The following is a 52,715-nucleotide window of genomic DNA, read 5'->3' on the forward strand; positions in this document are numbered from 1 at the left end:
CCGGTATCAACAAACTTGGCACACTATTGAGTTCTCAAACAACAGACACACCCGGCACCACCACAACCAAACAACCAGTCGCGGATCGCTCCGGAGCAACTTCCCAAACTTACCCGAATCCAAACCACATTGCAAACCAGCGTCTCCGCAACCTGCAAACCATTCAAACTCGCCCCCACCAAACCCGGAGCGCACGAAGCGCCGACCAGATCAGGTCTTGAAATTTAGGGGATTTGTCACCGTCGGTTCCCAGCTTTCCGCTGGTCTCCCTCTCGGCGACTTAGAAAACAATACACCCACCACGCCCCCACCGCAAACCCGCCTCCATTCGGCATCCCGAACGCGAAAATCCGCGCCGTTCCGCGGAGAAAAGATGGCGTCCGCAGCAAAAGCCAGGTGCCGGCGTCGTAATTCCTTGTTGTGTGCTGCATCACCCGCAACCGGCCCCGGAAATCCAGCCGCCGTCAACGCAAAGAAGGGCCGGCAACCATGCGGTTGCCGGCCCTTCTCAGGCTGGATTCAGCGGTGCTGAATTACCAGGAAGACTTGGTGATGCCCGGGAGCTCACCGCGGTGAGCCATGTCGCGGAAGCGAACACGGGAGATACCGAACTTCTGGAAGGTACCGCGGGGACGGCCATCGATGATGTCGCGGTTACGCAGACGCACCGGCGAGGCGTTGCGGGGCAGCTTCTGCAGGCCGAGGCGTGCGGCTTCGCGAACTTCGTCGGTCGAGTTGGGGTCAACCAGAGCCTTCTTCAGTTCGAGGCGCTTTGCAGCGTAACGCTCGACGATGACTTTACGCTGTTCGTTCTTAGCGATCATTGACTTCTTAGCCATGTGTTTAGCGCTCCTCTCGGAATTCGACGTGCTTGCGGATCTTGGGGTCGTACTTCTTCAGGACCATGCGGTCCGGGTCGTTACGACGGTTCTTACGGGTTACGTAGGTGTAACCCGTGCCCGCGGTCGACTTGAGCTTGATGATCGGACGTACGTCCTTGTCCTTAGCCACTAGAGCTTCACCCCTCGTGCCAGGATGGCGGCGACGACTACGTCGATGCCGCGTACGTCGATGGTCTTAATGCCCTTTGCAGAGACCTGCAGGGTGACATTGCGGCGCAGGGACGGAACCCAGTAGCGCTTCTTCTGAATGTTCGGGTCGAACCGGCGCTTGTTGCGGCGGTGCGAGTGCGAAATGCTGTGTCCAAAGCCCGGCTCGGCTCCGGTCACCTGGCAGTGTGCTGCCATGACGACTCTCCTCTGAAAAATAAATGAAACGGCTGGCAGAGTTCTGCGTCACCGTGCGGCAGGCGGCGTCCGCATCCAGCCCCCACGCGTTTCCGGTTTCCGCATGCCCGAAAATACTGGCGAAAAGCCAAGATTTCCTTGCTGCGGCGAAATACGATGAGCCACGGGCACCGGGCAGTGGAAACCACTGCGAAGTACCGGGATGCTGGGCGAATACAGGAATGCACGCAACTTGAGCCCCTAACTACCGGCCATTGGGACTGTCATTTCTGCTGACAGCCGCCGCCAACCGGAGCAATTGCACACGCTCCGCGCCACCTAGCGCCTACCAAGTCTACGAGACGTGCGAATTAAAGGCTAATCCGGCGGTAGAGGGTGTATAAGGGGCGCCTGCCGGCGCCACTCCCCGCTGACAGGGAAGACACATCCGGGGAGAAGGATTTTCACAGGAAAATGAAAGCCTGGCAGCGGAGTCTTGAGACATGAACACAGACCTCCTTCCTTCCCCCGGGGCCGACGCCCTTCGGCGGCCCGGTCCTGGACAGCCCGCAAATCCCGGGCGCGGCCGCTTCGCCTCGCAGCACCGGCGCCGGCTTCTCCGCGCTGACGCCCTGACGGTAGCGGCATGGGGATCGCTGGCGGCCTCGGTTGCGTTATGGCTGGCCGACGGCGGCATGACAGGGATCTCGACGCTCGGCGCCGGGATCACGGCCTTGGGGATTGTGGCCGGTCTCGCCGGCATGGACCTGGTGCTGCTCATGCTCCTGCTCGCAGCCCGGATTCCGCTCATCGACGGCGCGGTCGGGCATGACCGTGCCTTGGAGTTCCACCGGAAGCTCGGCAAACCGTCCCTCTACCTCCTGCTGGCTCACGGTGTCCTGATTGCTATCGGCTACGGCATGGCGGAAGGGCTGGACCCCGTGAGTGAGGCCGTGGCGCTGTGGGTCCTGGTGCCGGACATGTGGCTGGCATTCGTGTCCATGGCCCTGTTCATTGCCGTGGTGGTGACCTCGCTCGTGGCAGTCCGGCGGCGCTTCCCCTACGAGTTCTGGTACGTCGTCCATCTGCTCACGTATGCGGCGGTGCTGACAGCCCTGCCGCACCAGTTCAGCGTGGGGGCACTGTTCGCCCCCGGAACGTGGCAGCGCTGGTACTGGCTCGCCATCTGCATCGCCACCGGCGCGGCGCTGCTGTGTTACCGGGTGATGCAGCCGGTCCTCGCCACCTTCCGGCATCAGTTGACAGTTGAGCGCGTGACGGCGGTCGCCCCTGGAGTGGTCAATATCGAGATGAGCGGCCTGAACTTGAACACCTTGGCCGGCGCCGGCGGCCGGTTCTTCATCTGGCGCTTCCTGGCCCCCGGTCTCTGGTGGCACGCGCATCCGTTCAGCCTTTCCGCCGAGCCTTTGGCCGTGGACCGGAATGGCCGCGGCCGGCTAAGGATTACCGTTCGGAATCTCGGCAAGGGGTCTGCGCAGCTGTCCCGGCTGAAACGGGGAACCAAGGTTGCCGTGGAAGGACCCTACGGCCTTTTCAGTTCCGCCGCCCGCAGCAAGGACCACGTGGTGATGATCGGCGCCGGAATCGGCATCACCCCTTTGCGGGCACTCCTGGAAACGACGCCTTTTGAGCCGGGCAAGGCAACGGTGCTCCTCCGCGGCCACAGCGACCAGGAACTCTATCTCGGCGATGAAATTCTCGAACTGTGCCGTGCACGCGGTGCCACGCTTTTCCACCTGACCGGCTCCCGGGATCCGGGCTCCCGGGAGAGCTGGCTTCCCGCGAGCGAACAGCGGGCAGGCTACAGCCTCACGGACTACGCTCCGGAGGTCGCCGGCGCCGACATCTACGTGTGTGGCCCCGCTCGCTGGGCGGAGAACGTCCTGGACGCCGCCCGCTCGGCGGGCGTCCGCGAAGATCAGCTCCACTACGAAAGGTTTGACTGGTGAGAATCAGAGCAGCGGTTTCAGCCGCCTTGGCTTCGGCCGGAATCCTCCTGGTCGGCTGGCAGTCAGGCGTCCATGTGGCCGACACCCGCAGCGCTGTTGCGGCTGCGTCCACGGGGAATGAGACCGCCGGGACTTCGGCGGGGACGGGATCTTCGGACACCGGCGGCCCGGCATCGTCCGGAACATCCGGATCTTCAGGCGCTGCCGGTTCGTCCGGATCGGCTGGCTCATCCGGCGCTGCCGGCTCGTCCGGGGCAGCCGGGGCGGCGGCCAAAGCCGGCGGCACCTACGACGGCGACATCGTCCAGACCCGCTTCGGCACCGTACAGGTGCAGGTCACCGTCAAGGCAGGCGCCATCACGGACGTCACCGCCCTCAAGCTGACCGACGCAGAAGGCAGATCCATGCAGATCAGCAACTACGCCGCCCCGATTCTTCGCAGCGAAGTACTTCAGGCACAGTCGGCGGAGGTCCAGACCGTCGGCGGCGCAACCGTGACCAGCGACGCCTACCTCACCTCACTCCAGGCGGCCCTCGATGCAGCAAACCTCTGAACCCAGGCACGGTCTGCGGGCACGGACCTTCAGCTGCATGGGGACGGTCATCAGCCTCACCATGCCGGCCGGTCCGCACAAAGCACCCCATGCTGCGGACGATGAGCTGGAAGCCGCAACCGCCGTCGTCGAATGCCTTTTCGCCCGGCTGGATGGGACCTTCAGCCTGTACCGTCCCGATTCCGAAGCCAGCAGGCTGGGGCGCGGCGAACTTGGGCTGCAGGAGGCGTCGGACGAGATGCGGGCACGGTATACGGAGGCGTCCGAGTGGCGGCTCCTGACCGAAGGCGCGTTCACGGCCGAACGTCCGGACGGCATCCTGGACCTCTCCGGCCTCATCAAAGGCCATGCGATCAAGGAAGCGGGGATTTCTCTCCACGCCCTGGGACTGGAGGACTGGTGCCTCAATGCCGGCGGGGATGTGCTCGTCAGCGGCTCCCCTGATCCCGGCGGCGGCGAAGCGTGGCGGGCGGGGATCGTGGATCCGGCCGACCGCAGAACGCTGCTCGCCGGCTTTCCGCTGGGTGGCTTGCCGGGCGGGCTTGCGTCTGGACCCGCGGCCGACGGCGGTGCCCCCGGAAACACCGCCTCCCGGAGCAGGATGGCCCTGGCAACCTCGGGCTCAGCCGAACGCGGCGACCACATCTGGGCCGCGGGCGGGCGTGCCGCGGAATTCTGGCAGGTCTCCGTGGCGGCGGCCGACGCGGTCACCGCCGACGTCCTCGCGACGGCGATCGTGGCCGGCGGAACCGCGATGCTAAACCGCGCAGCCGAGTTGTGGGACGTCGAGGTGCTGGCTGTGCTCAGGGACGGGGACCTCCTGGCGACGGCGGGATTTCGACGTTAGGTCTCGACAGGCTCGACCAGCGTCGGTCGGCTCGACCAGCGTCGGTCGGCTCGACCAGCGTCGGTGGGCTGGGCCCGCAGCGCCGCCGGCTCGTTAGAGCCGGGTGAGCTGGCCGTATTTCGGCTGGAGGCCGTCGCCGGAGGATTTGCCGGTGACCCGCCGAACCACCCAAGGGGCGGCGAATTCCTTGACCCAGCGCGCATTGGCCCGCACCGCCTCAGCGCGGCTGAGCTCCGGCACCGGCGTCATGGGCGGGACCTCGATCGAATGATCGTGTTCCAGGACGGTGAGGACGCGCTTGGCCATGTTCGCGTGGCCGGCGGCAGACATATGCATCCGGTCCTTGGCCCACATTCCCCAGTCGTAGTATTCGTTGAAGCGCCAGTAGTCGACGATCAGCGCACCGTGGTCACCGGCGATGCCACGGACAAGTTCGTTGTAGATGGCGGTGCGGCCGCGCATGGTGCCGAACACCTTGGAGCCGCGGGCGTCGAAGCCGGTGAACATCACCACTGTGGCGCCGGCGGCCCTGAGTTTGCGGATACCGGCGTCGTACTCCTCAAGCAGGTCGTCGATGTCTATCTTGGGCCGGAGGATGTCGTTGGCGCCGGCGTAGATGCTTACGAGCGTCGGTTTGAGGCCGACGGCGGCGTCCACCTGATCGGCCATGATCTGGCGGAGTTTCTTGCCGCGGATGGCAAGGTTTGCGTAACCGAAGCCCGGGTCCGCGGCGCCGAGCTGTTCGGCCACCCGGTCTGCCCAGCCCCGGACGCCGTTGGGTCGGGTGGGGTCGTCGTCGCCGACTCCTTCCGTGAAGGAGTCTCCGAGGGCTACATAGCGGGACGTGAAATCCATGGATCCAGTCTGCCAGCAGTTGCCGCGAGCAACCAAGACGGCCGCCGGCGGCGCGGCTTCGGCTGACTGGCCGCGGCTACGGCTGCTCGCGGAGGATCCAGTGGTTGTTGTCCAGGCGCGCCACGATCTTTTCCCCAATCCGGGCGAGATCGGCGACGTCGCGCTCAGTCAGGGCGTCAAGGAACAGCGAGCGGACGGATTCCACGTGGCCTGGGGCTAGCTCCACAATGGTGGCCATCCCCTGTTCGGTCAGGTGCGCTGTGGTCACGCGGGCATCGCCCGGGTGCGGCCGCCGCTCCACCCAGCCGCGGTTCTGGAGTTTGGTCACCACGTGGGAGAGCCGGGAAAGTGACGCGCTGGTCCGGGCCGCGAGTTCACTCATGGGCAGGAAGCGCCCCTCTGCCTCGGAGAGCATGGCCAGGACGTTGTAGTCGAACAGGGACACTTTGCCCGCTGCGTGCAGCTGGGTATCCAGGGCGGCTGGCAGCATGGTGTTGATGCTCAGCTGGGCGAGCCAGGCCCGGCGTTCATCGGCGTTGAGCCAGCGCGGTTCCGTCATGACTCCATCCTAGGAGAATTAAAGCTTGACAGTTCAAGCCGGGGCCGTGGAGGCGGGCCGCGGCGCCGGCGGCTGAAGGCGGGCGCCGGCGGTGAAGGCGGGCGCCGGCGGTGAAGGCGGGCGCCGGCGGTGAAGGCGGGCGCCGGCGGTTGTCACAGCCAGGGTTCTCCAGTAGTGGGTGGCGGTAGGCTGGCGGACATGTACGTAGTTTCCCTCACTTACAAGGTCGCCCAAGACATCGTCGACTACCACCTGGACGCCCACGTGGCCTGGCTCAAGGACGCCTTTGACCAGGGCGTGTTCCTGGCCGCCGGCAGGAAGGTCCCGCGCACGGGCGGTCTCCTGCTGTCGAAGGCTGACCGGGTGACGCTGGACGACTCTCTGGCCAAAGACCCTTTCTACGTCAACGGCGTGGCCGAGTTCGAAGTCATGGAATTCGCCGCGAACAGGGTGGCCCCGGGGTTCGAAAACCTCCTGGATGAGCCAGCGCCGCGGAATTAACCCACTTTTGGAGCCCCGGACGCGCTGTCCGGGGCCCCATCGGGCGGGGTGTGGCCCACAACTCGGCTGGTTCAGCCCTGGGCGGGCCGGGCTAGGACTCCAAGACCAGGAGCTGGGCGCGCCCCGGATCCCATCCCACGAATACCTGGCCGCCGGGCTCGGGCCTGCAGGCCGAGTCCGCGCTGAGCTCGCGCAGCTGAAGATCGTGGCCGCCCGCTGTCAGACGGTGGCGGACCGTGGCCCCGAGGTTGGTGGAGGACACCAGTGTTGCTTCGCCCCCGTTGCCGCCAGCGCCCGCCGGGCGGAATTTGAGGTGCTCCGGCCGGATGGAGACGGCGTAGTTTTCGCCGCTCGCTCCGCGGTCTGCGACCCGCGCTGTACCGAGGCCGCCAAGGTCCACCAAGGCCTCTGAACCGTCGCGTTCCAGCACGGTGCACGGAATGAGGTTGGTGTCGCCGAGAAAACTGGCCACCCAGTCCGTCAAGGGCTGGTTGTAGACCTCCTCCGGCGGTCCTGACTGGACGATCTTGCCGTCCTTCATCACCACGATCCTGTCGGACATGGCCATGGCCTCGTCCTGGTCGTGGGTGACGAACAGCACCGAGATGCCGAGGCTCTTTTGCAAGGTCTTGATTTCCTCCTGCATCTGCTCGCGGAGCCGCTTGTCCAGGGCTGCCATGGGCTCGTCCAGGAGCAGCGCGGCCGGGTTGAAGACCAGCGCGCGGGCCAACGCGACGCGCTGTTGCTGGCCTCCTGACAGCTGGCGGGGCTTGCGGCCGCCCATTTTTCCGAGGCCCACGCGCTCAAGGGCCTCTTCTGCGCGCTGGCGGCGCTCGTCCTTGGGGATTTTGCGCATGCGGAGCGCAAATTCCACGTTTTCGAGCGCGCTCATGTGCGGGAACAGTGCATAGTTCTGGAACACGACGCCCAGGTTGCGCTCCCGCGGGGGCAGTGTGTCCACCGGCTGGCCATCGATGAGCACCGATCCTGCGGTGTGTTCTTCGAAGCCGGCAACCATCATCATGGTGGTGGTTTTGCCGGACCCGCTTGGCCCGAGCAGCGTGACGAATTCGCCCGGCTGAACCACGAGGTCCAGCCGGTCCACGGCCACAACGTCGCCATAGTTCTTGCTGACGTTGCGGAGTTCAATGGCACCACGGGACGCGGTCCCGGTGCCGGCAATTGATTCTGCGGAGATCATTGATGTGGTCATCGGCATTCCTTTACGTTTGGGCCGACACTGCCAGCGGCAGCATCCGTGCGGTGGATCGGCGCCTGAGGACAAACAAGACCTGAAGGAGGAGCCCGATAGTGGCGACGCTGACCAGAAGCGCAGACGAAACAGCGATCTTCGGGGTCAGGTTGAACTGGATGTCGGTGAACATCTTGACCGGAAGCGTGGTGGCCCCCGGGGACTGCATGAACAGTGACATCACGGTCTCGTCGATCGAGACCGAGAAGGCAAACAAGGCCCCGGAGATCAGGCCCGGCAGGATGATCGGAAGATATACGTGCCTTAATACGGACAACGGTCCCGCACCGAGGCTCTGCGCTGACCTCACCAGGGCCGGGTTGAGGCCCGCCAGGGCCGCGCGGGTCGTCAGGTACACGTACGGGGTGGCAATCACGGCGTGGGCCAGGCCGATCGGGATGATGCTGCCCACCATCCCGATCGAGATGAAGAACTGGTAGAGGGCGAGTGCCAGTACCACTGTGGGTACGATCATGGGAGCCAGGATCAGTCCCATCACCGCCGATCTGCCGGGGAATTTCCGGCCGTGCAGGCCGATGGCCGCCGTGGAGCCAAGGAGCACTCCGATGACGACGGCGATTCCCGCCGATTGCAGGCTGGCAGTCAGTGCCGAGGTCCATGCCTTGTCCGCGAAGAAGCCGGCGACGGCCGCCAGGGAGAATCCTTCCGGCGGAAAAGTGATGTAGCGGCTGTCATTCAGCGCCACCGGCACCACGATCGCCGTCGGAATCACCAGAAACAGAAACACGGGGACGGAGAGCAGCGCCAGCAGGCGGTGCTGCGGATTAGTTGTCTTCATGTTGGCCTCCTGCCTTGAGCACGCGCTGATACACGGCCACCATGATGCTCACCATCAACGTCAGCACGACGGCAAGTGCCGCGGCGCCCGAGAAGTCCGTGAGCTGGCGGGCGTAGTAATCGATCTGGTTGGCGATCATCATGTCGCCCGGTCCGCCCATGACGACGGGCGTGATGAAGAAGCCGGTGCTGATGATGAACACCAACAACCCCGCCGCCGAGATGCCGGGAGCGGAGAGCGGCAGGGTGATCCGGCGGAACACCGATCCTTCCCGCGCACCCAGCGACCGGGCGGCCAGGCCCAGCCGGTCGTCGATGGCGGTCAGGGAGGAGAAGATCGGAAACACGGCGTACGGAAGGAGGCAGTGGACCATGCCGATGATGACGGCGAACCGGTTATGCAGCAGTTCGATCGGCGCATGGGTGAGCCCGATGCCTTGAAGGAACGCGTTGACGATGCCGTTGTCCTGCAGCAGCACCGCCCAGGCGAAGTTTTTCACCAGAATGCCGGTCCAGAACGGCAGAAGAACGACGGCGAACAGGATCACCCGGGTGACGGTGCCGGCACGCCACAGCACGAGTGCGATCACGTATCCCAGCACCACTGTCACGATCGTGGAAGCCAGGCTGATGCTCAAGGTGTTGACGAGCGAGCGAAGCACCAGCGGATCCTCGAGCACCCGCTGGTAGGCGTTGTCGGAAAAGCTTGAGGCCACCAGCTTTCCCAGCGGCGTCAGGAAGAGGACGACGTCGAAGGCCAGGATCGGTGCAAGCAGCAGCCACCAGCCGCTGAGCCGGCGCCGGCCCTTCGGCCTTCCCTCCCCCGGCGAGTGGCGGCCCTGCTCCAGGGCCGTCTGCAGAGTTGCGGCAGTCATGTCAGCTGGCCTGCCACAGCTTGAACTGCTGCTCGGTCTTCTTCAGGTTCTGAGACCACCACTTGTCATCACGCACGAGGATCTTGTCGGCCAACCGCGGGCTCGTGGGCAGCGTGTCCGCAACTGCCTTCGGCAGCTTGGACAGGGCCGGCGTGTTGGCCAGGGTCAGGTTGGTCACCTTGTCGAAGGCGGCACCTGCTTCGGCGTCGTTTGACATGAAGTTCATGAGCTGGAACGCCGCTTCCTTGTTCTTGGCGCCCTTGGGGACCACAAAGTAGTCTCCGGCGAGGACCGCATTCTCAGGTGAGAAGTTCAGCTTCGCACCGTCCGTGCGGGCGGCGTTGATGCGGTTGTTGAAGCTTGTGGAAAGTGAGACCTCTCCGGACGTGAGCTGCTGGATCGGCTCCTGGTTCGCCGAGTGGTAGAGCAGCCTGTCCTTGCCCGGATGGTGTCCGAGGACGCGAAGGGCGCGGTCCACATCGAGGGGGTAGATCTTGTCGAACGGAACCCCGTCGGCCAGAAGGGCCGCCTCCAGAACCGAGCTGTCGGAGAGCTGGTTGTAGACGGAGCGCTTGGTGTTGTACTTGTCCTGGTCGAAGAACTGCGCCCAGTCCTTCGGTGCCTTGGCGTCCGGGATGACCTTCTGGTCCCAGGCCATGACGAACAGGAAGCTCAGGTACTTGATGCCGTATTCAGCCTTGGCGTACCCGGGCAGTCCTTTGTCGCTGATGATGTCGTAGTCGAACTTTTCCAGGAGTCCCTCGGCCACGGCCGTTTCATACTCCGGTGCGGTGATTTCCACGAGGTCCCACTGCACGTCGCCGGACTGCACCTGGGCCTTGAGCGCGGCAAGGCTGGTATTGGCCAGCAGCGTGGGCTGGATGCCCGTCTTCTTGGAGAACGGGTCCAGGATGGTCTGCGTCAGCTGGTCATTGTAGGAGCCTCCGTAGGACGTGACCGTCACGGTCTTGTTCGCGGCCGCACTCTGGGCCGGCTTGGCGCCGCAACCGGACAGCGCCAGCCCGGCGAACGGTGTCAGCGCCGCAGCCTTCAGGAGCTTCCGGCGGTCGAAATGGAGGGATTTGCTGTCAGTCATGGCGGTGATGCCTCTCGTGGCGTGGCTCGCCCGGAACACGCAGAAAGAAGGCCCGCGTGAATGGGAAGCAAGAGCTGGGATCCGGCTGTCACGTCGGGTTACCGGCGACGGCGGTTCGCGCCTTCGAGCGGTCCACGCAACGCTGGGCGGACTTGAAGCTTGATGCATTGACGGATTGTCAGTGCCGCAACACTAGCTGTGATGTTGCACACAAGTCAACAGCTGTTTACACTCAAGGTATCTGCTCGCCACCACGTCCGGGAGGAGCCGCCGGGACGACGAGTTTTCTCAGGCCGCGCTTGCGCGGAACCAATACCGGCCGGGGCCATCGCGGGCTGAGGTTGTCCCCCAGCGTGACGCCGCGGAGTTTCCGCCCGAACAGGGGCAGCACCCAGTCATTCAGCCAGAGCCGCTGCCGCCGCTCCCAGTAGCGCAGCGTCATCCTGACCGGGGGCTCCCACTCCTTGAGGCTGATCTTGTGGGGCACGCCGAGGTGGTCCAGGACCTCTGCCGCGAGGTACTTGTGGCCGGCCTTGGACATGTGCAGCCGGTCCGTGTCCCACATCCGGCGGTCGTGGAAGGCCTCGAAGCACCAGTAGTCCACCAGCACAGCCCCGTATTTGGCTGCCAGTTCCCTGACCCGTTGGTTATAAGAGGCGTTTCTCTTCTTCAGCGGCTCGAGCAGGGGGGACACCTTGATGTCGAAACCCGTGAAGAGCACCAGGGTGGCGCCGGTGTCAGCGAGTTTCGCCACGAGTGCTTCGTACTGCGCCATGAGCGCGTCCATGTCCGTCCCGAAATCCAGGATGTCGTTCCCGCCGGCGTACAGCGTGATGAGGGTCGGTTTCATGGCGAGCGCAGGTTCCAGCTGTTCGTCGATGATGTGGCGCAGCCGCTTGCTCCTGATGGCGAGGTTGGCGTACTCCCAGCCCGGTTCCGCCTTGGCGAGCCTCTCCGCCACCCGGTCCGCCCAGCCGCGCACCCCATTCGGCAGATGCTTGTTCCGGTCCCCGACCCCCTCAGTGAAGGAATCCCCCAAAGCGACAAACACCCGCCGCCCATCATGATCCGGAAGCAAAGGAGAGACACCCACCCCGGCACCCTAGTCACCGAAAGAAACGACAGGGTTAACGGCCAACGACAGGAACTGCGAGAGCGTTGGCCGTTACGCGACAGGAACTGCGAGAGCGTTGGCCGTTACGCGACAGGAACTGCGAGAGCGTTGGCCGTTACGCGACAGGAACTGCGAGAGCGTTGGCCGTTACGCGACAGGAACTGCGAGAGCGTTGGCCGTTAAGCGACAGGAACTGCGAGAGCGTTGGCCGTTACGCGACAGGAACTGCGAGAGCGTTGGCCGTTACGCGACAGGAACTGCGAGAGCGTTGGCCGTTAAGCGACAGGAACTGCGAGAGCGTTGGGCGTTACGCGACAGGAACTGCGAGAGCGTTGGCGAGGTGATTAAGCGACGGCAAGTCGGCGGCGGAGGCGGACCAGGCACCGCCAGAGGCTTAGAGCTCGGCCTTCCCCTGCCGCCAGTACCCCATGAACGCGACCTGCTTCCGGTCGATCCCGACGTCGCGCACCAGGTACCGGCGCAGCTCCTTGATGACGGCCGCTTCACCGGCCAGCCACGCATAGAACGGCAGGGCGCCGGAGGGCAGACCCGGGTTTTTGGTGGCACTGATCGCGGCGGTATCCATGCGGGCCGGTGTTTCCCACAGGATGTCCCGGTCCACGTTGACGTCTTCCGGCTCGGGGCCCGCCGCGGCGTCAGGGAACGTCACGCCCACCCAGCCCGGCAGCTGCACGGCAGAACGGACCGCTTCCTGAAGCAGTTGCCCGTGCGGGCGGGAGCGGCCGATCGGGGCGCCGCGGGCCAGCCAGGTGATTTCGACGTCGGCTGCCGTGCTGAGATCCAGAAAGTCGCCGGCTTCAGGGACTTCCAGGAAGGCGTGACCGGTCATGTAGCCGGGGAGGTTTTCCAGGATGGCGCTGATGGCGGGAACTGCGGTCTCGTCGCCGGCCAGGAGTACCCGCTGGGCCAGGCCGGGCCGCCACTCGATGCCCGAGTAGGTTTCCGCCGTGACGCAATGCGCGGCACGGTTGTTCGGGCCGATCAGCGTCAGGGCGTCCCCCGGCTTGGCGTTGAGCGCCCAGTTCGCCGCAGGGCCGCCGTTCCCGTCGGTGTCAAAGTGCATCACGAAGTCGACGTCGATCTCCGGATAAACAGCGTCAAGCCGGACCTGCCGGACAGTGTACGTTCGCATGGAGCCGCGGGTGGCAAGGTCCATCGCCAGCCATTCCTGGTACCAGTTGCTGTTCACCAACCGGAACGTTGGCAGCGGAAGCTGCGTCCCGTCGTCGGCAAGGGACGGAATCATGAGCTTGATCCGCAGGTCCATGGTGTCCCCGTGCACGCCGAAGTCCCGCAGGGAATACCCGCCAAAAGTCACCCGGCGGAAGTTGGGGCTGAGTTCCTGGACCGCGGAGACGGTGACGTCGAAGGCCAGCGTCATGGGTTCGGTGGCGGGCTGTTGCCTGGCGGCCGCACTGTTCCTTCCGGCGCGCACCGCCAATGACGTGCGCTCGGGGCTGTGTCCTGATCTCATGAGGCCATCTCCAGGGTTGCGGTCGGGGCTTTTGGGTCTGCGTGGTGCCTGCCCAGCGGAATCACGAGCGGCGTGCCGGAGACGGGGTCCGGTACAACCCGGGAGTCCAGTCCGAACACGCCGCGGACAAGCGCCTCGGTGACCACCTCGCCCGAGGGGCCCGCGGCCACCACGCGCCCGCCCTTCAGCGCAATGACATGGTCCGCGTAGCGCGCCGCCAGGTTCAGGTCGTGCAGCACGATCGCCACGGTGGTGCCGCGCTGCCGGTTAAGGTCGGTGACGAGATCCAGCACCTCCACCTGGTGCGCAAGGTCAAGGTAGGTCGTGGGTTCGTCCAGCAGGAGAACGTCCGTTTCCTGGGCGAGCGCCATGGCGATCCACACGCGCTGGCGCTGCCCGCCGGACAGCTCGTCGACGTTCCGCCCGGCGAGGTCCTGCGTTCCCGTCGCTTCCAGCGCGCGCTGCACCGCGGCGTCGTCCTTCTCCGACCAGCTGCGGAAGAAGCCCTGGTGCGGATAACGGCCGCGGCGCACCAGGTCCCGGACGGAGATGCCGTCCGGCGCTGTGGGGTGCTGCGGGAGCAGGCCGAGCGTGCGGGCAAGTTCGCGCGCCGGAAGGGAGTGGATGTCCTTCCCGTCGAGGGTGACGGTGCCGCCGGCCGGCCTGAGCAGCCGCGAGAGTCCGCGCAGCAGAGTGGATTTTCCGCAGGCGTTGGCGCCCACAATCATGGTCACCTTGCCCTCTGGGATCTCCGCCGTGAGGCCTTCCACGACGCGGCGCTGGTCGTACTGGAGGGTCAGGTTGCTGGCTTTGAGACGGGCCATGTCAGGCATCCTTTCGGTTGGAAGTGACCAGAAGCCACAACAGGAAGGGCGCGCCGAGCGCGCCGGTGACCACGCCGACGGGCAGGACGGTGCCGTCCAGCAGCAGCGGGGCGATGTTGGCGGCAAAGTAGTCAGCGGCCAGGACGATCAGGGCACCGGTAAGGGCCGACGCCGGGAGGCTGGCCTTGCCGGCGAGGCGGCGGCCGATGGGACCGGCCAGGAAGGCGACGAATGCCACCGGCCCGGCCGCGGCGGTCGCCACTGCGGCGAGCGCGACGGCGGTGAGCACCAGACCCAGCCGGGTCCGGTCCACGCGGATGCCGAGCCCGGCGGCGGCGTCGTCTCCTAGTTCGAGAATCCGCAGCGGGGCGGCCAGCAGCGCGGCGGCAGGAACCAGGACCACGAGCGCCGCAATAAGGACGCCGGCGCGGTCCCAGCTGGCGGAATTGAGAGAACCGTTGAGCCAGACGAGGGCGTCGGCGGCGGTGCGGATGTCCGTTCGCGTCAGCAGGAAGCTGACCACGGCGCTGAGTGCCGCGGCGATCCCGACTCCCGCGAGGATGAGCCGGCTTCCGGCGGAGCTTCCGCGGTTGCCGTCCCCGCCGCCTGTTCCAACGGTTCCGCTGCGGGAGATGCCGTAAATCAGTGCCGTCACTGCGACGGCGCCGCCCAGGGCCGCGCCTGAAATGGCGGCCCCCGACGCACCGAAAACGACGATGGCGGTGACGGCGGCGGCACTGGCCCCGTAGCTGATGCCGATGACGTCCGGACTGGCCAGCGGATTGCGGAGCATGGTCTGGAACAAGCCGCCGGACAGCCCGAACGCGATCCCGACGAGGGTGCCGGTCACCGCCCGCGGCAGCTTGGCCTCCATCACGATAAAACTGGCACCCGGAATCTTGTCTCCACCGGTGAAGTGGGCGGTGAGGATCGTGAGGAAGTCCGGGATGGTGACTGTGTAGCTGCCCAGCAGGATGCTCGCGGCGAAGAGAAACACGACGGCGAGCGCCAGAACCGCGGTGCGGTCCAGCAAGCTCGGGCTCGGGAACGATGCGCGGGGCTTAAGTATTCGTTCGCGCTGGTCGGTTGGGGCAGGGTGCGCAGTCACGGGTCTCATAGGCCCGCCGCCTTGCCGCGGCGGACCAGCCAGACGAACACGGGCGCGCCCACCAGGGCCGTCATGATGCCCGCCGGGACCTCGCCCGGAAGCAGGACCACGCGCCCCACCACATCGGACACGAGCAGCAATGCCGGAGCCAGCACCAGCGAGAACGGCAGGATCCAGCGGTAATCCGGGCCGACGAGAAAGCGGACGGCATGCGGCACCACGAGGCCCACAAACCCGATCGGCCCGGCGAGGGCAGTCGCAGAGCCGCACAGCAGCACGATGCCCAGCGCCGTGATGCCGCGCGCCAGGCCCACCCGCTGGCCCAGGCCGCGGGCGATGTCGTCGCCGAGGGCCAGGCTGTTGAGGGTCCTTCCGGTGAACAGCACGATCAGCGCGCCCGCCGCGAGAAAAGGCAGACCCGGCAGAACCACAGACCAGTTTCGGCCGGCTATCCCGCCCACCTGCCAGAACCGGAACCGGTCCAGCGTGTCCTGGCTCGAGACGAGGATGACGTTCATGAGCGAATACAGCCCGGCGCTCAGGGCCGCGCCCGCAAGGGCGAGCTTCACCGGCGTCGCGCCGTCCCTGCCCATGGACGCGATCAGAAAGACGACGACGGCCGCCACTGCGGCACCGGTGAACGCGAACCAGATATACCCGCTCAAGGAAGAGACGCCGAAGACATAGATTCCGGTGACCACGGCCAGAGCGGCGCCCGCGTTGACGCCGATGATGCCGGGGTCCGCGAGCGGGTTGCGGGCCACACCCTGCATGGCCGCACCGGCGAGGCCCAGGGCCCCGCCCGCGAGCAGACCGAGGACGGTTCGCGGGATCCGTGCCTGGACAACCGCATGGTCGCCGTTCCCCGCATCGGAATGGACCAGCGCCTGCCAGACGGTTTCCAGGGACATCCCCCGGGCGCCCACGGCCAGTGAAGCAGCGCAGACGGCAACAAGAACAACGACGGCGGCCAACAGCCAGGCAGCCGGCTGGCCTTGAGCACTCCCCCGCCCTTCAGCGCGAACGGACAGTTGGGGCCCTGTTCCGGCGGCGTCAGGTGCCTCAAGCGTCGGTTCGCGCGCGGTGATGGGGCTGGAAGGTGCCATGGCGGCAGTGCCGGCTGGCGCCGTCGTCGTTCTTGGTGTCATGGCTGTTTACTTGACCGCGTCGGCGGCTTTGCCCAGCTGCGGCAGGAAGGTGTCGAGCGACCACGGCAGGCTCAGCGGCGAGGAAGCCGAGATGGACAGCGTCAGGGTGTTGTCCGAGTCGGCCACGAGGGCGCCGCTCTTGATGGCCGGAATCTGGCCGAGCAGGGGGTCTGCCTTGATGGCTTCGGTGGTTTTGGTGTCAGGGACCCAGGTCACGAAGATGTCGGATTCCAGCTCATTGGCCTTTTCGGCGGACCAGGGCAGGAAGAATTCCTTGGAGCCCTTCGACTTCTCCTCCACAACGGGCGCGAGCTTCATGCCGATGGCGGACAGGAACCTCGGGCGGTTGTCATTGGCGGTGTAGACGTTGACGCCGTCGCCCTTGGCCGGTTCGAGGTTGCCGTAGATGTAGGACTTGCCCTGGATCTGCGGGTACCCGGCCACCTTGTCCTTGATGGTGGCTTCCGTGTCGGAGATCAGCTGGGCGGCCTCGGTCTGTTTGCCGAGGGCCTTGCCGATGATGCTGGTGGACTCCTGCCAGGACGTGCCGTAGGCGAGCTCCGGGTAGGCAACCACCGGGGCGATCTGGCTGAGCTTCTTGTAGTCCTCTTCGCTCAGGCCGGAGTAGGCGCCGAGGATGACGTCCGGATTGAGCTTGGCGATTTCGGTGAAATTGATGCCGTCTGCCTCGGAGAACTGGACCGGAGCCTTGTCCGTGCCGAAGCCGGCGCCGAGCTTCTCGAGCGCGGCATCCTTCCAGGGCGTGGAACCCTTGCCATTGCCGCCCCAGTCGTTCTTGGGCACGCCCACCGGAACCACTCCGAGGGCGATGGCGACGTCGTCGTTGACCCAGGAGACCGTGACAACCCGCTGTGGCTGGGCCTTGATGGTGGTCTGGCCGAAGGCGTGCTTGATGGTCACCGGGAACTGGGAACTGGCGGACTGAGACGCAGCTGCCCCGGGAGCGGAGGCACCGGTCCCCGTCGAGCACGCAGTGAGGGACAGTGCCGCGGCGGCCAGGATGGCGGTCGCCTTGCCGGCTGTCCTGAGCAGGGCGCGGCGGGTGGTGCCGCCGGCCGGGAATGTGCTGCGGCCGGCCGACGGGCCGGAAGAAAGAGCGGAAGCCACGGAACTCCTTAGGTCTATGAAGCAAACCTAAGTAAGGCTAGCCTACCCTCCGCAGAATTAGGAAAGCTTTGCGTCACGTAATTGTGATCGTGACGGAAAACATGGCCCCGTTCCTTGCCGCCACAGGGTGAACAGTGGTTCACTCTTTAGGAAGTAAACGCTCGTTCACCCCAGCGTTCACCTAAATCCTTCTTTCGAAAGCTCCCCCCATGCCGAGTTCCACCGCCGGGCAACTGTCCCGCACCCCGTCCCCGTCCGCCATCACAGCAGTCCTTGCACTGAGCGGTACGGTCGTGGCTCTGATGCAGACCCTCGTGGTGCCGCTGCTGCCGGACTTCCCCAAGATCCTGGGCGTCACGGCAGACGACGCCTCCTGGCTTGTGACCGCCACCCTGCTCTCCAGCGCCGTGGCCACCCCCATCGTGTCCCGCAGCGCCGACATGTACGGCAAGCGCAAGATGATGGTGGTGTGCCTGGCGATCATGGTGGCCGGTTCGGTGATGGCGGCACTGGGGGGATCGTTCCTGTGGCTCATCATCGGCCGCGCCCTCCAAGGGTTCTCGTCCGCCCTGATCCCGGTGGGCATCAGCATCATGCGTGACGAACTGCCCAAGGAAAAGATGGGCTCGGCAGTGGCACTGATGAGCGCGACCCTGGGCATCGGCAGCGCCATGGGGCTCCCTCTTGCCGGCGTCCTCTACGAGAGCCTCGGCTGGGAATCGATCTTCTGGGTTGCCGCAGGGGCCGGCTCCCTGCTGCTCCTTGCCGTGGTGCTGGTGGTTCCCGAGTCCAAGGTCCGCACGCCGGGCCGTTTCGATTTCGCTGGCGCCATGGTGCTGTCCGGAGCGCTGGCCGCCCTGCTGCTGGCCATCTCGAAGGGCGGCTCGTGGGGCTGGGGTTCGGAACCCGTGCTGCTTCTGTTCCTAGCGGCCGCGGTTCTTCTCGCTGCCTGGGTTCCCTACGAACTCAAAGTGGCGCAGCCGATGGTGGATCTGCGGACCTCGGCACGCCGACCGGTCCTCATGACCAACATGGCATCGTTGCTGATCGGTTTTGCCATGTTCGCCAACATGCTCCTGACCACGCAGCAGCTCCAGCTCCCCAGCGCCACGGGATACGGATTCCAGCTGAGCGTCATCACGGCCGGCCTGTGCATGGTGCCGTCAGGCCTGGCCATGGTTGTCTTCGCGCCGGTGTCCGGCCGCATCATCCGGGTCTTCGGCGGCAAAACCGCCCTCATGGCCGGAGCAGCCGTCATGATTGTGGGCTACGTCGGACGCGTCTTCTTCTATGACTCCATCGCCTCGGTAATCATCGGCTCCACCGTGGTGAGCGTCGGCACGGCCATCGCCTACGCCGCCATGCCCACCCTCATCATGGGCGCGGTGCCCATTACCGAGACCGCCTCCGCCAACGGCCTGAACAGCCTGGTGCGCTCGATCGGCACCTCGACGTCAAGTGCCGCCGTCGCCGCTGTCCTCACCTCGGTGACCATCGGATCCACGCGCCTGCCCTCGTTCGACGCGTTCAAGGACGTGTTCTGGATGGCAGCCCTGGCATCGTCCGCCTCCGTCCTCGCCGCCTTCTTCATCCCGCGGGCCGCGGCAGCGCACCGCCCGGCGGTGCCTGCCGTGGCCGCTACCGAACTCGTGGTGCAGGGGCGCGTCCTCGCGGCGGACCACCGCCCCCTGACCCCCGCCGTCGTCACCGTCCTCCAGACCGACGGCGAGCCGGTGGACTGGAGCCGGGTGGACACGGACGGAAACTATTCCGTGGCGCTGCCGGGCGCAGGCAAGTACCTCATGGTGGCGAACGCCGCCGGGTGGGCGCCGATGGCGGAAGTCTTCGAGTTCGACGGCCGCACCCTCCGGCAGAACTTCCTGCTGCAGGACCGCTTGGAACTAAGCGGGACGGCCAGCCTGGACGGCGAACGTGTTTCCGGCGCCGTGGTCACCCTGCTTCAGGCCAGCGGCGAGCATGTGGCCACCACCCTCACGGGCGCCGACGGCGTGTACACACTTCCGCTGCCCGTCGCAGGCCGCTACGTGGTGACCATGCTTCATCCCGTGACGCATCAGGCCATGGCGCGGAAGCTCGCCGTCGACAACCGATCCGTGACCGTGGACCTTGCCGCCCCGCTGCTGGCGGAACAGGCTTCCGCGTGAGCAGCCCGAGCCATGAGGCCATCCTGGATGCGGCCGGCCGGCTGTTCGGCGAGCGCGGCTACCGTGCAGTGACCGTCCGGGACATCGCCGCCGGGGCCGGCGTCTCGGCTGCCCTGGTGATGAAGCTTTTCGCGTCCAAGGACAAGTTGTTTGCCGCCGTCCAGCCGGACGAATCGCTGCTCGCGGAACTGGACGTCCCGACGTCGGAACTCGGCAGTGCGCTCGTGTTCCGTGTGCTGATGCGGCGGGAGAGGGGCATGCAGGAGCCGTGGGCCATGATCCCGTTCAGCATCCACGACTCCCCCGACCCCGGCGCGGCCCGGGCCGAAGTGCGCGAGCGTTACCTCAGCAGCATCGCAGGGCTGATCGGGGACACGACGCCGGAACGCCACTTCGCGTCGACGGTGACCGCCCTGATGACCGGCTTCGGCGAGACGGTGCGGACACTCGGGCTGTTCGACGGCTGGGACTTTGACGATCTCGTGGCCCACTACGGGGCGATCGTCCAGGCCCAGATCGACGCTTGCGCGGCAACCCGCGCGTAGCTGTCCGCCCCCTCCCCCAACGCTCTCTCACCTCCCGCACACTTCCCCCCAACGCTCTCTCACCTCCCGCACACTTCCCCCCAACGCTCTCTCACCTCCCGCACACTTCCCCCCAACGCTCTCTCACTTCCCGCGTTGCCGAGATGGCCCGGATTAGGGAGGATGGCGAGGCGGGCCAGTGGTGCCCGCCGACAGGCGATGGGCATCGGCCGGGAACGAGGGGATGAGCATGCTGAGGACCGCTGAGGTCATCGCAGCCGTGGGAAGCGTGGCGGCCACAATGGCCTGCTTTGCCTCTGCAGCAACGCCAGCCTTCCCGCGCCGGACCTGCCTTTAGCCGTCCCGACGAGCAATGCCCAGGAACGGGCTTTTTTTGTGCGCGGATCCGCTGACACGGACCGTCATGCCCCCGAGGGGGACCATTCAAATTCGAAGGCTCATGACCATGTAAAAAATTACTCAGCAGCAGATCCGCTCGTCCTTCGTAAATGCAAGCCGCTCGGAGGCGGCCAAGCTGACGTTACCCAGGGACTTCGACACCCTGGACTGGGACAGGCTGGACTTCCTCGGGTGGCGGGACGACAAGATGCCGCTACGCGGCTATCTGGTCCTGCCTCGGACCGGAGGTCTCACGGGGATAATGCTTCGTGCGCCTGAAGACGGAGCAAGGAAAAGCCGTGCCGTGCTCTGCGAGCTGTGCCGCGACGTGTTCTCGAAGGACGACGTCCTGTTGTGGGTCGCGAAACGCGCCGGGCAGTCGGGCAGAAACGGCAACACCGTCGGGACGCTGATCTGCGCCGACTTCCTGTGCTGCGGCAACGTGCGCGTGGAGCCACCGGTCAACGAGATCAACCCGGACCCTGCCGCCGTCGTACTTCGGCAGATCGATGGACTGATGGCAAGGACCGAGCTGTTCCTGGACCGGGTTCAAGGACGCTAACGCCCGACGCTCCGTCAGATCCTGCCGTCTCAGCCGCGGACGCTCGCTCACATCCAGTGAGAGAGCGTCGGGATGGGCGGGCCGGCCGGCCGTGGTCAGCGGAGCACGATGTCCACGGGGTTGGCTTCGGACCGCCATTGCCCTCCGGACCCGGGTTTCGGCGCGATCACCGGGGCCGTCAGCACGCCCGAGCGGTTGGTGCGTTTGTCGCGCAGGATTTCAGTGACGGAACCAAGGTGCCGCGACAGGTCGATGACGTTTTCCGGGGCGGCCAGGAGCAGCTGGAAACCGAATTCATGCAGCGCCTTGATGCCCGCACCGGCGAACTCTTCGGACGCCAAAACGAAGGCCTCATCCATCATCACGGTGCCGTAGGTGGTGAAGCCCTGCTCTGCGATGCCCAGCTGGTAGCTCAGCGCCGCGGCCATGATGAACGCCGTAAACCGCTGCCGCTCGCCGCCGGACATGGAGCCGGTGTCCGCGTGCATGAACACCTCGTTCTTGGTGCCCGCTTTGGCGCCCTTCTTTCCGGCAGGAACGTCCACCTCGCGGTGCTCCTTGCACTGGATGAACAAGTGCCCGCGCACGTCCAGAACCTCGGCGCGCCAGCGCCGGTCCTCCGGCGTCTGCGACCCCAGCCGCTTCACGAGAGTTTCCAGCGACTTGTAACGGTTGGTGAGCTCGGCGTCGTCGTCCGTTTCCGAAGCAGCCGCACCCGCAGCGCGCGAGGGCCGCGTATGCCGCGTCTTCAGCGCGTTCTGGATGGCGTCCTTGAACTGCTTCGCGGTGGGCGGCAGCGTCTGCTTGATGTCCAGTTCCAAGAAGCTGCCCTCGTGGAAATTGACCTCGGACAGGATGCCGTTCAGCGGCAGGATGCGGCTGGTGATGGAGCGCCGCTCCTCGTCCAACAGATGCAGCAGCGTGCTGAACGATTCGTGCGTGCGCTGGTTGAAAAACTGCCGGAACTCGGCCTCCTGCGCGGGCAGTCCATCGCTGACAATCGCATGGTAGCGGGCTTCGAACTCGCTGGCCGCGCCGATCGACGTGCCGTGGTCGGCGGAGATGGCGGTGCCCCATTCGCGCACGAAGCCCTCGAAAAGGCGCGTGAGCCGCTCGGACGTGGCCTGCCCGCGCGATTCCGCCGCATGCAGCTCGCCCAGCAGCTGGGTCTTGACCCTGGCGGAGAGGTTGTCGAGCTCATGCATCTCCGTAACGTCGCCGAACCCGGTGAAGTACGGTTCCAGCGCGGTGACTGTGGAGTCCGACGGCGGCGCCTGGTTCAGGCGGGCCCGCGCGGCTTCCAGCAGCGAATCGGAGGTGGTGAGCTGGTGGTCCAGCGCCTTGTATTCGCTCTGCAGCACGGCGGCGGCCTCGGTGCTGGACTGGTGTTTCTGGCGTGCCGTCTCGATGTTGGCGCGCAGCGGTTCGAGGTCGGCCTGGGCCGCGAGGGCGTCCTTGAGCCGCTGCTTGATCCGGGAGAGTTCGTCCGTGGCAACGGCTGCCGAGACCTGGTCCCACGGGCGGTGGTCCTCGGCCACCCGGCGCAGCGCCTCGAGCTGCCGGGTCATGCCCTGGTGGGATTCCTCCCTGCTCTGGGCAAGCTCGGCGGCCTTGGCGAGTTCCTGCCGCAGGTCCGCCACCTGCCCGGCCACCAGTTCGAGCTTGGAGGCGTTGTCGAAGCCGAGTACGTAGTCCTGGCGGCTGTTGAATCGGTCGTCCTTTTCCACGGTGTGCCGGTTCCGTTTGACCACGCCGCCCAGGCTCAGGCCCCGGTCCAGCCGGGCCAGTTCGTCCGGGTCTTCCACGCAAGGGTAGGCGAAGTCGAGGGCGATGCGTTCGCGGATCCACTGCCCGGCGTCGGCCACGGACCCGGTGGTGAGGATGTCCAGCTTGGTCAGCAGGTCGCCGTCGGACACGTCCTCCACAGCCAGCGCGCCGCCGGCAAGGGGCTTGGACACGTCAACTGCGCGGATGGCACCGCGGACGGCGTGGTCGTTCAGGTACCGCGTGACGGCGGCGAAGTGCTCGCCCGGAACCAGCAGCGTGGTCGCCAGGTTGCGGAGCGCGCGCTCGGCGGCCGGCCGCCACTGTTCCTCCCCCTCGGCAAGGTCGATGAGCTCTCCCCCGAAGGGCATCAGCTCCTCGGGGACGCCCGCCGCGGCCGCGATGGCGGCCCGGTTTTCGATGCTCGACGGCGGTAACAGGGACTTCCGCGTCTTCAGCGACACGAGTTCCTGCTCGGCGGCGGCGAGCTCGCGCTTCCTGGTGGCGTGGCCGTCAAAAGCCTCGAAACGGAGCTCCTTCAACGCCTCCGAATCATCCTTGAGTTCGGCGGAGCGGGCGGCAGCCTGCTCGTGGGCCTGCTCCCAGCCCTCGGCCGACCAGTGCAGCTGAAGGCCGGCGTCGACCAGCGCCTGGCGGGCGGCCTCCTCCACCTGCTCGCGTAGCTTGAGCCCCACCCGGGCATTCTCGAGCGATTGCTCGATGGATGAGATGGCGTTGCCGCCCTGGTTGTTGTAGTCGGCTTCGAGCTGGCGCAGCTCTTTGGCCAGGCCGTCGCGGACAGCACGTTCGGCCCCGAGCTCCTTGGCCTTTACCTGCGCGAGTGCCTTGAAGCGGGCCAGGGTCTTCCCGTGCACCGTGACGGCCAGCTGCTGCCGGTAGGCCTCGAATTCCCCGCCCGCCAGTTCCCGGAGCCGGTTCGCGTCCAGCAGCGAATGGGCGTATTCCCTGTTCAGCTCCGGAACCGGGGCGAGCTGGTCGCGCTGCTGGCGCACGTCCTCGAGCCGCTGGCGGATAGACATGAGGTTGCTGAATTCCTCAACGACGCCGTCCGCCGCGGCCAGCGTGGCCGGGGCATCCAGAACCTGGTCGCGGAAGAAGGTGTTGACGCTCCCGCCCAGGCCTTTTCCGGCCTGGATGACGCGGAGCAGCGGCAGCGCCTGGTCAGAGTTGATGCCCAGGAGGCGCCGGAAACGCTCGGCGAAGGCCTTATGGACATCAAAGATCTGCGCGTCCGGGAAGATGCTTTCCAGCGCGGCCTTGGTGAAGCGCTTCTCGGCGATGTCCTCAATCGCGGGAAGGTCCAGCGGCTCGTTGTCGATCAGGTAGTACCGGCCGACGCTCGACTCCGTGCCGTTCTTCGGCAGGTCGAACAGGGCGGACACCGTCACCTTGGTGCCGGCCGCGTTGTCGAACGTCAGGGCGACGACGGACCAGGTGGCACCGGGGCGCTGGAAGGCACTGGCCGAGCCCTCGCCTACTGCTTTGTCCCCCACTTTGCCGCGCATGTACGTGAACGTGGTCCTCTTGTCCTCGACAGCTCCGCCGGAGCGCTGGGCGGCAGCCTCGTTGGAGCGCGGCCGGGCGTCGAACACGCGGAGCATGGCGTCGAACAGCGTTGACTTGCCGACGCCCGAGTTGCCCGTCAGCAGTGTGCCGTTGCGGTCCACGTGCATCGTATGCGCTCCGTGGAACGTTCCCCAGTTGACCACTTGGACCAGCGCGAGGCGCATCTGGCCGGGGTTGGTGAGCTCGCCCATCGGGAGCATGGTTGCGATGCTCACTTGGCCGCCTCCACTTCGTCAGTGTCCTCGTCAGTTTCGGCAGGCTCAACCAGCGCACTGTCGTCGAGCTCTATCAGCGCTTCCGTACCTGTGGGGTCGGCAGTGGCTGCGACCAGGGCTTCGATCTGGCCCGGGATGTCTCCGATGTTTTCGAAGGGGAGGGCCAGCGGGAGGGCGTTGGAGATTGTGTAGACGTCGTCCAGGCCTGTGGTGAGCAGGAGTTGGCGGGCCAGGAGCTTGGTGATTGCCCGGTTGACCACGTCTGAGTCGCGGAGGGCGTCCTGCTGGCCGGCCGGCTGGTAGTGCGCCACGAGCTCGGCGATTTCCTCGCGGGTGATCGTGGGATCGGTTTGGGCCGTGACGTGCCGGTCCAGCAGGAGTCTGAGGCGGAGCAGCACGATTGTTTCCACCCGGCTCAGGGCACGCTGCTGGCGAAGGATGCTCGAACGGGTGCTGCCGCCGATGGCTTCGGGGTCCACCGGGCGCAGCACTGCAATCTTGCGTTCGTGGTCCAGCTGGAGCGTGAGGAACAGTTCGAAGAGCCGGCTGCGAAGGATCAGCTGGTTGTCGAGGAGGGTTGTCCAGAGTTTCTCGTCGCGGCCGCCATCCACGTACGGGCCCTTCAGCAGCTTCACGAGGGCCTGGCGCACCTTCATGGAAAGCACGCCGGTGTCGCCCGGGAAGAGCGCGGCGCCGTCCACGAAGGTGTCGCGCGGGGTGACTCCGCCGCTGATTGAGCTTGTCGAAATCCCGGCCTCCTGGGGCTCGACAGGCTCGACCACCGGTGCAGGCTCGTCCACCGGGGTTTCCGTCGTCGTAATCTCTTCAGTCATCGGAATCCTTCTTGAGCGTGACCACCGGCAGGAAAGCCTTGCGGGTGGTGCCGTCGATCTGTTCGAACTCGACGGCGTCCCAGGCCTCGCGGTGGAAGCCTGCGCCGTCGTGGAGGGCGTGCGAGAGAAGCGCGCGGATGGAGTTGATGTGCCGTTCCTCCGGTGCGAGCTGCTCCCACGCCTCGGAAAGTGACGCTGCACCCGCAAGCGCTGCCCGGATGGCCTCGGGGCGGGCCTTGCCGGTGCGCGGCGAGCGCACGCGGTCCGAGTCGCTGAACGCGATGGGGTCGGCGAGCTTGGGCGGGGCCGCGAACTCGTCGGGATCGAACAGCTTCACCATGGCAAGGGACTCGAAGCCTGCATTGAACAGCACCGGGCCGCGGACCATGCCGGGCCGCTCGCGTTCGTAGGGCAGGGAACGGATGGCCTGTTCGGCCTCGCGCAGCACCTTGCGGAGCCGGACAGACTGGCGGAAGTCGTCGCTCTGGACGTAGGTGTTCAGGCTCTCGCTGAGCTTGCCGTAGATGCGCTGGATCTGGCTGTGCTGCTGCCTGAGCTCGGCCACCAGGTTCTTCAGTGTTTCGCGGTCCTCAGGTGAAAGGTCGTCCGCGAACTGCCGGCTCAGGACCTCGCCGATCGCCGAGCGGAAGCGCAGCTGCTGTTGCGGGTCCTCGAGGAAGGCGGTAAAGGAGCGGAAAGTCCGGCCCTCGGGGCTCTGCCTCAGCCGCTTGTCCGCCTCCAGCACCTGCGCCATGGTGGCGCCCTTGCTCAGCGATTCCTCAATGATCTGGTTGCGCAGCCCGCCGACGAGCTCCTCGATGCGGTCACGCATCTTCTTGTAGTCCGCGGGCAGGCTGGCCGCGAGGTCCAGGATGTTGCCTGCCGCCTCCACGGCCTCGTCGTCATCCAGCAGCCCGTCGAAATCGCCGGAACTGATGTCCTGGATGAGCTGCTGCCGCTCCTCGATCTCCTCTTCCAGCGACTCCAGACGGGCGCTCTGGTCCGGGTTGGTCTCGTTGGCCAGCTTCTCCACGTCGCCCAGCAGGGTTCCCAGCCGGGATCCGTTCAGGGTGGAACGTTCACTGGAAAGACTGTCCAGGAACGCCAGCACGCGGGCCGCCGGTTCCGTGACTTCGTAAACGATCTGCCCGGACTGGTTCCGCCGGGTCAGGAACTGCTTGCGTGTCCATTCGTCACCGAAGGACTTGCCGTTGGCGCTGCCACCCAGCCCCGGCTCCTGGCGGCGGAGCTGCTCAAGGAAGGAATCGACGTCGGCATGGAACTCTTCCAGCGGAAGCTGCGGCCTCGTGCGGGTGAAGGATGCCTGCAGCACCGCGATCACCCAGGGCGCGGAACGCGTGAGCGCCCAGGCGGGCCCCTTGGTGAGGAGCTCGAGGTCCCGGAGCCGTGCGCTGATGGCGTCAGCGGAGGACGTGGCTGACCGGGGCACACACTCTCCTTAAGCTGAGTTGGGGATGGTCTCGGCAGGGGAAACCGGAAAACTGCCAACTACAAGGTTAACGCAGAGGGCCTTTCACCTAAGGCGTGAGGGTGCGCGGGGCCAGGCCTGGGCCAACGAGCGTCCCGATTGGGCCGCCGCTGACCGCGCGTTGACGGGGGAGAAACGTCAGGCATGTTGCTGGTGGGGTTGCTGAGACAAAGCCGTGACCTACGGAGCAGTATGATTTCGATCCCGTATCAACAGGCGCGACCCGCCATGCAGCCTGTGGATGGACCCGGCGGCCCGCCCTAGGCTCGTGCTACTGATCCAACCGCAGCAAAGGCGCAGGGGGAAGCATGGAGTTCGACCTAAGTGCAGTGGAGACGGCAACCTTGGTGTTCACAGGAACGCTGGTTTTTGCCTTGGTGCTGGTCCTGTTCGTGGCGGCGGCGGCATGTGCCGCGTTGGTCCTGGTGGGGGTGGGGCGGCTGGCCTGGCTGATCGTCGCCGGCACCCTGCTCGGGCTGGTCCACGGCATCAACCATTTGTGGGACCGGCTGGTGCACCATGCCTCCACCGTGGAGCTGCCCGGAGATTTTCAGGGCCAGCCCTCCCCTAGCACCGGTACTTACCCGCGGGTAGCATTGAGGGACAGCTGAAGGGTTCTCCACCCGCGGCGGACCCAGGGCTCAAGCCGGTCACCGGTTAGAGGAGATGCCCCGTGAGCTCCGCCACTGAGAGTCCCGCCACCGAAGGCCAGCCCGCCCCCGCAGAAACAACGGGTCACGGCACCATCCCGCCAATGGACAGCCCGGCCTCCGAAACGCCGGTGGCCGCCGAGAAGATCGGCGCCGGCGCCTCCGCGGAGGACGCCCGCGCCGTCGCCGAGGCTGCCCGCGAGACCGCCTGGGAGCGGCCGAGCTTTGCCAAAGGCCTGTACCTCGGCAGCTTCGACCTCAGCCTCATCCATCCCTGGCCCGCGGCCAAGGCCGATGACGTGGAGCGCGGCGAAGCCTTCATGGAGCGTCTCACGGAGCTCTGCCGGACCATGTCCGGCAGGCTGATCGAGCGTGAGGCCAAAGTCCCGGACGAATACCTCAGGGGCCTGGCCGACCTCGGCGTGTTCGGCATGAAGATCCCGCTGGAGTACGGCGGCCTGGGGCTGTCGCTGGTGTATTACGGCCGGGCCCTCGCGCTGCTGGGTTCGGTGCACCCCAGCCTCGGCGCGCTGCTGTCCGCCCACCAGTCCATCGGCGTGCCCGAGCCGGTAAAGGTGTTCGGCACCGCTGAACAGAAGCAGGAATACCTGCCGCGATGCGCGGGCGGCGCCATTACCGCCTTCCTCCTCACCGAGCCCGACGTGGGCAGCGACCCCGCCAGGATGGGCAGCACCGCCGTGCCCACGGACGACGGCGAGGCATACGTTTTGGACGGCGTGAAACTTTGGACCACCAACGGAGTGATCGCGGAACTTGTGGTGGTAATGGCCGTGGTGCCGCGGCACACCGACGCCGACGGGACCGTCCACAAAGGCGGCATCACCGCCTTCGTCGTGGAGATGGACACGCCGGGCATCACGGTGGAAAACAGGAATGCCTTCATGGGCCTGCGCGGCATCGAGAACGGCGTCACCCGCTTCCACCGGGTCAGGGTTCCGGCGGCCAACAGGCTGGGCCGCGAGGGCCAGGGCCTGAAAATCGCACTGACCACCCTCAACACGGGCCGCCTCTCCATCCCCGCACTGTGTGTTGCGTCGGGCCGCTGGAGCCTGAAGATTGCCCGGGAATGGTCCAACGCCCGCACCCAGTGGGGCCGTCCGGTGGGACAGCACGAGGCCGTCAGCAAGAAAATTGCCTACATCGCCGCCACCGCCTTCGCCCTCGACGCGGTGTTTGAACTGTCCGCTGAACTGGCCGATGCCGGCCAAAAGGATGTGCGGATCGAGGCCGCCCTGGCGAAGCTGTGGTCCACCGAACGCAGCTGCCAGATTGCCGACGAACTCGTGCAGATCCGTGGCGGCCGCGGCTTCGAAACCGCCGATTCGCTGGAGGCCCGCGGCGAGCGCGCCGTCCCCGCGGAGCAGCAGCTGCGTGACCTGCGAATCAACCGGATCTTTGAAGGATCCTCGGAGATCATGAAGCTGCTCATCGCCCGTGAAGCCGTGGACGCCCACCTTGCCGCCGCCGGGGACCTGGCGTCCGTGGACGCCAGCCTCTCGGACAAGGCGAGGGCCGCCGTCGGGGCGTCCGGCTTCTACGCGAAGTGGCTGCCCAAACTCCTGGCGGGCGCCGGCATGGACCCGCGGTCCTACAGCGAGTTCGGCCGGCTCGCCAAGCAGCTCCGCTTTGTGGAACGGTCCTCGCGGCGCCTCGCCCGGCAGACGTTCTACGGCATGGGGCGCTGGCAGGCCAAGCTGGAGCATAAGCAGGCGTTCCTGGGACGGATCGTGGACATCGGCGCCGAGCTCTTCGCCATGGCCGCGTGCTGCTCCCGGGCGGAGATGCTGCTCCGCACGGCTCCGGAGCGCGGCGCCACCGCGTTCGAGCTGGCCGAGGCCTTTTGCGAGCAGGCCCGCGTGCGGGTGGACGAATACTTCGACCAGCTGTGGCGCAACACCGACGACGGCGACCGTGAACTCTCGCGCAAAGTCCTCGCCGGGGACTACGAGTGGCTCGAGGCCGGTGTGCTGGACCAGTCCGAGGGCACCGGGCCGTGGATTGCCGACGCCGCACCCCGGGCCTCGGTAAAGGAGGACCTACACCGGAAATACCGCTGAGCGCGGGACGGAACCCGCTTGCCGGCCGGCAGACGGCACGAAAACCCAAATAGTAAGCATCCTTGCTAAGTGGGATTGAACGGAGTTAGCTAGAACTGAGGCCAGCGCCTTGGTCTCGGCATTGCGTTGCCAGGCTTAGATCTGAGCCCGGTCCGTTCAATGAAAGCGAGACGTTCAATGAGCAGCCCCATAAGTTCCGAGGACAGGCGCCCCCGCCGCACCCAATCCCAACCCAGCACCGACGACACCCCGGTTTACGACGCCACGCAATCAGGCGACACGGACGCACGGAGCACGGACGAGCGCGAGGGCGGCCGGAGGGACACCGACACGCGGGCCATGAACACCCAGGCGCCCTCCGCCGAGCGCGACTACACACAGGACGCACACACCAGCGCGGTCCCGCGTACCGATCCCGGAATGGCGTCGCGGGAGATCGCCGTTGCCCGTGAAAAGGAGGCCTTCGGCGGAATCCAGGTAGGCTCGGCGTTCTTCGGCTGGCTGGCCGCTACCGGCATGGCCGTCCTGCTGACCGCCCTGGTGGCGGCCGCCGGGACAGCCGTCGGCCTCGCCACGAACACTGATGTGAACGCGGCTGTCGGACAGGCGACGACGAATCAGACAGTGGGCGTCGTGGGCATCATTATGCTGCTGGTCATCCTGTTCGTCTCCTACTACAGCGGCGGCTATGTCGCCGGCCGGATGGCGCGCTTCAACGGGGCCAAGCAGGGCTTCATGGTGTGGATCTGGGCCCTGATCGCCGCCGTGATCGTGGCCGTGCTGGGCCTGATCGCCGGGGAGCGGTTCAATATCCTCGCGCAGTTGAACAGCTTCCCGAGGATTCCCATTAACGAAGGCCAGCTCAACACCACGAGCATCATCGCCGCCGTTGTGGTCGCTGCCGTGGCCCTGGTGGGCGCCGTGCTGGGCGGGATGACCGGCATGCACTTCCACCGCAAGGTGGACCGCGCCGGCTTCACGCCCACCGCGGACTACGATGACCGCCATTAAGAGCTGCGATCAGGCCTGGTGCAGAACGACGGCGTCCAAGTAGTACCAGCGCCGGTCCACCCTGAGGAAGCGGCTCGTTTCGTGGTGGACGCCGCGTTCGCCGTCCTGCCTGAAGTGCGCCCTGAATTCCACGGTGCCCTGGGTGTCCAGCGGGCCGCCGCGGCTCGTGGACACGACGTCCAGCCGGCGCCACTCAAGGCCAGGATCGAGCTCCAGCTCCGAGGGCCGCGTGTCCGGATGCCAGGTTTTGAGCAGATAACCGGCGTCGAGGAGGACGAACGCGCTGTAGCGGGAACGCATCAGCTGTTCAGCCGTTGCGGCTTCAGCGGATCCGCGGTGGAAACGGCCGCAGCAGTCCGCGTACTGCTCTCCGGAGAGGCACGGGCAGTTACCGGCAAAGGGCTCTGGCTGGGTCACGGCATCCCCTGGAAAATGTGGTGTTTACTTGCTAATTCCGACTATATGCCTGCCTGGAGGGGCGCATCCGATAACAGGTTCGAAACAACACCGGCGGGGCCTTGTCATGCGTGCATGTCGGCAGTAAATAGTCCGTATGGTGGTTAGGGGCTGTTTCCGGTTGTGACTGTCGCGGGATGCGGCAGCCGCGGGCTGTTAGGAGGGTGAAGTGGGAGATCCGACAACGATTGCACTGAACCTGACATTTTTTGGCACGGTGTTTGTGGCCTTTGTCATGTCCATTGGGCTCTTCATTATTTTCACGGCCATGCTGCTGATCGCCGGGACCGGCCGCCTCACCGCCCTGATCGTCATGGCCCTGTTCGGCAGGTTCCCCAAAACCGACACCATCGAGCTGGTGCGGCTGTCCGCGGACGGCCAGATCGCCCGGAGTGTGCCCGTCGCAGAGTCCGCCAACAGCCACCCCGCCGAGGATCGGCCGGGAAACGCCCGGCCCGCAAAGCCCCGGCTGCCCAAGACGCAAAGCACTTCCCGCCCGGTTCGCGCGCCGCGCCCTCCCATCGACTGGAAGAAACTGCTGACCCGCGCCGGACTCGAAGAGGCGCTGCGCACCGCCGTCGTTCATCACCCCCTGGTGACAGCAGCGCGCCCGGTACCGCCGGTCCTTGCGAAGGACTGGGCGGACGCCGTTGCCGCGGCGGATGCCCGTGCCGTGGCGCGGGCCCGCGCGGCGGCTCCCACGATCGATGTCCCGGTCCGCGACGTTCCCGTCACGGGCACCGGCGAAATCGTGAAAGTTGCGCCGCTGGTGGAATCCGCCCTGCACCATGGCACCCGCGCACCGCTCACCCAGGTCCCGCCGCCGCCGTCCCACGCGCCCGGCGAAAAGGGCAGCGGAAACGGAGCAAAGAGCCCGCAGTCGGCGCAGCCATCGACCGCGAAGTCCGCCCAGCCGGCAAGGCCCGCCAAGAAGCCTGCCAACGCCGGCCACATGGCCATCCTTGATACCGGGTCCATGGTCTCGCTGTCGCAGCACACCGAATCGCGCATCCGGTCCTGATACCGCGGGGGGACCCCCGTACCAGCTCACCCCGTGCCAGCCCTGCGGGTGACACGGCCGGCGGATGACTGGCCTGCATCCCTTACCCTGAGCAACCATCTCCGCTAGCGTGAAACCCATGGAATTCAGATACCTCGGAAACAGCGGCTTCAAGATCTCGGAAATCACGTTCGGCAACTGGCTGACGCACGGCTCCCAGGTGGAGAACGACGTCGCCACCCAGTGCGTGCGGGCAGCGCTGGACGCCGGCATCAGCACCTTTGACACCGCCGACGTCTACGCCAACACCGCCGCGGAGACCGTCCTCGGCGAAGCGCTGCAGGGCGAACGGCGCCAGTCCCTGGAAATTTTCACCAAGGTCTTCGGTCCCACCGGGCCCAAGGGCAAGAACGATCTCGGCCTGTCCCGCAAGCACATCATGGAGTCGATAGACGGCTCGCTCAGCAGGCTGCAGACGGACTACGTGGACCTGTACCAGGCACACCGCTACGACGTCGAGACACCGCTGGAAGAGACCATGCAGGCGTTCGCGGACATCGTGCGGCAGGGCAAAGCGCTGTACATCGGTGTCAGCGAATGGACCGCGGAGCAGCTCCGGAACGGGCACGCGCTGGCAAAGGAACTCGGCTTCCAGCTGATCTCCAACCAGCCGCAGTACTCCATGCTCTGGCGGGTCATCGAGGAAGAGGTGGTCCCGGCGTCGGAGGAACTGGGCGTCTCCCAGATCGTGTGGTCCCCCATGGCGCAGGGCGTGCTGAGCGGCAAGTACCTGCCCGGCCAGCCGCTGCCGGAGGGCAGCCGCGCCACGGATGAAAAGGGCGGCGCCAAGATGATCCAGCGCTGGATGCGCGACGACGTCCTCACCGGCGTGCAGGAGCTCAAGCCGATCGCCGACGAAGCCGGGCTGACCATGCCGCAGCTGGCGGTGGCCTGGGTGCTGCAGAACCCGAACGTGGCGTCCGCCATTATTGGCGCCTCGCGGCCCGAGCAGATCGCGGACACCGTGGCTGCATCGGGAGTCACGCTTGAGGCGGACATCATGAAGAAGATCGACGCCGCAATCGGTTCACTCGCCGAGCGTGATCCTTCCCAGACGAAGTCCCCCGAAACGCGCGAAGGCTAGGAGGGGCCATGACAGATCTCCCTGACCTTGCCGTGACCGGCTCCACCGGCGTGCTCGGAGGGATGGTGGCGCGCCAGCTTGCGGATGCCGGCTTCGCCCAGCGCCTGCTGGTGCGCGACGCCGGCCGCGCACCGGAGCTGCAGGACGCACCGTCCGCCGTGGTCAGCTACGCGGATCCGGTGCTTGCACGTTCCGCCCTTGACGGCGTGAAGACGCTGTTCATGGTTTCCGCGGCCGAGGCCGAGGACCGGCTGCAGCAGCACTACACGTTCGTGGACGCCGCTGCCGCGGCCGGGGTGCAGCACATTGTCTACACCTCGTTCTTCGGTGCGGCGCCGGACGCGTCCTTCACCCTGGCGCGGGACCACTACGCCACGGAGGAGCGGATCCGGGCGTCCGGCATGGCCTTCACGTTCCTGCGGGACAACTTCTACCTGGACTTCCTGCCGATCCTGGCCGGGGAGGACGGCGTGGTCCGGGGGCCCGCCGGGGACGGAGTCATGGCTGCCGTGGCCCGGGAAGACATTGCCCGGAGCGCAGTGGCGGTGCTGCGGGACCCCGCCGTGCATGCCGGCTTCACCTACAACCTCACCGGGCCGGAGGACATCTCGCTGGCCCGCGCGGCCGAAGTGCTTTCCAACGCCACGGGAAGGACCGTCACGTACCACAATGAAACGCTCGAGGAGGCGTACTCCTCGCGGGCTTCCTACGGCGCTCCGGCGTGGCAGGTCAAGGCCTGGGTGAGCACGTACACGGCGATCGCGAACGGGGAGCTGGCCGGGCCGACGTCGGATGTGCACGGCCTGACGGGGCAGGACCCCATCGGGCTCGCGGAGTTCGTGAAGCTGCCGCAGATTTAGCTAGCCGGCTCGCGCGGCTAATCAGGCGCTGACGGTCCCGGGATTGACGGTCCCGGCATTGACGGTCCTGGGGGCGCGGCGTAAACCTGTGAAGTGGGGGGACGCCCGTCCGCAGAACCGAGCAGAATCGCAATGCCATGTCCAAGCTGATCTACAGACGCCGTCAGTCCGCCCGGCCGGCTCCGCATGCTGGGGAACCCACCTATGGTCCGCTCACCGCAGAGGAACTGCAGCTCGCGGTGCGAAACCACTCAATGCCGCTGGAGGCGCTCCGGGAGGACATCACGCCGCCCGGACTGCATTATGTTCTGACGCATTTCGACATCCCGCACATCGACGCCGGGTCCTGGCATTTGCGGGTCGGCGGCGCCGTGGAGCGGTCGCTGGAACTGAGCTTGGCCGCACTGAAGAAGGACCCGGCCATCAGCGTCCCCGTGACGCTGGAGTGTGCCGGCAACGGGCGCTCACTCCTGAAACCGAGGCCGCTGAGCCAGCCGTGGACGCTCGAAGCAGTGGGCACCGCGGTGTGGACGGGGGTTCCGCTGGCTTACCTGCTGGCGCAGGCCCGCGTGGAGCCCGAAGCCGTTGAGGTCGTGTTCACCGGGTTGGACGAGGGAATCCAGGGCGGCGTCCGGCAGCAGTACGCGCGGAGCCTGCCGATCGCGGAGGCGCTCCGGGCCGACGTCGTGCTTGCCTACAAGATGAACGGCAGCGAGCTCCCGCCGCAGCACGGCTATCCGCTGCGGCTGGTGGTTCCCGGTTGGTACGGCATGACGAGCGTCAAGTGGCTGCAGTCCATCCAGGTGGTGACCGTGCCGTTCCACGGCTTCCAGCAGTCGGTCGCGTACCGCTACCAGCACACCGCGGACGACGCCGGCACGCCGGTTTCGCGGATCAGGATCCGTTCGCTGATGCTTCCGCCGGGCATTCCGGACTTCTATACGCGCCGGCGCATCCTTTCCCGCGGCCCGGTGATGCTGCGCGGCCGGACCTGGTCCGGTGAAGGCGCCGTGACGGGTGTGGACGTCGGTATCGACGGCAAGTGGGCGCCCGCGCAGCTGGAGAAGGCCGGCGGCGCTTTTGCATGGCGCGGCTGGAGCTTCCCGTGGGTCGCCGATCCCGGCGAGCATGAGCTGGCCTGCCGGGCCACGGACGCAACCGGCGCCGTCCAGCCGCTCGAGCAGCACTGGAACTACCAGGGCATGGGCAACAACGTGGTCCAGCGGGTAAAGGTCAGGGTGGAGTAGCCGGGACGCTGGCACTCCGCTCCGCCCGTACTCTGGGCACATGAGCAAGCAACCAACAACGTGGCACGAAGAGCATAAGGCCCAGTTAAGCCGGGGGCAACGCGCGGCCGACGTCATGCGGAACGGCATGGGCAGCTGGCCGTTTGTGGGCGGCTTCATCGGGTTCATGATTGCCTGGGCATTGGTGAATTCCCTCGTCCTTGCGCCCACGGAGTGGGATCCCTACCCCTACATCCTGCTGAACCTGTTCCTTTCCATGCTCGCCGGGCTTCAGGGCGCCATCCTGCTCATCGCCGCCAAACGCCAGGATGCCATCGCGGCGGCCATGGCTCAGCACGACTACGACACCGATGTGCAGGCCGAAGCCGAGATCGAGCGGCTGACGGCCATCAACAACCAGCAGCTGGAGATCCTCCACGAGCTTCGCCAGCTTCTTCGCGACCGCGGGGAAGAGGCGCGTCGGGAGGGTGGTCACTCCCAGTAGTCCCCGCCGGGGGTGGCCTTTGATAGATCACCCCAGTAGTTTTTCCGCGGGCCGGGCTGCCAAGGGTCGGAACGGGGGCCGCTATACTCGGCAGCAGTCATGAGCAGCCTTCCTTCAGCACCCGCCACGGTCCGCATTGATGCCTGGCTGTGGGCCATCCGTGCCTACAAGACACGTTCCGCGGCCACTGCTGCATGCCGCGCCGGACACGTCCGGCTCAACGGAAACCCGGCCAAGGCGTCGCATTCGCTGGTCCCGGGCGACACCGTCCGCGTCCGCCAGCCGGGATATGAGCGCATCCTTGAGGTGCGCCGGCTGATCGCCAAGCGCGTCGGCGCGGAGGCGGCCTCGCACTGCTTCACCGACCACACGCCCCCGCGGCCCGCGGCCCCGGCTCTCGGCCTCCCACAGCGTGACCGCGGAACCGGGCGGCCCACCAAGAAGGACCGCCGCGAGATGGAGCGCCTCAAGGGTTCCGGCGGCTAAATGCAACGCGGGGTCACATAACGCCCAATCCGCCGTCGATATTGGGCCGTATCTGACCCCGCGTTGCTCTATTTCGGCGAGGCGGCGGCTCAGTCCGGGACGCGCTCCCGCCCGTCCCGCACCTCGAACTCCCCCACGTCCAACTCTCCGGCGCCGAACGCCGTGGGCAGCAGGGTCAGGTGGACGGCGCCGGCAGCCGTCGCCTTGTGCCCGGCCAGGGTAAAGGCCGACGGCGCGGAGCCGGTGTCGAACAGGCGCTTGCCCTGCCCCAGCACCACCGGGAACACGAAGAGCCGGTACTCGTCCACCAGACCGGCGTTGTGCAGGGCTCGGGCCAAAACGTGGCTGCCGTGCACCTGAAGCTCACGGCCGGGGCTGGATTTGAGGTCGTCGATGGCCTCGAGAATGTTGCCGGACAGAATCGTGGTGTTGTTCCATGTGGCTTCGCTGAGGGTGTTTGAGACCACGTACTTGGGCAGGCCGTTGAGCGCGGCCGCCACTGCGTTATCCGGGTCCGAGACCTGTTCCCAATAGGGTTGGAACAGCTGGTATGTGGTGCGGCCCAAGAGGATGGCGTCGGCCTCGGCGAACCAGCCGTCCACGATCCTGCCCATGTCCTCGTCCGCGTGCGGGACAAGCCAGCCGCCAAGTTCGAATCCGCCGCTGGCGTCCTCTTCCTTTCCGCCCGGGCCCTGCATGACTCCATCCAGGCTCAGGAACGTGTTGACAGTCAGTTTCATGGTTCACCTCTCGGGGGATTGCCGGGCCGGGTTCCGCCGAAATCGGCCGGACCCATGTCGAGGCGGAACGGCGGATACTCGTCCCGCATGAGTGCCACATAGGCGGCCACCCGGTACACCCAGCGGTTCAGGCCGAGCAACAGGTCAAACAGACTCCCGAGGTAGCTCCCGGTGAACAGCAGGATGAGGCCGGCGATGAAGGCCAGGAGCGATATCAGAGCGACTCCGCCGCCAGACGAGTACCGGGCGGCACCACCTGCAAAGTCGTCGTCGGACGCCACCCAGGTGCGGGAGTTGCCCGCCAGCACGCCCACGATCAGCAGGTGCGGGATGGCCAGCAGCCATGACTTCACCAGGACCAGGCCGCGGGAGAGGTGTTCCGGATAGTCGACGTCGAAGTCGGCCGGATAGTCCGTGCGGGCCAAGGTGAAGGGCGGGTAGCGGTCCGTGCCGATCGCGGAGAAGGCGTAGAAGGACACCCGCCAGCTCCAGCGCAGCACGCCCACGTTGAAGTTGAACAACGAGCGCGGGTAGCGGGCGGTGAACAGGATGGCGAACCACGCCACGATGGTGGTGATGACCAGGGCGAACCAGAGGAAGAACAGCACGATGAGGTGCGGAATCGCAAGGAACCACTTGACCAGCCACATCCAGCGCGACAGCCCCGGGTCGAGGTGCCCGCTCAGGCGGGCCGGGTATGGTGCGTTCGAAAACAGCCCGACGGCGGGTGGCGGCGGTGGTACGGCCGCCCCGCTGCCCGGGACGCCCCCGCCGTACGGCGGGCCGCCGCTGCCCGCGGAACCTCCGCCATACGGAGTGCCGGCACCATATGGGGGACCGGCACCATACGGGGGGCCGGCGGCTGCATTGGCGAGTGGAGCGGTGCCGCCGGGTCCAGCTGCGGGCGGTCCCGCCGTCGGATATTGCGGCGGCGGGCCGTGCCGTCCGAGACCCATGGCACCGGCGACGATCAGCGGGACGCCGACGGCCAGGAGCACGATGCCGGAGATCAGCAGTCCCACGAACAAGGGCCACAGCAGGTCCGAACGGATGCCGCCCTGCAGTTCGGCGGCGATGGGCGCGCTGGCATCTGCATTCATCACCACGATTGCCCAGCTGCCGGGGCGAAGGTCCCACCTGAGTTCCTGGGTGCCGGCGCCAGTGGCAGAAGCCGTCCAGAAGGTCTGGGCACTGGGGCGTGCAGGGGTGCGCGCGCCCGGAATTTCACGGTAAGCAACCCTGAAGGGCCTTGTTTCAAGGTCCCGGATTTCCGATCGTTTGACCCCCTCCAGATACCGCTCCATGTCCGGCTGCGGGGCGATGCCGATGAAGATGTCCTTGCCGGCTGTGCCTGACGCGCCGCGGATGAGGATGCTGCCGGCGCTGTCAGACGGGATGACACCGGGGAGACGTTGGCCCGCCATGATGTCCAGCCCGACGGATGTGATGGCGTTGGAGCTGGCCTCGAAGCGCTCCGTTGACGAGGTGAAGTAGCCCTCGTCGCGCTGCTGGAAGTTGAGCCATCCGACTCCCGCTGCGCCGGCGAGCAGCCCCAGGCCCAGAAGCGCCGAGAGCGTGCCCAGGACGAGCATCACGATGCGGCTTGGTTTCATGGCCGCGTTCCTTTCCTGATTAGTGGCCTACGGCGCACTACGGGTGCAAAGCCGCGAGGAGTTCCTTTGCCCAGGCGGTGGCCTTCTCAAGTTCTCCGGGGCGCAGCGGTCCCTCGCTGCCGCGGACGTAGAAGGGCATCGGCTTGGCAATGATGTGGGCACCGTCTGCCCGGAGCGTTTCCGTGATCTTCCGGGCCGCGTCGCCGTGGATGAAGAGCCGGACGCGGGTGTCGAACGCGGCGGCCCTGACGCCGTCGAGCTGTCCGTTGCCGAGCGCTGACAGCAGCTCGGTGATTTTCGGCGTCGGACGCCAGCCGTTGATCGGGCTCCCGACGACGAGGAGGTCGCCCAGGGCCAGGTCACCGGGGTTGAAGTCACCTACCGGCACGGCCTCGGCAGGAAGCGGATCCAGTGATGCCGCGATCGTCGAGGCAACCTCCTTCGTGTTGCCGTAGGCGGAGTCGTAGACAATGTGCGCCTTCATACTCTCTCCCGGCTCTTGGCTGCCGGCGGCGGATCCAGGATGCGCAAAGGGCAAAGCAGCCCTGAACTTCCGGCAGCGGCCGCCAGGCGGTTGAGCTGGGCTGGATCGTGAAGGGCCGTGACGGCATCCGACGCAGCGCGCGCATGGGTCAGGTCTATGACGATCTCCCGGCCGGGCAGGAGAGCGCTTGTCCGGCGGGCCACCACATAAAGTGCCCTCAGGTTCGCGGCCGTCAGCGTGCCACGCACGTCGATGCGCGCCGATTCCATGTTGGCGTCGATGCGGACGTGGACTTTAAGCCGGTGCTGGGTGGAGGTTCTGTCCACCGCGGTCACGCCTCTCCGGCGGGGAATGTGACTCCGGCGGGCAGCGTGAGTCCGGCGGGCAGCGGCGGTGGCTGACGAATCTGTCCAGGGTCAATCTGCTTCTTCATGCGGCCGCGGCCTCCCCGTTTCCTGCTCCTGCGGGAAACGGCGGGTTCACGGTGCCATTCCCCAACACGTGGTGAGACCCGGTGACGCCAGCGACCACGGATCCTCCCCCGGACTTCTTTGTCAGAACCGCGTCACGTCCAGAATGCACCTTCAGGCGTGCGCTGTGAAGAGGGCCAAAGTCGCGGGCAGGAGGTCCGGCCCGGATTGTTGCCCGGGCATTCGGCCCATAACCTGTTTCCTATGCTCTTCGACCAAGAGGGACACCCACTGCCTGACATCATTCTGGCTTCCGTCAGGCAGCCGGGGGACCCTGCACTGTTGAACATCCACATCTCAGACGGCGCGGTCACCCGCCTCAGCCCTGCGGGCGAGCGGCCGCCCGCCGATGTCCCCGTGATTGACCTCGATGGCCGGTACGTCATTCCAGGGCTGTGGGACGAGCACGTGCACATGACGCAGTGGGCCCTGGCGGCCAACCGGATCGATCTTTCCCTCGCGGCGTCGGCGCGGGAGGCCGCGGGGGTGGTGCGCGCCCGGTTGGCGGACGCCGACCGGAGCCTGACTGTGGTGGGGGTCGGGTTCCGCGATGCGGTGTGGGAGGACGTCCCCAGCCGTGAAATGCTCGACGACGTCACTCACCGGGTGCCGACGGCACTGATCAGCCACGACCTCCACTGCGTGTGGCTGAACTCAGCCGCGGCTTCGAGGTACGGCGTTGAGGTGGATGCCGGCGGCCTGCTGCGCGAGGACGCTGCGTTCGCCCTGACCCGCGAGCTGGGACGTTTGCCTGATGAGGTTGTTGATTCGTGGGTCCGGACTGCTTCCCGGGAGGCCGCCGCACGGGGAATCGTGGGCGTGGTCGACTTCGAGATGACCTGGAACCGCGACGTCTGGCTGCGCCGGGTGGCCGGCGGCTTCGACTCGTTCAGGATCGACGCGGGCGTCTATCCTGATGACCTGGCCCGGGCGGTCGCCGCGGGCATGCGGACCGGGCAGGAGCCCGACGGCGGGGCAGGCCTTTTGCGCGTCGGCCCGCTGAAGGTGCTCATAGACGGATCCCTGAACACGCGCACCGCGTACTGCGTGGACCCGTATCCGCACGGCGGCCACGGGATGCTGACCGTCAGCGAAGCGGAGCTGCTGGCGCTGCTGGTCAGGGCCCGGGAGTCCGGGTTCGTTCCGGCCGTCCATGCGATTGGCGACGGCGCAAACCAGGTGGCACTGGATGCTTTCGCCGCCGCCGGGATCCCGGGCCGGATTGAGCATGCCCAGTTTGTGCGGCACGAGGACTTTGCCCGCTTTGGCGAGCTGGGCCTGACCGCCAGCGTCCAGCCCGCGCATGCCCTGGACGACCGGGACGCCGCCGAGGCCAACTGGAGCGGGCGCACCGACCGGGCCTTCCCGCTGCGGTCCCTGCTCGAGGCCGGCGCGGTGCTGGCACTCGGCTCCGATGCGCCGGTGGCTGTACTTGATCCGTGGGTAGCGATGTCGGCCGCGACCACCCGATCGCGTTTGGACGGGCGCGGACCGTGGCATCCGGAGCAGGCTCTCACTCGGCGGGAAGCGCTCATGGCTTCGACCCGGGGACGCGGCCTGATCCGGGTAGGGGACCCTGCGGACATCGCTGTGCTCGACGCCGATCCGCTGTCCGTGCCGGACGAGGTGTTCGCCGGGATGCCGGTCGCTGCGACACTGGTGGCGGGCAGGTTTACGCACCGCGGCTCCGGCGTTTAGACCCCTTTGGCCCGGGCCTGGACGAGGTTGGCGAAGGGGAGCCTGCCGAAGTGTTCGCGGAATTCGGCGTGGTACCTGGCTTCGGCGAGGTTCACCTCCTCTGCGGCCAGCTCCTTCCACGCGATGAGCAGGGTCCGGGAGTCGGCGAGCTGCCAAATCAGTCGACCGTCCCAGTGCCCGGGCGGCTTGCCCTTTCCGAAGTCCACGAACTCCTGGATCTGCCTGCAGAGGCCGCGGTTTCCCTTGCTTCCGGGGCCCGCCTTACCCAGGTAAATAACGTCCGCGTCCTCGACCCATTCGGCGTGGAGCGCTTCCGCCCGGAGCGACGGGTCCTTCTTCTTGAACACCCCGGCGGTGCTCTTGGCCAGGAACCGCGGCTCGAAGCCCTCGGGGCGGAGCACTGCGAAGATCCCGGGCCGCTGCGGAACCCGGTTGATTTCGAGGTCCCCGACAGGCCGGAATCCCGTGAACCCGTCGTCCTTCAGCGCTTGTTTGGAGATAGGCAATGGGTTCCTTGGATCGGGGCGGTCATTCCCTTCAAGCTTACGAAAGTACTCCGGCCCTCACGCGCGGGTGAAGGTGCCGAGCCCCGTCTGGTCGTAGAAGTCGAGCCTGACGCTGGCTGCCGTGCCGCCCGCCCCTCCGGTGAAGATTGCGCCTGCCAGGCCGTTGCCATTCTCTCCAATGGATTCAAAGCTGAACGTATCGCCGTCGAAGTGGGTGAGCCTGAACGTTGTGGCCTTGGCAGCCGGGCCCATTTTCAGGGCAAGTCCGCGGCCATCCTCGGCGACAGCCAGTGCCCCGTAGTAGGAATTAGCGTAGCTGCCGGTGTAGAAAGTGCTGGTCCGCGCTGGTTGGGTGTGGTCCGGTGCCTTGGAGTAGTCCGTCTTCGGCTTCTCCGCCTCATCGATCTGCCGGAACGCCCGGGCGGTAAAACCAAGCCAGTCGACGGTCGGCGCACCGTTCTGAGCCGCGTCCAAGAAGCCCGCGCTGATGGCTTCCGGGATTCCCTGGGGACGTCCGTTGGTGAGGACCACGATGCCAAGCTGCTCACCCGGAAGCATGGAGACGGCGGTCGCTGCTCCAAGGTTGAAGGCTCCGGAGTGCCCCAGCAGGAGCCGGGCATGGTCGTCGTAGGAGACATTCCAGCCGAGGCCGTAAAAGCGTGTGCGGGCTCCCGGCGTGGCGGGCAGCCCTGAGACGGCGTGCGGAACGTGGGTGACGCCAAGGGCCTCCGGCTCGATGATCTGCTTCCCCTCATAGCTGCCGTTGGCGAGCTGCAGACGGAGCCAGCGGGCAAGGTCCCGGATTGTGGAGCTGGCGCCACCGGCCGGGGCCTCCGCATCGGCGTCGCGGTTGTACTTGGCCACCCAGGTCCTGTTCCCGACCGGCACGTGGATGAGCGCCCTGTTCGGCGCCTTTTGGTAGTCCGCGTGCCGGTAGCTGGTGTCGGTCATGTTGAGTGGCTTGAACAATATCTCGTCCGCCAAGTCCTCCCAGGGCATCTTCATGGCATCAGCGACTGCCTGGGCGCCCGCGGTGTAGCCGAAGTTGCTGTAGTTGTAGCTGGCCCGGAATGAGTCCAGCGGCTGCTGGTCGAGGTGGCTGAGGATATAGGACCCGTCGAAGCCAAGGTCTTCCAGAAGATCGCCCGAGCCTGTCCGGAGACCGCCCTGGTGCGACAGCAGATCCGCGATGGTCGCATTCCGGGTGACGAATGGGTCTTTCAAGGAAAAGGCAGGCGTTCGGCTGATGACCATATCCGTCCATTTGAGGGCGTTGCGGGCCACGGCTCCGGCCGCCACTGTGGAGGCAAGCGGTTTGGACACCGACGCCAGCTGGAAGACCGTGTCGGCGTCGACCTGCTCCGTCTTCCCGGCCGCCCGCACGCCGAAGCCCTTGGCGTACACGGACTGGTCCCGGTAGACCACCGCCACGGCGATCCCGGGAACCCCAGTGCTCGCCATGGCGCTTTGGACCATCCCGTCGAGCTTGGCCAGTGCATCGCTGACCTTCTGCGGGTTGAGCAGCGGCTTGACCTGTGGTTCCGGCGCAGGGAGCAACGACGCCGGCGCGCTCGGGTCGCCGGGCTCGCCGGCGGGCCTGGCTGCGGCAGTGCAGGCGGACAGAAGCGGGGTCCCCGCAATTCCAGCGGCTCCGATCCCTATCGCTTTCAGAAGCGACCGGCGGTCCGGGGATGCGGAACTGGTCCTGGTCACGGCGATCTCCTCAAGTTCATGGGCACCAGGCTCGCCCTTCGCGCCGAGGGAGGGCTGTCGCGCTGGCTTTCTTCCCTCATGATGAACCTGTGCCGGCGCCGGAGAAAGATCCAATGCCCAGGCAGCACCACCCATCCGCCCATTTCGAGGACTGAACAGCCGGAAGACGCCGGTCCGCAGCCACGACTGTGAACTCCCCGCGCACCCAAACCGGCAAAAGCGTACAGTGGAACAAGACGCCTGATTCTGGACGCCTTGCTGCTGAGGGAGAGATCGTGACGATTGACTGGGACGAAAAAAAGGCCCTGCTACAGGAACCGAACATTGCGGCGGTAACGCAGCTGTGCGACGAACTCATGGAAAAGAAGCCGGGATCCACCGTCCCCTACATTGACCCCATCCATGACGAGGACGAGTGCCGCATCGTCAGCCTCCACGTCAGCCCGGGCAAGGGCACCGAGTCCGGATTCGTGTCCCACTTCAACGACGATGAAGCCGCCCGCCGGGCCACCCAGATCTACGAGCTCGCGGAACTCGACCCTCGCTACGTCATGCCGTGGAACGCCTACCCCTGGGTTCGGGATCCTGACCTGCCGTCGGCTCTGAACGTCCAGGAGAAAACGGACGGCCTGCGCCCCTTCCGCCAGTTCCTGAAAATCAATAAACGCGTCTCGGCCGTCATCGCCCACGGCACCGACGCCTCGACCTTCCTGACCCTCTTCGAGAAGACCTACCACTCCTCACTGAAGAACAACGGCATCAAAATCTACAAGGCCAGCGCGCTCGGCGGGCGGGCCTTTGCTGTTTCCGAGGCCAAGCAGGAGGAGCTCCTCACCAAGAGCGTGGACATCTACAAGGACGCCATGCAGCGGGCGGGCATCCAGCACCTGTAGTTCCGCCACGTCCGACAAATTACGGGCCAATGGGCGCCGGGAGGGATCTCCCAGCGCCCATTTTCCCGTCGTAGGAGTCTACGGCCGTAGGCGTTTAGGGTGCCGCGTTGACCACTGTGGTCCGAACGGACGTCCACGACGTCGCGGTCCCGGCAGGAAAGTCTGGGGTGGCCTTGAGCAGGACGTCCCGTTCTCCGATCATTAGACCGGTGGCCGGATCGATGATGATGTCTCGCCTGCTTCTGCCGTCCGGTCCTACAATGCCAATGGCGACGCCGGTTTTTCCGTCGAGGGTGGCTTGGCGGTCCACCATCGTGACGCCGGGGACGAGAGCCGCAGCCTTGTAGAGAGACGCCCGCAGGTCCGCAGGAATGATGCCCGTACGCAGGGTATCCGCAATGGTCACCAATGCCTCGGCTTCCGGTGAAACCCCTGCGCCCTTGGTGCGGGAGTAGATCAGGTCCAGGAGCGCTTTGGGATCGCGGGGAAGCTTGGCGGCTTCATCCAGCCGCATGCCGTTGATCACTGTCTGTTCTCCGCCGTAGAAAGCACCGCCCGGGGCGCGCAGCGTTTCGGCCCCGGCCCCCTTGGAGCCGGAAACTGATTCCTGCATCTTGGCCGCCGCCTTCTTGGCGGCGTCGCTGAAGAAAGTCCCCGGGACCCGGTCTTCCCGGGTCCACACCCATACGCCGGTGCGGTCCGCTGGGACGTAAACCTGGCCTCCTGTCCTTTCCAGCCAGGACAACTGGCTCCCGTCTGCAAACGCTTGGGTTGTGCCGTAAACGGCGTTGGTATCGATCTTCAGGTACTGCCCCGGTTTCACCACCGGGTCGGAGGTCTTGATCGTGGCCGTGGCAGCCCTGCTGAGGACTTCGGCGGCCTCGGCGGTGGCGCCTTTGTGCGCCCCGGGAATGATGACGTCGGCGGCGACCATGGCCCCGACGAGCAGCGCGGCGGCCACGGAGGCCAAGACCGCCCGGCGGACAATCCTCCGCGGCCTCACCCCGCTGGTGGTGGCCCGGGCATCCGGCGCTCCGATTTTGGCCATGAGGGCATTCCGGCCCCGGGCAAGTGTGGCCTGGGGTGCCGAGCCAACATCGCTACGCATTGCGCGGAGCAGCTGCAAATCGTCCATGATCGTTCTCCGTATCTTCAAGTCGTTCCAGGCCCAGCGTGTCCCGCAGTGTTTTGCGGGCGCGGTTCAGACGGGACCTCACGGTGCCCACCGGCACGTCCATCGCCTGGGAGATTCCCTCGTAGGTCAGGTCGGCCCAGGCGTAGAGCAGCAGGGTTTCCCGGTCTATGGCTGCCATGGATTTCAGCGTGCCGGCGATCCGGGCCGTCGCTACGGTGGCGTCAACCTGCGCCGCGATCCGGTCCGAACTGTCACCCACTCCCTCCCGGGGAGCGGACCTGGCCAGGGTCTTCAGGGTGCGCGCCTCGGCCCGGTGGTGCCGCCGCAGCAGATTGGTGGCGATGCCGAACAGCCAAGGCCTGGCGTCGTCCCGCCCGTGGTCGAAAGTGTCCAGCCGCTCGAAGGCGACCAGGAAGGTCTCGGACGTGACGTCGTCGGCCGCGAAGTCCCCCGCCCGCCTGGCCGCGTACCGGTAGATGACTGAGGCGTGTCTGTCGTACAACTCCCCAAAGGCTGCAGGGCTGTCGCGGGACCGCCTGATGATGTCGCTGTCTGTACTCACACTCTGTATTGCCCGCTGGCCGGGAAAGGGTTCACGGAACATATCCTCCGGCGCCGGCTCACCCTTCCAGCAGCCTCCGCCGGTGCTTCAGCTCCTTCACCCACGCCCGGGTGACCATGTCCGGAAAAGGCGAGCCGCCGCCGTCGTGCGTTGTCGCGAACGCAGTGCCCGCCTCCAGGTCTGCGAGCAGCGGGCCCGCTGCTTTCAGCGCCAGGTCCACCACCTGGACCGACGCACGCTCCGTCAGCCCCAGGGCCGCGGCCCAGCTTAGGAAATGCTTCCGGGAGATGCCGCTGCGCTTGCCGGCGAGCGTCAGGGCGAGGGTCTTGTCGCCGTAGACCACGGTGGAGGGGATGTCGTACACCGGCGCGACGGACCACTCCCCTGACGGCTGCTGCACCATGGACACATTCTTGGCGTGCAGGTCGCCGTTGCCGCTCAGCCACGCAAACGCGACCTGGATGGCCAGGTTCCGCAGCGCCGGCAGCGGCGCCGCGCAGTATTCCGCCAAGGCATGGCAGACCGTCCCGAACCCCACGTTGTACTTGTCCGCCGGGTACAGCTTGAGCACCTGGGCACCGTCCTCGACGGCGAGGCGCTGCACCGCGTCCGATGCACCTGCCGCTTCGGGCCGCTCCGCCAGCGGCACCCGGTCGAATCGCTCCACTAGCAGGCCCGGGCGGCCTGCGACATCGCGCATCAGCTGCACGCGGCTCAACGGAATCCGCAGCTTGGCCGCGTAGCGGAACATGATGAACTCGTTCTCCACCACGTGCGGGAACTCGGGCGCATTGAGCTTGAGGATGAACCGCCGGCCGGCGCTGGCCACGGGCATCGAAATCATCCCGGCAGACAGTTTGTCCTGCACGCCCGCGAGCGCCACGGGATCGATCAGCCCGGAATCGCCCAGCAGCTCGTCGAAGTCCACCGGCTTCCGCGGGTCCACCTCCACGGCATGCTCCTCGGGGTCCAGAGCCTCCCCGTGCCCCACGATCTGCACGTCGCCCACCGGGTTTCCGCCCGCGGCGATGAGCAGAGACAGGTCATCGTCCGCGCTGGTCTTGATGGAACGGCGCAGCGCGTTGAGCCGGCGCCCCTCCGGCAGCAGCCCGGTGAAATAGGGCGGGGCGGCGCCTGCCGCGGACAGCACCGGCTCCGCGGTGAGCGGCAGGGAACTGGCGACGGCGGGACCGCCCGCCTGCAGGTACGCCGGCAGATAGGCGAACCTTGTGCCGCCCTCGTGCCGTTCCAGGCGCGCGGCCAGGATGCCCCGCTTATAAATGTCGGCGACGCGGTGCCTCATGGCCGGGCGCTGCTTTCAGGTTCAGCTGCTCCAGAGGCGCCGTCCGACGCCGGCTGGCTCGCGAGGGCGCGTGCCGCCTCCCTCGACCGTGTGGCGAGCCGAAGCTCCAGGCCCAGTGTCTCCAGGACGGCCAGCAGCGAGTCCAGCTGGACGCTCGGCTTGCCCTGCTCGACGAACCGGACAAACCGCTCGGAGACTCCCGCCATGTCCGCAAGGTCCTGCTGGCTGAGCCGCAGGACGGCTCTGCGCGCGCGGACTTCACCGGCAAGGTGATCGGAGAAGGATGTGGCCACGAATACCTTCTTATTAGGAACGAACGTGCCGAAATTTGCTCAGATTCAGTGTAAAACGCTTTTTGGGGGTCAGGCAACGGTATTTCGGCACGAACGTGCCGAAGGGGAATCCACACAGAATTCGGACCCATTCTATTTCTTAGAGATTTCTTGGCAGCCCGCTTCCACACTTGAATCAGGCACAGCACCACGCATGCCGAAAACGAAAGGGACAGCCTGTGACCAGGACAGAGCCGGCAACAGACAGCACCCCGGACCGCACCCGCATGGCAACGCTGCCACAGCTCCGCCACTGGATCGTGCTGCCGCTGGTCTTTGCTGCCCTGATCGTGGCCGCAGGGCTGACACTCGGCTCCGTCCCCGCCCTTACCGCTGCCGACCTGTCCGTGGATGCCGAACTCAGCCACGGCCACTCGCCCCCGCTGACCGCGGTTGCCTTGTTCTTCAACGTCGTGTTCAGCCCGGTCGGCGGCGTGCTGATGATCGCCGCGCTGTGCCTGTTCCTGCTCTTCGCCCGCCGGAGCCCGGTGAACGCGGTGGCCACCGGGCTGGTGGCGTCCGCCGCGTGGGTCAGCAGCGAACTGTTCAAGCTGGTTGTCGCCCGGCATCGGCCGGATTCCGCCGCCCTCTTCGATCCCCTGACGCCCGAGCCCGGCACCGACAGCTTCCCCAGCGGGCATACCGCCTTGGCCGCGGCCCTCGCGATCGCCGTGTTCCTCCTGGCCCGCGGCACCCGCTGGCAGTGGCCAGCCCTGGTCGGCGGAGCCCTCGTGGCCGTCGCGGTGGCCCTGTCCCGCATTTATCTGGGCGTCCATTACCCAACTGACGTGGCGGCGTCGTTCCTGTCGGCCCTGACCGGGGCGTCGTTTATCACGGGGCTGTGGAACACCTACGGGCTGGCGGTCCTGTCCCGCATACCCCTCCTTGCCCGGCTGGGCCCCGTTCCCACAGCGAGCGCGTGAGCACCGCCTCCGCGCGGGCCGCCGCATCCTGTTGGCACAATCCCCCGTGTTGGCAGAATGGTGCGTAATGGACGCCAACCGGAAGAAGCGCGTGCTGCTGGTCGAGGATGACCGGCAGCTCGGCCCCCTCATCGCCGAGCTCATCGGTGACGATTTCAACGTGACCCTCGCACGGGACGGGCAGGAGGGCCTGCACCTCGGCCTGACGCAGGAGTGGGACGCCCTGGTGGTGGACCGCGGCCTCCCGCTGCTCGACGGCGCCGCGCTCGTCTCAGCGCTGCGCGGCAAGGGCGTCAGCACCCCGGTGCTGATCCTCACTGCCCTGGGCACCGTGCAGGACAAGGTGGACGGGCTGGACGCCGGGGCCAATGACTACCTGGTCAAGCCGTTCGATGCCGCCGAGCTCGCCGCCCGCCTCCGCGCCCTGACCCGCACCTACGAGGCTCCGCAGCGGTCCCTGCCGCTCGGCGACTGGACGTACGACGCCGATGCCCGGCTCCTGCTCTCGCCTTACGGCGACCGCGTGTCCCTTTCCCCCAGAGAGGGGTCGCTGCTCGAAGTGCTGGCCACCGAACCGGAGCGGGTCTTCTCCCGCACCGAGCTCCTCGGCAAGGTGTTCACGGAAGGTGACCAGCCCGGCGCCGTCGACACTTACGTCCATTACCTCCGCCGGAAGGCAGGCCGGGACATCGTCCGCACGGTCCACGGCACGGGCTACCAGCTGGGAGAGCCGTCATGAACCCGTCCGATGCCGACCGGCTTATCCTGCGCACGGCTGCCCGCAAGGTCAGCACGCAGATCGCGCTCGTGTGCGCGGCGTGCGTCGCCGTCGTCATCCTGGCGCTCGTGCTGTTCGCGGTCTACCGGTCACAGCCGGCCGAGCTCGCCCAGCACCCTGCCGGCGCCGGCCGGATCTACATCGACGAAGCCGACGGACTGCTGGCGCTGATCTTTGGCGGCGTCCTGGGCGTGGTGCTTGCGGCAGCCGCCGGACTGGTCAGCGCGAGGAGCGCCGTGAGGCCGCTCGGCGAAGCCCTTGCGGTGCAACGGCGCTTCGTCCAGGATGCAAGCCACGAACTGCGCACGCCGCTGGCCATCCTGGACGCACGGCTGCAGCTTGCCCAGCGCAAGGCCGGTCCGGACAGCCCCGCGGCGACCACGCTTGCCCGGCTCCGCGAGGACAGCGCCGGTCTCGCCGAACTGGTGGACGACCTGCTGCTGTTGTCCGCGCCCGCTTCCATCGAGGCGACCGAGCCGGCGGAGGCGGCCACGGTCGTTGCGGCAGTGACGGACGACCTCCAGCTCCTCGCCGGCGCCGCGGGCATTGAGCTGGCCTGCTCAGCAGCCGGCCCGGCAGGCGTGCGCATTCCGACGCATTTGCTGCGGAGGATGGTCACCGCACTGGTGGAGAACGCCATTTCCCACACCCCCGATTCGGGCCGTATCAGCGTGGCCGTGACTGCCACCGGCCGCATGATCAGGATCAGCGTCCGGGACACCGGCCCGGGCATCACGGATATCGAACCGGACCGAGTGTTCGAACGGTTTGCGCGCGGGAGGCCGGCAGACCATGAGGCGGCGCGGCATAGCTACGGAATCGGGCTGGCGCTGGTCAAGGACGCGGCCATGCGCCACGGCGGCGATGTGACCGTGAAGGAAACAGGCCCCGGCGGAACGGTGCTGAGCCTCGAGCTTCCGGCTTCGTAATCCAGGCGGCCGGCGGCAGCCGCCCAATTCACAGTTGACAGTCAGGTGTGACCCGTGCCATATTTTTAAGCGTGAACCTGTCAGACAGCCGGACAGCCGGACAGCAAAGCGGAGGAAACACCTCCCCCCTTGCCCGCCTCAGCGCCGCCGAGGCTGTCTTCAACGCCATCCGCGGCGACATCGAGGGCGGCAGGGTGGGCGTGGGCGCCAAGCTCAACTCCGAGGCGGCCCTGGCCCAGCAGTACGGCGTGAGCCGATCGGTGATCCGTGAGGCCCTCCGCTCCTGCACCGCCCTCGGCCTGACCGTGACGCGCACAGGCCGGGGCACGTTTGTCGTGGCCGACCACGTAGCCAACGACCTCGTCCTCGGCCAGTTCTCCGCCCGCGACCTCACCGAGGCCCGGCCGCATATCGAAGTCCCCGCCGCGGGCCTCGCCGCCGAACGGAGGACAGCCGAAGACCTCGACATCCTCCGCGCCATGGTCACCTCCATGGCCGTGGAGACCGATCCCGAAGCCTGGGTGGCGCTCGATTCCGGCTACCACGCCGCCATCGCCCGAGCCAGCGGCAACAAGGTCTTCGAAAGCGTGGTGGCCGACATCCGCGATGCCCTGGCCCACCAGTCCGAAACCCTGAACCTGGTGACCGACCGCCAGCACGCCTCCAACGAGGAGCACCAGCGCATCCTCGACGCCATCGAAGCCGGCTCCGCCTCAGACGCCAGCGCCGCCATGAGCGAGCACCTCCGCGCCGTCGGCGAGGCCCTCGACTCCATCCTCAACCAGTAACCGCCAGCAACAATCCAACAGCCCAAGGACTCCATGCCCTCCCCTGCCATGCCGGCAAGCCCCCAGATTCCCGCGCCCGCCGCAGCCGCCCCCTGGGCAACCGCGCCCCATGAGTCTAAAAGGCTGCCCCGGCACGAACCGCTGGCCTTCCAGACCCGCGACGGCCTCGTCGAAAGCATCCATTACGGCTCGCTCATCGCCACCGCGCCTGGCGGCAGGACCCTTCTTTCCGCCGGTGACCCGCCGGCGGCTTTCTACCCGCGGTCCTCGCTCAAGCCGCTGCAGGCAGTGGCCATGGTCCGCGCCGGGCTTGATCTCCCCGGCGATCTTCTGGCCCTTGCCGCCGCAAGCCACTCCGGCGGCGCCAGGCACCGCGACGGCACCAGCCGGATCCTGCAGCTCCACGGGCTCACGGCCGCCGCGCTGGAAAACACCACCGACCTCCCCTACGGCGTGGGCGAACGAGAGGAGTGGCTCCGCGAGGGCGGCCAGGCCACCCAGATCGCCCAGAACTGCTCGGGCAAGCACGCCGCCATGGCGGCCACGTGCGTCATCAACGGCTGGCCGGTGGAGGGCTACCTCGACCCCGGGCACCCGCTGCAGAAGATCGTGGCGGAAACCGTGACGGAGCTGACCGGCGAAGAACCGTCCGGGATCAGCACCGACGGCTGCGGCACGCCGCTGTTCGCCCTGACCCTCGCCGGCATGGCGCGCGCCTTCGGCCGTCTCGCGTCCGCAGAACTGCCGGACGGTGCGTCCGCCCCCGAGAGCCCGGAAGCCGCCGTCGCGCATGCCATGCGGCACTACCCGGAGATGGTGGCAGGCGAAGGCCGGGACGTCACCGAGCTCATGCGCCTCGTGCCGGGGCTGCTGGCCAAGGACGGTTTTGAGGGCGTCCAGCTCGTGGGGCTGCCGGACGGCCGCGGCATTGCAGTCAAGATTTCCGACGGCGGCGACCGCGCCCGCATGCCTGTCACCGTCCGCGCACTGGAAGCGCTCGACGTCGACACGTCACCGCTGGCGGGCATCGCGACCAGCGCGGTGCTGGGCGGCGGCCGGCCCGTGGGTCTGCTTCAGGCCGCCGATTTTCACTCCACAGCTCCCGCAATTTCCCCAGCCAACGACGCCTTCTAAGGATTGCAAGTGACCATCACCAATACCGCTCCGGACGTCCGTTCCGAGCATGATCTCCTGGGCGACCGGGACGTTCCGGCCGCCGCGTACTGGGGTGTTCACACGCTCCGGGCCGTGGAGAACTTCCCCATCACCGGCCAGCCGCTGTCCACGAACATGCACCTGGTCCGCGGCCTGGCCGCCGTGAAACTCGCCGCCGCCCGCACCAACCTCGAACTCGGGCTCCTGGACCCCGAGCGCGCCGCCGCGATCGAGGCCGCCTGCACCGACGTGCTCAACGGGCTCCTGAACGACCAGTTCGTCGTCGACGTCATCCAGGGCGGCGCCGGGACCTCCTCGAACATGAACGCCAACGAGGTCATCGCCAACCGGGCCCTGGAAATCCTCGGCCACCCCAAGGGCGACTACGC

Annotated in this window: 53 protein-coding genes; 24 read left to right on the forward strand and 29 right to left on the reverse strand. The window is 66.8% G+C overall.

Annotated features, from left to right (window positions below):
- Positions 1–533 precede the first annotated feature (533 nt).
- The 3 genes from rpsN to rpmB are packed head-to-tail and all read right to left on the reverse strand — an operon-like array spanning position 534 to position 1,247.
- Positions 534–839, reverse strand: a complete 306-nt coding sequence (gene rpsN, locus AC1DDG_RS18230) for a 30S ribosomal protein S14 (protein WP_026266887.1) — start codon at positions 837–839, stop codon at positions 534–536.
- Between the two features lie 4 nt (positions 840–843).
- On the reverse strand, positions 844–1,011 hold the full coding sequence (rpmG, locus tag AC1DDG_RS18235; RefSeq protein ID WP_078026306.1) for a 50S ribosomal protein L33: 168 nt from the start codon (positions 1,009–1,011) through the stop codon (positions 844–846).
- Positions 1,011–1,247, reverse strand: a complete 237-nt coding sequence (gene rpmB, locus AC1DDG_RS18240) for a 50S ribosomal protein L28 (RefSeq protein ID WP_050687447.1) — start codon at positions 1,245–1,247, stop codon at positions 1,011–1,013. The genes rpmG and rpmB overlap by 1 nt, the downstream gene beginning before the upstream one ends.
- A gap of 482 nt (positions 1,248–1,729) precedes the next feature.
- Between rpmB and AC1DDG_RS18245 the strand changes: the two genes are divergently transcribed.
- From AC1DDG_RS18245 to AC1DDG_RS18255, 3 genes are read left to right on the forward strand one after another with little or no spacing between them, the layout of a single operon-like run.
- On the forward strand, positions 1,730–3,196 hold the full coding sequence (locus tag AC1DDG_RS18245; RefSeq protein ID WP_476877168.1) for a ferredoxin reductase family protein: 1,467 nt from the start codon (positions 1,730–1,732) through the stop codon (positions 3,194–3,196).
- On the forward strand, positions 3,193–3,750 hold the full coding sequence (locus AC1DDG_RS18250; RefSeq protein WP_476877169.1) for an FMN-binding protein: 558 nt from the start codon (positions 3,193–3,195) through the stop codon (positions 3,748–3,750). The genes AC1DDG_RS18245 and AC1DDG_RS18250 overlap by 4 nt, the downstream gene beginning before the upstream one ends.
- A complete protein-coding gene (locus tag AC1DDG_RS18255; protein ID WP_476877170.1) occupies positions 3,734–4,597 on the forward strand; it encodes an FAD:protein FMN transferase in 864 nt (287 codons plus the stop codon). The genes AC1DDG_RS18250 and AC1DDG_RS18255 overlap by 17 nt, the downstream gene beginning before the upstream one ends.
- Before the next feature lie 93 nt (positions 4,598–4,690).
- Here the strand turns inward: AC1DDG_RS18255 and AC1DDG_RS18260 are convergent, their stop codons facing one another.
- A complete protein-coding gene (locus tag AC1DDG_RS18260) occupies positions 4,691–5,452 on the reverse strand; it encodes an SGNH/GDSL hydrolase family protein (protein WP_476877171.1) in 762 nt (253 codons plus the stop codon).
- Positions 5,453–5,528: 76 nt separating this feature from the next.
- Positions 5,529–6,011, reverse strand: a complete 483-nt coding sequence (locus AC1DDG_RS18265) for a MarR family winged helix-turn-helix transcriptional regulator (RefSeq protein WP_230121194.1) — start codon at positions 6,009–6,011, stop codon at positions 5,529–5,531.
- Between the two features lie 198 nt (positions 6,012–6,209).
- Between AC1DDG_RS18265 and AC1DDG_RS18270 the strand changes: the two genes are divergently transcribed.
- Positions 6,210–6,512 (forward strand): YciI family protein, encoded by a 303-nt coding sequence (locus AC1DDG_RS18270; protein WP_476877172.1) that lies wholly within the window; start codon positions 6,210–6,212, stop codon positions 6,510–6,512.
- Between the two features lie 91 nt (positions 6,513–6,603).
- On the opposite strand, the gene AC1DDG_RS18275 is transcribed toward AC1DDG_RS18270, so the two are convergent.
- The 10 genes from AC1DDG_RS18275 to AC1DDG_RS18320 form a co-directional block, all read right to left on the reverse strand.
- Positions 6,604–7,725, reverse strand: coding sequence for an ABC transporter ATP-binding protein (locus AC1DDG_RS18275; RefSeq protein ID WP_476877173.1), 1,122 nt, complete (start codon positions 7,723–7,725; stop codon positions 6,604–6,606).
- A 10-nt stretch (positions 7,726–7,735) separates the two neighbouring features.
- Entirely contained in the window at positions 7,736–8,563 is an 828-nt protein-coding gene (locus tag AC1DDG_RS18280; RefSeq protein WP_476877174.1) for an ABC transporter permease, read from the reverse strand.
- Entirely contained in the window at positions 8,550–9,437 is an 888-nt protein-coding gene (locus AC1DDG_RS18285) for an ABC transporter permease (RefSeq protein WP_476877175.1), read from the reverse strand. The genes AC1DDG_RS18280 and AC1DDG_RS18285 overlap by 14 nt, the downstream gene beginning before the upstream one ends.
- Position 9,438: 1 nt before the next feature.
- Positions 9,439–10,533, reverse strand: coding sequence for an extracellular solute-binding protein (locus AC1DDG_RS18290; protein ID WP_476877176.1), 1,095 nt, complete (start codon positions 10,531–10,533; stop codon positions 9,439–9,441).
- 232 nt (positions 10,534–10,765) lie between these two features.
- Positions 10,766–11,626, reverse strand: coding sequence for an SGNH/GDSL hydrolase family protein (locus AC1DDG_RS18295; RefSeq protein WP_476877177.1), 861 nt, complete (start codon positions 11,624–11,626; stop codon positions 10,766–10,768).
- 415 nt (positions 11,627–12,041) lie between these two features.
- Complete coding sequence (locus AC1DDG_RS18300) at positions 12,042–13,049, reverse strand: siderophore-interacting protein (RefSeq protein WP_476877210.1); 1,008 nt, start codon at positions 13,047–13,049, stop codon at positions 12,042–12,044.
- 89 nt (positions 13,050–13,138) lie between these two features.
- The gene (locus tag AC1DDG_RS18305) at positions 13,139–13,966 is read right to left on the reverse strand and encodes an ABC transporter ATP-binding protein (protein ID WP_476877178.1); all 828 of its coding nucleotides are present in this window, start codon (positions 13,964–13,966) and stop codon (positions 13,139–13,141) included.
- Position 13,967: 1 nt separating this feature from the next.
- Positions 13,968–15,083 (reverse strand): FecCD family ABC transporter permease, encoded by a 1,116-nt coding sequence (locus AC1DDG_RS18310; protein WP_476877179.1) that lies wholly within the window; start codon positions 15,081–15,083, stop codon positions 13,968–13,970.
- Positions 15,080–16,180 (reverse strand): FecCD family ABC transporter permease, encoded by a 1,101-nt coding sequence (locus tag AC1DDG_RS18315; protein WP_476877211.1) that lies wholly within the window; start codon positions 16,178–16,180, stop codon positions 15,080–15,082. The genes AC1DDG_RS18310 and AC1DDG_RS18315 overlap by 4 nt, the downstream gene beginning before the upstream one ends.
- A 48-nt stretch (positions 16,181–16,228) precedes the next feature.
- Positions 16,229–17,350, reverse strand: coding sequence for an iron-siderophore ABC transporter substrate-binding protein (locus AC1DDG_RS18320; RefSeq protein WP_476877180.1), 1,122 nt, complete (start codon positions 17,348–17,350; stop codon positions 16,229–16,231).
- A gap of 209 nt (positions 17,351–17,559) precedes the next feature.
- Here AC1DDG_RS18320 and AC1DDG_RS18325 point away from each other — a divergent pair, with 209 nt between their 5' ends.
- From AC1DDG_RS18325 to AC1DDG_RS18335, 3 genes are all read left to right on the forward strand, one after another.
- On the forward strand, positions 17,560–19,515 hold the full coding sequence (locus AC1DDG_RS18325) for an MFS transporter (RefSeq protein ID WP_476877181.1): 1,956 nt from the start codon (positions 17,560–17,562) through the stop codon (positions 19,513–19,515).
- Positions 19,512–20,060, forward strand: coding sequence for a TetR/AcrR family transcriptional regulator (locus tag AC1DDG_RS18330; RefSeq protein ID WP_476877182.1), 549 nt, complete (start codon positions 19,512–19,514; stop codon positions 20,058–20,060). The genes AC1DDG_RS18325 and AC1DDG_RS18330 overlap by 4 nt, the downstream gene beginning before the upstream one ends.
- Before the next feature lie 454 nt (positions 20,061–20,514).
- Positions 20,515–21,000: an FBP domain-containing protein gene (locus AC1DDG_RS18335; protein ID WP_476877212.1), complete on the forward strand. Its 486-nt coding sequence runs from the start codon at positions 20,515–20,517 to the stop codon at positions 20,998–21,000.
- A gap of 95 nt (positions 21,001–21,095) precedes the next feature.
- Here the strand turns inward: AC1DDG_RS18335 and AC1DDG_RS18340 are convergent, their stop codons facing one another.
- The 3 genes from AC1DDG_RS18340 to AC1DDG_RS18350 are packed head-to-tail and all read right to left on the reverse strand — an operon-like array spanning position 21,096 to position 26,849.
- Positions 21,096–24,566: an ATP-binding protein gene (locus AC1DDG_RS18340; protein ID WP_476877183.1), complete on the reverse strand. Its 3,471-nt coding sequence runs from the start codon at positions 24,564–24,566 to the stop codon at positions 21,096–21,098.
- Positions 24,563–25,399 (reverse strand): DUF4194 domain-containing protein, encoded by an 837-nt coding sequence (locus AC1DDG_RS18345; protein ID WP_476877184.1) that lies wholly within the window; start codon positions 25,397–25,399, stop codon positions 24,563–24,565. Before AC1DDG_RS18345 ends, AC1DDG_RS18340 begins: the two co-directional genes overlap by 4 nt.
- A complete protein-coding gene (locus tag AC1DDG_RS18350; protein ID WP_476877185.1) occupies positions 25,392–26,849 on the reverse strand; it encodes a DUF3375 family protein in 1,458 nt (485 codons plus the stop codon). The genes AC1DDG_RS18345 and AC1DDG_RS18350 overlap by 8 nt, the downstream gene beginning before the upstream one ends.
- Positions 26,850–27,196: 347 nt before the next feature.
- On the opposite strand from AC1DDG_RS18350, the gene AC1DDG_RS18355 reads away from it, so the two are divergent.
- From AC1DDG_RS18355 to AC1DDG_RS18365, 3 genes are all read left to right on the forward strand, one after another.
- Positions 27,197–27,499, forward strand: coding sequence for a hypothetical protein (locus tag AC1DDG_RS18355; RefSeq protein ID WP_476877186.1), 303 nt, complete (start codon positions 27,197–27,199; stop codon positions 27,497–27,499).
- 62 nt (positions 27,500–27,561) lie between these two features.
- Positions 27,562–29,616, forward strand: a complete 2,055-nt coding sequence (locus tag AC1DDG_RS18360) for an acyl-CoA dehydrogenase family protein (protein ID WP_476877187.1) — start codon at positions 27,562–27,564, stop codon at positions 29,614–29,616.
- Between the two features lie 177 nt (positions 29,617–29,793).
- Positions 29,794–30,627, forward strand: a complete 834-nt coding sequence (locus AC1DDG_RS18365) for a TIGR04086 family membrane protein (protein WP_476877188.1) — start codon at positions 29,794–29,796, stop codon at positions 30,625–30,627.
- 9 nt (positions 30,628–30,636) lie between these two features.
- Here AC1DDG_RS18365 and AC1DDG_RS18370 read toward each other — a convergent pair whose 3' ends face one another.
- Positions 30,637–31,044, reverse strand: a complete 408-nt coding sequence (locus AC1DDG_RS18370) for a YchJ family protein (protein WP_230120286.1) — start codon at positions 31,042–31,044, stop codon at positions 30,637–30,639.
- Between the two features lie 208 nt (positions 31,045–31,252).
- Between AC1DDG_RS18370 and AC1DDG_RS18375 the strand changes: the two genes are divergently transcribed.
- The 6 genes from AC1DDG_RS18375 (at position 31,253) to AC1DDG_RS18400 (ending at position 36,304) form a co-directional block, all read left to right on the forward strand.
- The gene (locus AC1DDG_RS18375; RefSeq protein WP_476877189.1) at positions 31,253–32,104 is read left to right on the forward strand and encodes a hypothetical protein; all 852 of its coding nucleotides are present in this window, start codon (positions 31,253–31,255) and stop codon (positions 32,102–32,104) included.
- A gap of 118 nt (positions 32,105–32,222) precedes the next feature.
- Positions 32,223–33,227: an aldo/keto reductase family protein gene (locus AC1DDG_RS18380; protein WP_476877190.1), complete on the forward strand. Its 1,005-nt coding sequence runs from the start codon at positions 32,223–32,225 to the stop codon at positions 33,225–33,227.
- A gap of 8 nt (positions 33,228–33,235) precedes the next feature.
- Positions 33,236–34,087 (forward strand): SDR family oxidoreductase, encoded by an 852-nt coding sequence (locus tag AC1DDG_RS18385; RefSeq protein ID WP_476877191.1) that lies wholly within the window; start codon positions 33,236–33,238, stop codon positions 34,085–34,087.
- Positions 34,088–34,224: 137 nt separating this feature from the next.
- Complete coding sequence (locus AC1DDG_RS18390; RefSeq protein ID WP_476877192.1) at positions 34,225–35,334, forward strand: sulfite oxidase; 1,110 nt, start codon at positions 34,225–34,227, stop codon at positions 35,332–35,334.
- A 40-nt stretch (positions 35,335–35,374) separates the two neighbouring features.
- The gene (locus tag AC1DDG_RS18395; RefSeq protein ID WP_476877193.1) at positions 35,375–35,818 is read left to right on the forward strand and encodes a DUF1003 domain-containing protein; all 444 of its coding nucleotides are present in this window, start codon (positions 35,375–35,377) and stop codon (positions 35,816–35,818) included.
- A gap of 99 nt (positions 35,819–35,917) precedes the next feature.
- Complete coding sequence (locus tag AC1DDG_RS18400; protein WP_230120293.1) at positions 35,918–36,304, forward strand: RNA-binding S4 domain-containing protein; 387 nt, start codon at positions 35,918–35,920, stop codon at positions 36,302–36,304.
- An 89-nt stretch (positions 36,305–36,393) separates the two neighbouring features.
- On the opposite strand, the gene AC1DDG_RS18405 is transcribed toward AC1DDG_RS18400, so the two are convergent.
- From AC1DDG_RS18405 to AC1DDG_RS18420, 4 genes are read right to left on the reverse strand one after another with little or no spacing between them, the layout of a single operon-like run.
- Positions 36,394–37,044 carry a dihydrofolate reductase family protein gene (locus AC1DDG_RS18405; protein WP_476877194.1) on the reverse strand — a complete coding sequence of 217 codons (651 nt, stop codon included), beginning with the start codon at positions 37,042–37,044 and terminating at the stop codon, positions 36,394–36,396.
- Complete coding sequence (locus AC1DDG_RS18410; RefSeq protein ID WP_476877195.1) at positions 37,041–38,657, reverse strand: DUF4389 domain-containing protein; 1,617 nt, start codon at positions 38,655–38,657, stop codon at positions 37,041–37,043. The genes AC1DDG_RS18405 and AC1DDG_RS18410 overlap by 4 nt, the downstream gene beginning before the upstream one ends.
- A gap of 37 nt (positions 38,658–38,694) precedes the next feature.
- Positions 38,695–39,141 carry a flavodoxin family protein gene (locus tag AC1DDG_RS18415; protein WP_476877196.1) on the reverse strand — a complete coding sequence of 149 codons (447 nt, stop codon included), beginning with the start codon at positions 39,139–39,141 and terminating at the stop codon, positions 38,695–38,697.
- Entirely contained in the window at positions 39,138–39,467 is a 330-nt protein-coding gene (locus AC1DDG_RS18420; RefSeq protein ID WP_476877197.1) for a hypothetical protein, read from the reverse strand. The genes AC1DDG_RS18415 and AC1DDG_RS18420 overlap by 4 nt, the downstream gene beginning before the upstream one ends.
- 348 nt (positions 39,468–39,815) lie before the next feature.
- Here AC1DDG_RS18420 and AC1DDG_RS18425 point away from each other — a divergent pair, with 348 nt between their 5' ends.
- A complete protein-coding gene (locus AC1DDG_RS18425) occupies positions 39,816–41,309 on the forward strand; it encodes an amidohydrolase (protein ID WP_476877198.1) in 1,494 nt (497 codons plus the stop codon).
- Here AC1DDG_RS18425 and AC1DDG_RS18430 read toward each other — a convergent pair.
- Together AC1DDG_RS18430 and AC1DDG_RS18435 are read right to left on the reverse strand one after the other, a co-directional pair.
- On the reverse strand, positions 41,306–41,815 hold the full coding sequence (locus tag AC1DDG_RS18430) for a hypothetical protein (RefSeq protein WP_476877199.1): 510 nt from the start codon (positions 41,813–41,815) through the stop codon (positions 41,306–41,308). The genes AC1DDG_RS18425 and AC1DDG_RS18430 overlap by 4 nt on opposite strands.
- Positions 41,816–41,872: 57 nt before the next feature.
- Positions 41,873–43,528, reverse strand: a complete 1,656-nt coding sequence (locus AC1DDG_RS18435) for a serine hydrolase (protein WP_476877200.1) — start codon at positions 43,526–43,528, stop codon at positions 41,873–41,875.
- A gap of 275 nt (positions 43,529–43,803) precedes the next feature.
- On the opposite strand from AC1DDG_RS18435, the gene AC1DDG_RS18440 reads away from it, so the two are divergent.
- Positions 43,804–44,421 carry a uracil-DNA glycosylase family protein gene (locus AC1DDG_RS18440; RefSeq protein ID WP_230120308.1) on the forward strand — a complete coding sequence of 206 codons (618 nt, stop codon included), beginning with the start codon at positions 43,804–43,806 and terminating at the stop codon, positions 44,419–44,421.
- A 94-nt stretch (positions 44,422–44,515) separates the two neighbouring features.
- On the opposite strand, the gene AC1DDG_RS18445 is transcribed toward AC1DDG_RS18440, so the two are convergent.
- The 4 genes from AC1DDG_RS18445 to AC1DDG_RS18460 are packed head-to-tail and all read right to left on the reverse strand — an operon-like array spanning position 44,516 to position 47,714.
- A complete protein-coding gene (locus AC1DDG_RS18445) occupies positions 44,516–45,556 on the reverse strand; it encodes a CU044_5270 family protein (RefSeq protein WP_476877201.1) in 1,041 nt (346 codons plus the stop codon).
- Positions 45,522–46,118, reverse strand: coding sequence for an RNA polymerase sigma factor (locus AC1DDG_RS18450; RefSeq protein ID WP_476877202.1), 597 nt, complete (start codon positions 46,116–46,118; stop codon positions 45,522–45,524). The genes AC1DDG_RS18445 and AC1DDG_RS18450 overlap by 35 nt, the downstream gene beginning before the upstream one ends.
- Before the next feature lie 58 nt (positions 46,119–46,176).
- A complete protein-coding gene (locus AC1DDG_RS18455) occupies positions 46,177–47,421 on the reverse strand; it encodes a type II toxin-antitoxin system HipA family toxin (RefSeq protein ID WP_476877203.1) in 1,245 nt (414 codons plus the stop codon).
- Positions 47,418–47,714 (reverse strand): helix-turn-helix transcriptional regulator, encoded by a 297-nt coding sequence (locus AC1DDG_RS18460; protein ID WP_476877204.1) that lies wholly within the window; start codon positions 47,712–47,714, stop codon positions 47,418–47,420. The genes AC1DDG_RS18455 and AC1DDG_RS18460 overlap by 4 nt, the downstream gene beginning before the upstream one ends.
- Positions 47,715–47,932: 218 nt before the next feature.
- Here AC1DDG_RS18460 and AC1DDG_RS18465 point away from each other — a divergent pair, with 218 nt between their 5' ends.
- From AC1DDG_RS18465 to AC1DDG_RS18490, 6 genes are all read left to right on the forward strand, one after another.
- Positions 47,933–48,676 carry a phosphatase PAP2 family protein gene (locus AC1DDG_RS18465; RefSeq protein ID WP_476877205.1) on the forward strand — a complete coding sequence of 248 codons (744 nt, stop codon included), beginning with the start codon at positions 47,933–47,935 and terminating at the stop codon, positions 48,674–48,676.
- Positions 48,677–48,743: 67 nt separating this feature from the next.
- Positions 48,744–49,415, forward strand: coding sequence for a response regulator transcription factor (locus AC1DDG_RS18470; protein WP_476877206.1), 672 nt, complete (start codon positions 48,744–48,746; stop codon positions 49,413–49,415).
- Entirely contained in the window at positions 49,412–50,383 is a 972-nt protein-coding gene (locus AC1DDG_RS18475) for a sensor histidine kinase (protein WP_476877207.1), read from the forward strand. The genes AC1DDG_RS18470 and AC1DDG_RS18475 overlap by 4 nt, the downstream gene beginning before the upstream one ends.
- 71 nt (positions 50,384–50,454) lie before the next feature.
- Positions 50,455–51,171 (forward strand): FadR/GntR family transcriptional regulator, encoded by a 717-nt coding sequence (locus tag AC1DDG_RS18480; protein ID WP_476877208.1) that lies wholly within the window; start codon positions 50,455–50,457, stop codon positions 51,169–51,171.
- A gap of 33 nt (positions 51,172–51,204) precedes the next feature.
- Positions 51,205–52,305, forward strand: coding sequence for an asparaginase (locus AC1DDG_RS18485; protein ID WP_476877209.1), 1,101 nt, complete (start codon positions 51,205–51,207; stop codon positions 52,303–52,305).
- Between the two features lie 9 nt (positions 52,306–52,314).
- Positions 52,315–52,715: lyase family protein (locus AC1DDG_RS18490; protein ID WP_476875853.1), on the forward strand; the 401-nt coding region annotated here is incomplete at its 3' end.

The sequence above is a fragment of the Arthrobacter sp. 10L430 genome (assembly GCF_056395245.1).

Bases quoted from the DNA above. Each gene is read 5' to 3' on its own strand.
- rpsN (WP_026266887.1), bottom strand. From the start codon at position 839: ATGGCTAAGAAGTCAATGATCGCTAAGAACGAACAGCGTAAAGTCATC.
- rpmB (WP_050687447.1), bottom strand. From the start codon at position 1,247: ATGGCAGCACACTGCCAGGTGACCGGAGCCGAGCCGGGCTTTGGACAC.
- AC1DDG_RS18245 (WP_476877168.1), top strand. From the start codon at position 1,730: ATGAACACAGACCTCCTTCCTTCCCCCGGGGCCGACGCCCTTCGGCGG.
- AC1DDG_RS18255 (WP_476877170.1), top strand. From the start codon at position 3,734: ATGCAGCAAACCTCTGAACCCAGGCACGGTCTGCGGGCACGGACCTTC.
- AC1DDG_RS18260 (WP_476877171.1), bottom strand. From the start codon at position 5,452: ATGGATTTCACGTCCCGCTATGTAGCCCTCGGAGACTCCTTCACGGAA.
- AC1DDG_RS18265 (WP_230121194.1), bottom strand. From the start codon at position 6,011: ATGACGGAACCGCGCTGGCTCAACGCCGATGAACGCCGGGCCTGGCTC.
- AC1DDG_RS18270 (WP_476877172.1), top strand. From the start codon at position 6,210: ATGTACGTAGTTTCCCTCACTTACAAGGTCGCCCAAGACATCGTCGAC.
- AC1DDG_RS18275 (WP_476877173.1), bottom strand. From the start codon at position 7,725: ATGACCACATCAATGATCTCCGCAGAATCAATTGCCGGCACCGGGACC.
- AC1DDG_RS18280 (WP_476877174.1), bottom strand. From the start codon at position 8,563: ATGAAGACAACTAATCCGCAGCACCGCCTGCTGGCGCTGCTCTCCGTC.
- AC1DDG_RS18285 (WP_476877175.1), bottom strand. From the start codon at position 9,437: ATGACTGCCGCAACTCTGCAGACGGCCCTGGAGCAGGGCCGCCACTCG.
- AC1DDG_RS18290 (WP_476877176.1), bottom strand. From the start codon at position 10,533: ATGACTGACAGCAAATCCCTCCATTTCGACCGCCGGAAGCTCCTGAAG.
- AC1DDG_RS18300 (WP_476877210.1), bottom strand. From the start codon at position 13,049: ATGACGCTGGCCTTCGACGTCACCGTCTCCGCGGTCCAGGAACTCAGC.
- AC1DDG_RS18305 (WP_476877178.1), bottom strand. From the start codon at position 13,966: ATGGCCCGTCTCAAAGCCAGCAACCTGACCCTCCAGTACGACCAGCGC.
- AC1DDG_RS18310 (WP_476877179.1), bottom strand. From the start codon at position 15,083: ATGAGACCCGTGACTGCGCACCCTGCCCCAACCGACCAGCGCGAACGA.
- AC1DDG_RS18315 (WP_476877211.1), bottom strand. From the start codon at position 16,180: ATGGCACCTTCCAGCCCCATCACCGCGCGCGAACCGACGCTTGAGGCA.
- AC1DDG_RS18325 (WP_476877181.1), top strand. From the start codon at position 17,560: ATGCCGAGTTCCACCGCCGGGCAACTGTCCCGCACCCCGTCCCCGTCC.
- AC1DDG_RS18345 (WP_476877184.1), bottom strand. From the start codon at position 25,399: ATGACTGAAGAGATTACGACGACGGAAACCCCGGTGGACGAGCCTGCA.
- AC1DDG_RS18355 (WP_476877186.1), top strand. From the start codon at position 27,197: ATGGAGTTCGACCTAAGTGCAGTGGAGACGGCAACCTTGGTGTTCACA.
- AC1DDG_RS18365 (WP_476877188.1), top strand. From the start codon at position 29,794: ATGAGCAGCCCCATAAGTTCCGAGGACAGGCGCCCCCGCCGCACCCAA.
- AC1DDG_RS18380 (WP_476877190.1), top strand. From the start codon at position 32,223: ATGGAATTCAGATACCTCGGAAACAGCGGCTTCAAGATCTCGGAAATC.
- AC1DDG_RS18385 (WP_476877191.1), top strand. From the start codon at position 33,236: ATGACAGATCTCCCTGACCTTGCCGTGACCGGCTCCACCGGCGTGCTC.
- AC1DDG_RS18390 (WP_476877192.1), top strand. From the start codon at position 34,225: ATGTCCAAGCTGATCTACAGACGCCGTCAGTCCGCCCGGCCGGCTCCG.
- AC1DDG_RS18395 (WP_476877193.1), top strand. From the start codon at position 35,375: ATGAGCAAGCAACCAACAACGTGGCACGAAGAGCATAAGGCCCAGTTA.
- AC1DDG_RS18400 (WP_230120293.1), top strand. From the start codon at position 35,918: ATGAGCAGCCTTCCTTCAGCACCCGCCACGGTCCGCATTGATGCCTGG.
- AC1DDG_RS18405 (WP_476877194.1), bottom strand. From the start codon at position 37,044: ATGAAACTGACTGTCAACACGTTCCTGAGCCTGGATGGAGTCATGCAG.
- AC1DDG_RS18410 (WP_476877195.1), bottom strand. From the start codon at position 38,657: ATGAAACCAAGCCGCATCGTGATGCTCGTCCTGGGCACGCTCTCGGCG.
- AC1DDG_RS18415 (WP_476877196.1), bottom strand. From the start codon at position 39,141: ATGAAGGCGCACATTGTCTACGACTCCGCCTACGGCAACACGAAGGAG.
- AC1DDG_RS18425 (WP_476877198.1), top strand. From the start codon at position 39,816: ATGCTCTTCGACCAAGAGGGACACCCACTGCCTGACATCATTCTGGCT.
- AC1DDG_RS18445 (WP_476877201.1), bottom strand. From the start codon at position 45,556: ATGGACGATTTGCAGCTGCTCCGCGCAATGCGTAGCGATGTTGGCTCG.
- AC1DDG_RS18455 (WP_476877203.1), bottom strand. From the start codon at position 47,421: ATGAGGCACCGCGTCGCCGACATTTATAAGCGGGGCATCCTGGCCGCG.
- AC1DDG_RS18470 (WP_476877206.1), top strand. From the start codon at position 48,744: ATGGACGCCAACCGGAAGAAGCGCGTGCTGCTGGTCGAGGATGACCGG.
- AC1DDG_RS18475 (WP_476877207.1), top strand. From the start codon at position 49,412: ATGAACCCGTCCGATGCCGACCGGCTTATCCTGCGCACGGCTGCCCGC.
- AC1DDG_RS18485 (WP_476877209.1), top strand. From the start codon at position 51,205: ATGCCCTCCCCTGCCATGCCGGCAAGCCCCCAGATTCCCGCGCCCGCC.